General features: G+C 54.6%; 56 protein-coding genes and 1 tRNA gene (1 of these 57 running past the window's edge). 21 read left to right on the plus strand and 36 right to left on the minus strand.

All coding sequences use genetic code 11. From position 1 onward, the window contains the following. Nucleotides 1–802 precede the first annotated feature (802 nt). Both H7U06_RS10400 and H7U06_RS10405 read left to right on the plus strand, forming a co-directional pair. Nucleotides 803–1,978, plus strand: coding sequence for an acetyl-CoA C-acetyltransferase (locus H7U06_RS10400; protein ID WP_175626116.1), 1,176 nt, complete (start codon nt 803–805; stop codon nt 1,976–1,978). A gap of 79 nt (nt 1,979–2,057) precedes the next feature. Further along, nucleotides 2,058–2,798, plus strand: a complete 741-nt coding sequence (locus H7U06_RS10405) for a beta-ketoacyl-ACP reductase (protein ID WP_175626117.1) — start codon at nt 2,058–2,060, stop codon at nt 2,796–2,798. A 59-nt stretch (nt 2,799–2,857) separates the two neighbouring features. Here H7U06_RS10405 and H7U06_RS10410 read toward each other — a convergent pair whose 3' ends face one another. From H7U06_RS10410 to H7U06_RS10470, 13 genes are all read right to left on the minus strand, one after another. Next, nucleotides 2,858–3,496: a DsbA family protein gene (locus tag H7U06_RS10410; RefSeq protein WP_175626118.1), complete on the minus strand. Its 639-nt coding sequence runs from the start codon at nt 3,494–3,496 to the stop codon at nt 2,858–2,860. A gap of 72 nt (nt 3,497–3,568) precedes the next feature. Next, on the minus strand, nt 3,569–4,156 hold the full coding sequence (locus H7U06_RS10415; RefSeq protein WP_175626119.1) for a PolC-type DNA polymerase III: 588 nt from the start codon (nt 4,154–4,156) through the stop codon (nt 3,569–3,571). 63 nt (nt 4,157–4,219) lie between these two features. After that, nucleotides 4,220–4,441, minus strand: coding sequence for an RNA-binding S4 domain-containing protein (locus H7U06_RS10420; RefSeq protein WP_175626120.1), 222 nt, complete (start codon nt 4,439–4,441; stop codon nt 4,220–4,222). A gap of 28 nt (nt 4,442–4,469) precedes the next feature. Continuing rightward, complete coding sequence (locus tag H7U06_RS10425; protein ID WP_175626121.1) at nt 4,470–4,742, minus strand: hypothetical protein; 273 nt, start codon at nt 4,740–4,742, stop codon at nt 4,470–4,472. Between the two features lie 41 nt (nt 4,743–4,783). Beyond that, nucleotides 4,784–5,170: an MAPEG family protein gene (locus H7U06_RS10430; protein WP_175626122.1), complete on the minus strand. Its 387-nt coding sequence runs from the start codon at nt 5,168–5,170 to the stop codon at nt 4,784–4,786. 97 nt (nt 5,171–5,267) lie between these two features. After that, nucleotides 5,268–6,701 carry an exodeoxyribonuclease I gene (sbcB, locus tag H7U06_RS10435; RefSeq protein WP_175626123.1) on the minus strand — a complete coding sequence of 478 codons (1,434 nt, stop codon included), beginning with the start codon at nt 6,699–6,701 and terminating at the stop codon, nt 5,268–5,270. Nucleotides 6,702–6,752: 51 nt separating this feature from the next. Then, nucleotides 6,753–7,718 (minus strand): GGDEF domain-containing protein, encoded by a 966-nt coding sequence (locus H7U06_RS10440; RefSeq protein WP_175626124.1) that lies wholly within the window; start codon nt 7,716–7,718, stop codon nt 6,753–6,755. A 9-nt stretch (nt 7,719–7,727) separates the two neighbouring features. Further along, on the minus strand, nt 7,728–8,603 hold the full coding sequence (locus tag H7U06_RS10445) for an HDOD domain-containing protein (protein ID WP_175626125.1): 876 nt from the start codon (nt 8,601–8,603) through the stop codon (nt 7,728–7,730). Beyond that, nucleotides 8,600–8,920, minus strand: coding sequence for a hypothetical protein (locus H7U06_RS10450; RefSeq protein WP_175626126.1), 321 nt, complete (start codon nt 8,918–8,920; stop codon nt 8,600–8,602). Before H7U06_RS10450 ends, H7U06_RS10445 begins: the two co-directional genes overlap by 4 nt. Nucleotides 8,921–9,098: 178 nt before the next feature. Beyond that, a complete protein-coding gene (locus tag H7U06_RS10455) occupies nt 9,099–10,238 on the minus strand; it encodes a GGDEF domain-containing protein (RefSeq protein WP_254873217.1) in 1,140 nt (379 codons plus the stop codon). Nucleotides 10,239–10,437: 199 nt separating this feature from the next. Beyond that, nucleotides 10,438–10,830, minus strand: a complete 393-nt coding sequence (locus H7U06_RS10460; RefSeq protein ID WP_175626128.1) for a DUF2237 family protein — start codon at nt 10,828–10,830, stop codon at nt 10,438–10,440. A 71-nt stretch (nt 10,831–10,901) separates the two neighbouring features. After that, nucleotides 10,902–11,303: a DUF2721 domain-containing protein gene (locus H7U06_RS10465; protein ID WP_175626129.1), complete on the minus strand. Its 402-nt coding sequence runs from the start codon at nt 11,301–11,303 to the stop codon at nt 10,902–10,904. 190 nt (nt 11,304–11,493) lie between these two features. Then, nucleotides 11,494–12,138, minus strand: a complete 645-nt coding sequence (locus H7U06_RS10470; RefSeq protein WP_175626130.1) for a LysE family transporter — start codon at nt 12,136–12,138, stop codon at nt 11,494–11,496. Nucleotides 12,139–12,301: 163 nt separating this feature from the next. Between H7U06_RS10470 and H7U06_RS10475 the strand changes: the two genes are divergently transcribed. Then, nucleotides 12,302–12,378, plus strand: a tRNA-Pro gene (locus H7U06_RS10475). Between the two features lie 38 nt (nt 12,379–12,416). On the opposite strand, the gene bla is transcribed toward H7U06_RS10475, so the two are convergent. From bla to H7U06_RS10490, 3 genes are all read right to left on the minus strand, one after another. Then, nucleotides 12,417–13,316 (minus strand): class A beta-lactamase, encoded by a 900-nt coding sequence (gene bla / locus H7U06_RS10480; RefSeq protein ID WP_175626131.1) that lies wholly within the window; start codon nt 13,314–13,316, stop codon nt 12,417–12,419. 36 nt (nt 13,317–13,352) lie between these two features. After that, nucleotides 13,353–13,739: a hypothetical protein gene (locus H7U06_RS10485; RefSeq protein ID WP_175626132.1), complete on the minus strand. Its 387-nt coding sequence runs from the start codon at nt 13,737–13,739 to the stop codon at nt 13,353–13,355. A gap of 105 nt (nt 13,740–13,844) precedes the next feature. Further along, nucleotides 13,845–15,056, minus strand: coding sequence for an MFS transporter (locus H7U06_RS10490; RefSeq protein ID WP_175626133.1), 1,212 nt, complete (start codon nt 15,054–15,056; stop codon nt 13,845–13,847). Between the two features lie 95 nt (nt 15,057–15,151). Here H7U06_RS10490 and H7U06_RS10495 point away from each other — a divergent pair, with 95 nt between their 5' ends. After that, the gene (locus tag H7U06_RS10495; RefSeq protein ID WP_175626134.1) at nt 15,152–16,111 is read left to right on the plus strand and encodes a LysR family transcriptional regulator; all 960 of its coding nucleotides are present in this window, start codon (nt 15,152–15,154) and stop codon (nt 16,109–16,111) included. Between the two features lie 2 nt (nt 16,112–16,113). Here H7U06_RS10495 and H7U06_RS10500 read toward each other — a convergent pair whose 3' ends face one another. The 7 genes from H7U06_RS10500 to ggt (H7U06_RS10530) all read right to left on the minus strand — a co-directional run bounded on the left by H7U06_RS10500 (nt 16,114) and on the right by ggt (H7U06_RS10530) (nt 23,266). Further along, nucleotides 16,114–16,488: a VOC family protein gene (locus H7U06_RS10500; RefSeq protein WP_175626135.1), complete on the minus strand. Its 375-nt coding sequence runs from the start codon at nt 16,486–16,488 to the stop codon at nt 16,114–16,116. A 14-nt stretch (nt 16,489–16,502) separates the two neighbouring features. Beyond that, nucleotides 16,503–16,958 carry a DUF2214 family protein gene (locus H7U06_RS10505; RefSeq protein WP_175626136.1) on the minus strand — a complete coding sequence of 152 codons (456 nt, stop codon included), beginning with the start codon at nt 16,956–16,958 and terminating at the stop codon, nt 16,503–16,505. 19 nt (nt 16,959–16,977) lie between these two features. Then, a complete protein-coding gene (locus H7U06_RS10510; protein WP_175626137.1) occupies nt 16,978–18,027 on the minus strand; it encodes a hypothetical protein in 1,050 nt (349 codons plus the stop codon). A gap of 98 nt (nt 18,028–18,125) precedes the next feature. Continuing rightward, nucleotides 18,126–19,874, minus strand: a complete 1,749-nt coding sequence (locus H7U06_RS10515; RefSeq protein ID WP_175626138.1) for a glutamine--tRNA ligase/YqeY domain fusion protein — start codon at nt 19,872–19,874, stop codon at nt 18,126–18,128. 205 nt (nt 19,875–20,079) lie between these two features. Beyond that, nucleotides 20,080–20,841 carry a YoaK family protein gene (locus H7U06_RS10520; RefSeq protein ID WP_175626139.1) on the minus strand — a complete coding sequence of 254 codons (762 nt, stop codon included), beginning with the start codon at nt 20,839–20,841 and terminating at the stop codon, nt 20,080–20,082. Between the two features lie 187 nt (nt 20,842–21,028). Beyond that, nucleotides 21,029–21,550, minus strand: a complete 522-nt coding sequence (locus tag H7U06_RS10525) for a DUF2569 domain-containing protein (protein WP_175626140.1) — start codon at nt 21,548–21,550, stop codon at nt 21,029–21,031. A 117-nt stretch (nt 21,551–21,667) separates the two neighbouring features. Beyond that, nucleotides 21,668–23,266, minus strand: a complete 1,599-nt coding sequence (gene ggt / locus H7U06_RS10530) for a gamma-glutamyltransferase (protein WP_175626141.1) — start codon at nt 23,264–23,266, stop codon at nt 21,668–21,670. A 203-nt stretch (nt 23,267–23,469) separates the two neighbouring features. Here ggt (H7U06_RS10530) and ugpQ point away from each other — a divergent pair, with 203 nt between their 5' ends. The 6 genes from ugpQ to H7U06_RS10560 all read left to right on the plus strand — a co-directional run bounded on the left by ugpQ (nt 23,470) and on the right by H7U06_RS10560 (nt 31,252). Next, nucleotides 23,470–24,252 (plus strand): glycerophosphodiester phosphodiesterase, encoded by a 783-nt coding sequence (gene ugpQ, locus H7U06_RS10535; protein ID WP_175626142.1) that lies wholly within the window; start codon nt 23,470–23,472, stop codon nt 24,250–24,252. Between the two features lie 103 nt (nt 24,253–24,355). Next, the gene (gene alaS, locus H7U06_RS10540) at nt 24,356–26,965 is read left to right on the plus strand and encodes an alanine--tRNA ligase (RefSeq protein WP_175626143.1); all 2,610 of its coding nucleotides are present in this window, start codon (nt 24,356–24,358) and stop codon (nt 26,963–26,965) included. Between the two features lie 185 nt (nt 26,966–27,150). Continuing rightward, a complete protein-coding gene (locus H7U06_RS10545; RefSeq protein WP_175626144.1) occupies nt 27,151–27,378 on the plus strand; it encodes a sulfurtransferase TusA family protein in 228 nt (75 codons plus the stop codon). A 191-nt stretch (nt 27,379–27,569) separates the two neighbouring features. Beyond that, on the plus strand, nt 27,570–28,319 hold the full coding sequence (locus H7U06_RS10550; protein ID WP_175626145.1) for an electron transfer flavoprotein subunit beta/FixA family protein: 750 nt from the start codon (nt 27,570–27,572) through the stop codon (nt 28,317–28,319). Nucleotides 28,320–28,380: 61 nt separating this feature from the next. Continuing rightward, nucleotides 28,381–29,310 (plus strand): electron transfer flavoprotein subunit alpha/FixB family protein, encoded by a 930-nt coding sequence (locus H7U06_RS10555; protein ID WP_175626146.1) that lies wholly within the window; start codon nt 28,381–28,383, stop codon nt 29,308–29,310. 151 nt (nt 29,311–29,461) lie between these two features. Next, on the plus strand, nt 29,462–31,252 hold the full coding sequence (locus tag H7U06_RS10560; RefSeq protein WP_175626147.1) for an acyl-CoA dehydrogenase: 1,791 nt from the start codon (nt 29,462–29,464) through the stop codon (nt 31,250–31,252). 16 nt (nt 31,253–31,268) lie between these two features. On the opposite strand, the gene H7U06_RS10565 is transcribed toward H7U06_RS10560, so the two are convergent. From H7U06_RS10565 to H7U06_RS10575, 3 genes are all read right to left on the minus strand, one after another. Continuing rightward, on the minus strand, nt 31,269–31,661 hold the full coding sequence (locus H7U06_RS10565; protein ID WP_175626148.1) for a hypothetical protein: 393 nt from the start codon (nt 31,659–31,661) through the stop codon (nt 31,269–31,271). Continuing rightward, nucleotides 31,658–33,115 (minus strand): ammonium transporter, encoded by a 1,458-nt coding sequence (gene amt / locus H7U06_RS10570; RefSeq protein ID WP_175626149.1) that lies wholly within the window; start codon nt 33,113–33,115, stop codon nt 31,658–31,660. Before amt ends, H7U06_RS10565 begins: the two co-directional genes overlap by 4 nt. 204 nt (nt 33,116–33,319) lie before the next feature. Continuing rightward, complete coding sequence (locus H7U06_RS10575) at nt 33,320–33,670, minus strand: NINE protein (protein WP_175626150.1); 351 nt, start codon at nt 33,668–33,670, stop codon at nt 33,320–33,322. A gap of 316 nt (nt 33,671–33,986) precedes the next feature. Between H7U06_RS10575 and rpsP the strand changes: the two genes are divergently transcribed. The 7 genes from rpsP (at nt 33,987) to H7U06_RS10610 (ending at nt 41,068) form a co-directional block, all read left to right on the plus strand. Then, nucleotides 33,987–34,238 (plus strand): 30S ribosomal protein S16, encoded by a 252-nt coding sequence (rpsP, locus tag H7U06_RS10580; protein WP_124574772.1) that lies wholly within the window; start codon nt 33,987–33,989, stop codon nt 34,236–34,238. Between the two features lie 27 nt (nt 34,239–34,265). Further along, nucleotides 34,266–34,805: a ribosome maturation factor RimM gene (gene rimM / locus H7U06_RS10585; protein WP_175626151.1), complete on the plus strand. Its 540-nt coding sequence runs from the start codon at nt 34,266–34,268 to the stop codon at nt 34,803–34,805. A gap of 26 nt (nt 34,806–34,831) precedes the next feature. Next, nucleotides 34,832–35,578, plus strand: a complete 747-nt coding sequence (gene trmD, locus H7U06_RS10590) for a tRNA (guanosine(37)-N1)-methyltransferase TrmD (RefSeq protein WP_175626152.1) — start codon at nt 34,832–34,834, stop codon at nt 35,576–35,578. Between the two features lie 108 nt (nt 35,579–35,686). Next, the gene (gene rplS, locus H7U06_RS10595; RefSeq protein WP_124574775.1) at nt 35,687–36,070 is read left to right on the plus strand and encodes a 50S ribosomal protein L19; all 384 of its coding nucleotides are present in this window, start codon (nt 35,687–35,689) and stop codon (nt 36,068–36,070) included. 252 nt (nt 36,071–36,322) lie between these two features. Then, nucleotides 36,323–36,991 carry a CoA pyrophosphatase gene (locus H7U06_RS10600; protein ID WP_175626153.1) on the plus strand — a complete coding sequence of 223 codons (669 nt, stop codon included), beginning with the start codon at nt 36,323–36,325 and terminating at the stop codon, nt 36,989–36,991. 120 nt (nt 36,992–37,111) lie between these two features. After that, nucleotides 37,112–38,068 carry a CobD/CbiB family protein gene (locus tag H7U06_RS10605; RefSeq protein WP_175626154.1) on the plus strand — a complete coding sequence of 319 codons (957 nt, stop codon included), beginning with the start codon at nt 37,112–37,114 and terminating at the stop codon, nt 38,066–38,068. 129 nt (nt 38,069–38,197) lie between these two features. Next, a complete protein-coding gene (locus H7U06_RS10610) occupies nt 38,198–41,068 on the plus strand; it encodes an EAL domain-containing protein (RefSeq protein WP_175626155.1) in 2,871 nt (956 codons plus the stop codon). Nucleotides 41,069–41,077: 9 nt separating this feature from the next. Here H7U06_RS10610 and H7U06_RS10615 read toward each other — a convergent pair whose 3' ends face one another. After that, on the minus strand, nt 41,078–42,454 hold the full coding sequence (locus H7U06_RS10615; RefSeq protein WP_175626156.1) for a glycosyltransferase family 2 protein: 1,377 nt from the start codon (nt 42,452–42,454) through the stop codon (nt 41,078–41,080). Beyond that, nucleotides 42,451–43,500, minus strand: a complete 1,050-nt coding sequence (locus H7U06_RS10620; RefSeq protein WP_254873218.1) for a HEAT repeat domain-containing protein — start codon at nt 43,498–43,500, stop codon at nt 42,451–42,453. The genes H7U06_RS10615 and H7U06_RS10620 overlap by 4 nt, the downstream gene beginning before the upstream one ends. A 331-nt stretch (nt 43,501–43,831) precedes the next feature. Here H7U06_RS10620 and dacB point away from each other — a divergent pair, with 331 nt between their 5' ends. Both dacB and ggt (H7U06_RS10630) read left to right on the plus strand, forming a co-directional pair. Further along, nucleotides 43,832–45,259 (plus strand): D-alanyl-D-alanine carboxypeptidase/D-alanyl-D-alanine-endopeptidase, encoded by a 1,428-nt coding sequence (dacB, locus tag H7U06_RS10625; protein ID WP_175626157.1) that lies wholly within the window; start codon nt 43,832–43,834, stop codon nt 45,257–45,259. A 435-nt stretch (nt 45,260–45,694) separates the two neighbouring features. Then, nucleotides 45,695–47,296, plus strand: coding sequence for a gamma-glutamyltransferase (ggt, locus tag H7U06_RS10630; protein WP_217703471.1), 1,602 nt, complete (start codon nt 45,695–45,697; stop codon nt 47,294–47,296). A gap of 67 nt (nt 47,297–47,363) precedes the next feature. Here the strand turns inward: ggt (H7U06_RS10630) and H7U06_RS10635 are convergent, their stop codons facing one another. The 4 genes from H7U06_RS10635 to H7U06_RS10650 are packed head-to-tail and all read right to left on the minus strand — an operon-like array spanning nt 47,364 to nt 50,264. Further along, a complete protein-coding gene (locus H7U06_RS10635) occupies nt 47,364–47,864 on the minus strand; it encodes a TPM domain-containing protein (RefSeq protein ID WP_175626158.1) in 501 nt (166 codons plus the stop codon). Next, on the minus strand, nt 47,864–48,709 hold the full coding sequence (locus H7U06_RS10640; protein WP_175626159.1) for a YgcG family protein: 846 nt from the start codon (nt 48,707–48,709) through the stop codon (nt 47,864–47,866). Before H7U06_RS10640 ends, H7U06_RS10635 begins: the two co-directional genes overlap by 1 nt. A gap of 13 nt (nt 48,710–48,722) precedes the next feature. Continuing rightward, nucleotides 48,723–49,319: a LemA family protein gene (locus tag H7U06_RS10645; protein ID WP_175626160.1), complete on the minus strand. Its 597-nt coding sequence runs from the start codon at nt 49,317–49,319 to the stop codon at nt 48,723–48,725. Nucleotides 49,320–49,373: 54 nt separating this feature from the next. After that, nucleotides 49,374–50,264, minus strand: a complete 891-nt coding sequence (locus H7U06_RS10650; RefSeq protein WP_175626161.1) for a DMT family transporter — start codon at nt 50,262–50,264, stop codon at nt 49,374–49,376. Between the two features lie 59 nt (nt 50,265–50,323). Between H7U06_RS10650 and pyrF the strand changes: the two genes are divergently transcribed. Continuing rightward, entirely contained in the window at nt 50,324–51,139 is an 816-nt protein-coding gene (pyrF, locus tag H7U06_RS10655) for an orotidine-5'-phosphate decarboxylase (RefSeq protein ID WP_175626831.1), read from the plus strand. Nucleotides 51,140–51,144: 5 nt separating this feature from the next. On the opposite strand, the gene H7U06_RS10660 is transcribed toward pyrF, so the two are convergent. From H7U06_RS10660 to H7U06_RS10675, 4 genes are all read right to left on the minus strand, one after another. Then, the gene (locus H7U06_RS10660; RefSeq protein ID WP_175626162.1) at nt 51,145–51,639 is read right to left on the minus strand and encodes a CinA family protein; all 495 of its coding nucleotides are present in this window, start codon (nt 51,637–51,639) and stop codon (nt 51,145–51,147) included. 14 nt (nt 51,640–51,653) lie between these two features. Beyond that, nucleotides 51,654–52,178 carry a phosphatidylglycerophosphatase A gene (locus tag H7U06_RS10665; protein WP_175626163.1) on the minus strand — a complete coding sequence of 175 codons (525 nt, stop codon included), beginning with the start codon at nt 52,176–52,178 and terminating at the stop codon, nt 51,654–51,656. Beyond that, entirely contained in the window at nt 52,175–53,143 is a 969-nt protein-coding gene (gene thiL / locus H7U06_RS10670; RefSeq protein ID WP_175626164.1) for a thiamine-phosphate kinase, read from the minus strand. Before thiL ends, H7U06_RS10665 begins: the two co-directional genes overlap by 4 nt. 120 nt (nt 53,144–53,263) lie before the next feature. Continuing rightward, nucleotides 53,264–54,469, minus strand: a complete 1,206-nt coding sequence (locus tag H7U06_RS10675) for an FAD-dependent oxidoreductase (RefSeq protein ID WP_175626165.1) — start codon at nt 54,467–54,469, stop codon at nt 53,264–53,266. A 336-nt stretch (nt 54,470–54,805) separates the two neighbouring features. On the opposite strand from H7U06_RS10675, the gene H7U06_RS10680 reads away from it, so the two are divergent. Next, nucleotides 54,806–56,651, plus strand: the 5' portion of a protein-coding gene (locus H7U06_RS10680; protein ID WP_175626166.1) for an NADP-dependent malic enzyme. 467 nt of this gene lie beyond the right edge of the window; only the first 1,846 of its 2,313 coding nucleotides appear in the window; the start codon lies at nt 54,806–54,808; its stop codon lies off the right edge, out of view.

The raw sequence follows: 56,651 nt of genomic DNA on the forward strand, positions 1-56,651 counted from the left end.
AAACGACTTTGCGCCGATGATAGTGCTGCAACCAGTGTGAAAGTAGGTCATCGTCAGGCTTTTATTTAGAAAACCCTTCAGTAGAAATACTGGAGGGTTTTTGCTTTGCGCGGACGCTTTGTATAAACGAGCTTGCAACGCTGATCTGCACCAACAATATCCCCAACTCGCATCAATAAACGTGCGAATCCCCTCCAGGGATGAGCCTTAAACTGCAGCGCAAGCTCCTTTTGCATAGAGACATGCCGCGCTATATGTGTCGCGGATGCTTTCTTTTCTACTTACTTCCTGTCACTACAACTTGTCGATACTGATGACGCATCTTCATCGCGGATAATTTTGATTCGACGCATATCGTTGCGACCGACTTATCCTGGCCAACATCTCATTTATTACAGGCAGCATGAAATAAATCATGCTTGATGACATCCGTGACGGATCTCCTGATCAGACAGATCTTTGAATGCGCAAATGCCGTGAGCACGGCATGCAATTCATCTTCCAGTCATATTGCAACCTTCATTTTTATGAGCCAAATCCGAATAACAGCAAACGCAAAGCCATCACTCGTTCTGTTCAACTGACATATGACAAGCAGACTAGAGATAGCGCTGCGGCTGTTTAATGGTCGCGCTGTAAGTCACTCGCAAGATTTGATATCTAGTCATTGCGTTCCAAACAATTTTTAGATACGGTTGTAACGGACGCCTTAAATTGTATGAATTCTTCTTGCCGATGTGATGGCATGTCTTCTCAATCGATGGCTATCGTAGTTCCCTCGCAGTGCTAATGGAGAGTTGAAATGGATGATGTTGTCATTGTTTCTGCTGGACGTACTGGTGTTGGAAAATTCGGCGGCGCGCTGGCTAAAACTGCGGCTTCCGATCTCGGTGCTCACGTCATTAAAAATTTACTGACGCGTAGTGGTATCCAAGCTGACCAGATCAGCGAAGTGATATTGGGCCAGGTGCTGACCGCTGGTTGCGGCCAGAATCCTGCGCGTCAGGCCTTGATACGGAGCGGTATTCCGGACATGGTGCCGGCTTTCACGATTAATAAAGTATGCGGTAGCGGCCTGAAAGCTACGCATCTGGCGACGCAAGCCATCCGATGTGGTGACGCGCAAATCATTATTGCTGGCGGGCAGGAAAACATGAGCGCATCGCCGCACGTGCTGAATAATTCGCGCGATGGTTTCCGCATGGGTGATGCCAAGCTGATCGACACCATGATTCATGACGGCTTGTGGGATGTCTACAATCAGTATCACATGGGGACCACCGCAGAAAACATCGCGAAGAAATTCGGCATCTCACGCCAGGAGCAGGATGAGTTTGCACTGGAGTCACAGAACAAAGCAGAGGCCGCGCAAAAAGCGGGCAAGTTCAAAGATGAAATTATTCCTTTTGAGATCCTAAGCAAAAAAGGAAACATCGTTTTTGATAGCGACGAATACATCAAGCACGGCACCACACTCGAATCACTCTCCGCATTACGTCCGGCTTTTTCCAAAGACGGCACAGTGACTGCCGGTAATGCTTCCGGTATCAATGATGGCGCAGCTGCCGTGATCATGATGACGGCACAGAAAGCCAAAGAGCTAGGCCTTAAACCACTGGCGAAAATCAAAGCCTATTCATCCGCAGGCGTAGACCCGAGCATCATGGGCATGGGCCCGGTTCCGGCGACACAGCTGTGCCTGAAGAAAGCAGGCTGGAAGCATCAGGATGTGGATCTGATGGAAATCAACGAAGCCTTTGCGGCACAGGCGATTGCAGTGAATCGCGAAATGGGCTGGGACACCAAGAAGATTAATGTGAATGGCGGAGCGATTGCGATCGGCCATCCTATCGGCGCTTCGGGTTGCCGTATCTTGGTAACTTTGCTGCATGAAATGATACGACGTGATGCGCACAAAGGCCTGGCCAGTTTGTGCATAGGTGGCGGAATGGGAGTGGCGCTTGCGATTGAACGCTAAGGTAGACGCAAGGATACGCAGCGTGCATGCGCTCAATAAAACAGGCAGCCCTATTAACAAATAATAAGAGGAGATAGTTATGACACGCCTTGCATTGGTGACAGGTGGTATGGGTGGTTTGGGCGAAGCGATTTGCATCAAGCTGGCAGCACTTGGATATCAGGTAGTGACGACTTACTCGCCTGGCAATACCAAAGTGGATGAGTGGCTGAAGCTCATGAAAGAAAGCGGCTACGACTTCCACGCCTATCCATGTGATGTTTCCGATTACGAATCAGCGCAGAAATGCGTCGCCCAAATCGAAAAAGAAATGGGGCCGGTGGATGTGCTGGTCAATAATGCCGGTATCACACGCGACATGACTTTCAAACGTATGGACAAACCAAACTGGGATGCGGTGATTGGTACTAACCTGGATTCCGTGTTCAATATGACCAAGCCTGTATGTGACGGCATGGTGGAACGCGGCTGGGGACGTATTATCAATATCTCTTCGGTGAATGGACAGAAAGGTGCTTTCGGGCAAACCAATTACTCGGCAGCGAAAGCGGGCATGCATGGTTTTACTAAAGCGCTGGCGCTCGAAGTTGCGCGCAAGGCCGTTACTGTAAATACGATTTCGCCAGGCTATATCGGCACCAAGATGGTGACCGCGATTCCACAGGATGTGCTGGACACCAAAATCGTGCCGCAAATTCCTATGGGACGTCTCGGCAAGCCGGAAGAAGTGGCGGGGCTGGTCGCTTATCTGGCCTCGGATGAAGCCGCGTTTGTGACGGGCGCAAATATCGCTATTAACGGTGGTCAACACATGTCGTAAAAACAAAGCGCCGGGATCAACCCGGCGCTTTTATCTTGCTAGTCAATACGCTAAGCGCATCAAGCTGGCTGATCTATCAATTCCTGCAGACGCTCAACCAGTGTTTCTGTTTTGGTGTAGCCGGATGTCACCAGATACAACTCATTTGATTTTTCCAATACCAGTGTAGGGAAGCCGGACACGCCCCATAACTTGGTTTGCGTAAAGTCTGCTTCGGTCGCATTGCGCGCTTCTTCCGATGCCCAGGTGCGCAGGAACTCAGCCGCATCAATTTGGATGTCTGCCTTTTCAAATACTGCGGCAGCGATATCTGCCAATACCTCACCCTTGGTCGTATCCAGGTTTTCAGCATAGAAGCCATGCTGGATCGCGTGGAATACATCGAGTGCGGTATCCGGTGCCAGCATGCCCGCTGCAACGACGGCGCGGCAGGCAGGTTCGGTGTCATAGATAAAACCTTCATGCGACAAACCATCTTTGGCGAACGGCAGGCCGCTGACTTGTTCCACTTTTTTCCAGTGTTCAAGCAAGGTGGCTTTCAGCTTCTCATCCATCACTTCCTTGTTGTAGGCGCGCAAGCCGCCGACGATCAGCTCCAGCGGGGTATCCGGCAAGCCGCTCAACAGCGTATTGAGTTCAGGCCCGAAGCCGTAGCACCACGAGCACATAGGATCGGCGATATAGATGAGTTTGGCCATGAATCAGTTTCCTTGTTTTTGGGTCGATCAAGATAGCTGCAGATTTACCAGCCAGCAGCATAGCACTGGAGTTTAGCTTTCCGCTGTTGCCGGCAAGGATAATTTTGGTTGCTGGCGCAAGGTCTGTACGGTTTTGCTAAAGACTTCGTAGGGAACGACGGCATTCAGCTTGCGCCATAACTGCCACAGCAAATCTGCATCCGCCAGCGCGCGGTGACGTGCTTCAGGGATCAGCTCATGCCGTGCAATCAGGCTATCCAGATTGTGTTTCTTTTCGGCGGGAAACAAGGCACGTGACAGTTTGACCGTGCATAACATTTCCGAATTCAGTGCATGGCCGGAACGCGCGAAAGCATGGTGCAGGAAGCCGTAGTCGAAGCGCGCATTGTGCGCGATGAATAAACCATCCTGCAAACGCGCGCGCACTGTATCGGCGAGTGTTTCAAAAGCAGGTGCAGTCTCGACCATCTCATCGCTGATACCGGTCAAGCCCTGGATGAATTCGGGGATAGGGCGACCGGGATTCACAAAGGTCGACCAGCGCTCGATACAGCCGTCAGGATCGACCGCAACTATCCCGATTTCGGTAATGCGGTCATTGACCAGATTGGCACCTGTTGTTTCCAGGTCAACAAATATCAGTTTTTCGTGTGGGGTCATGGCAGCATTGTCCCATGCCTGCCGCCGCGCCGCTGGCTCACACGGTATAAAGATAGACTAGTCTCAGCTGCCAGCGTGTACCTTGATGCGGACGTCGCCCAGGGTCACTACCTGGCCTGCGCGTATTTTGCAGGTTTTGCGCAACTCGGTCTTGCCATCCACTTTTACCTTGCCGCTGGCGACCAGCATTTTGCCCGCGCCGCCGCTTTCGCACAGGCCATTCAGCTTCAACAGCTGGTTTAATTCGACGAATTCGTCGTTCAGTTCAAATTCAAATTGTTGCATCGTAGTCTGCTTGTAAAGGTGGTGGCTATCAGCCCAGGGTCTGGCGGGCGTTATCCAGCCACATATCCAGCGTCGTCAGCAAATCGATTTGACTGAAGGAGCAGCTTTCTTCTGTAAACAGACTGCCTGCTTCCAGGCGACCCAGCAAGTCTTCCATGACGGTGCTATATGGACCAGGCAGGTCGGCCAGCAGTGCGGTTTGTGCACGCCAGGTCTGGCAAAATTCAGCTACGCTGATGCGGCTTTGCCGGAGCGATTCAACAGAGTCTTGCAGTAGCTGCAGTGTTTGGGTGTGCGACATAAAAGTAAAAAATTAAAATCAAAAAAGAGCGTGATCAAAAATCAGCCGCCATCGAAAGCCGGCAATAAAAACAATCCGACCACAGCCAGATAACCAATCAGCCATGTGATCGAGCGCAAGGTAGCACGATCGGTCAGATAGAGCAGCGTGTACACGAGGCGCGCCGCAATAAATGCGACAGCCAGCATATTAATCGAATCCTGGTCTGCATTGAGTTGTTGCGCAACCAAAACACCTGCGGCAAAGAAAGGAAAGGCTTCAAAGTGGTTGCGATGTGCACTGTCGGCACGGCGGCGCAGTCCTTCCTGCTTTTCCAGCCAGCGGCGCGGTTCTGAATTATCGAAATCGCGCTTGCCCCATTTGGCTATGGCTACCGTCGCAACGGGCAAGATGCCAGCAATCAAAATACACCAGTAAGAAAGATTCATGCCTGTCTCCGCTGAATAGTTAATTACGCCGGGTGACCAGCGCACAGATTAGCACGCTGCGGGGCCAGGACAGCGGATTTGGTGTCAGACGGGGCGTTTAGCTACGGCTGGGAGCGATGGCTTCGGCGTAGTCGTAGAGCGCACCGAGGATTTCTTCCCCGCGTTCGTCGACGTCCTCGGATAGCTGGTCGATTTCGGCAAACAGGGTTTCTATAGTGCGTGCGCCTGCTTCGCCGTCAAACAGACGTGCCACGCGATGTTCTTCCCAGCGTTGCTGTTCTTCTTCGCTCAGCGTATGCGGGAAGTTACGTGCGCGGTAACGCCAGACGATTTCTTCCAGGCGCGGATCGGCAAAGGCTGGTCGCGCCTGCGCCAATGCTTCCGGTGACAGGGCACGCAACTCCTGCAGCGTGCGGCGGTCATTATTACCGACAAAGCCGCCGTACAGGTCTTCGTCTACATCAGCCGCTGCTTCTTGCGGACGGTAAAACACTTCCTGCCAGATCGCGCTCATATCCGGTGCCGCAGCCGCGACTTCTGCATGTTGCAAGGCCGTCGGTATATCGATGCCCCATTGCTCTGTCATCGTTGGCGACAAGGTCTTCAGGTTATTGATGACGATGGGTGATTTATTCAAATGTATGGTTTTGATCGGCAGACGCCCCACGCCTTCCGGCAATGCATCCGCCTTGCTGAACATGCGCATGCGTATGGTTTCGGCATCCAGACTGGCCAGCTCGGATGGATCTGCTGCCAGGTCCCAGACGATGACTTCATTCTTGTTGGTCGGATGGACTGCCAGCGGCCAGACCACCGCGATACAGCCGCGCTCGGCCGGAATCATGCCGGTAATGTGCAGGAAGGGGCGGCGCAGCGGCAGGCCGATCTCGGCGGCGACCTTGTCCTTCTTGTGCAAGCCCAGGCAGAAATCAAACAGTTTGGGTTGGCGATCACGGATCAGGCGTGCCAGCGCTATCGTGGCACGTACGTCGGATAAAGCATCGTGCGCTGCTTCATGCGCGATGCCATTTTCAGCCGTTAATTGTTCGAGACGGAAGCTGGGGCGACCATCCGGATGCTTGGGCCAGTTAATACCTTCCGGACGCAATGCGTAGGCGGTACGCACGACATCGAGGATGTCCCAGCGACCACAGCTGTTTTGCCATTCGCGTGCATAAGGATCGATCAGGTTGCGCCAAAACATAAAGCGCGTGACTTCGTCGTCGAAACGTATGGTGTTGTAGCCGACGCCTATGGTGCCGGTTTGCGATAGTGCTTTTTCTATCTCTGCTGCGAACTGGTGCTCGGGTACGCCGCGCTCCAGGCAGACTTGCGGTGTGATACCGGTAATCAGGCAGGATTGCGGATCCGGCAAAAAGTCATTCGCCGGTTTGCAGTACAGCATGATGGGTACACCGATTTCATTGAGTTCGGCATCGGTACGGATCGCGGCAAATTGTGCCGGACGATCGCGTCGCGGTTGTACACCAAAGGTTTCGTAATCGTGCCAAAGAAAGGTGTGCGTAGACATCGTGAAATATAAGAATGACGATTAGTTAGTTCGAAGTTTGCGTACGCAGGCTTAAATCGCGACCTGATTGCGTCCGGCTTCCTTGGCGCGATACAGTGCAGCATCGGCCGCAGCCAGCAAGCCATCGGCATCCTGTTGCGGTGCCAGCACCGCGACGCCGAATGAAGCCGTGATGTGTGGCAAAGGCATATGCATGTCGGCAAATACGACGGCCAGACGCATGCGTTCACATAGGCGCTGCGCCACCATGGTACCAGCTGCAATATTGCTGTCCGGCAGGATGACGATTAATTCCTCACCGCCGTAGCGTACGGCAAAATCGCTGGGACGCAAAGCGGCGCTCAGGACGCCGGCTGCAGTACGCAGCGCGGTATCACCGACCAGATGGCCGTATTCGTCATTGAAGCGTTTGAAATGATCGAGATCGATCATGATCAGTGACAGCGGATGCTTGGCAGCATGTGCTTCTTCTATCAGGTGGGGTAGTTTGTCGTTGAGCCAGGCGCGATTGTGCAGCCCGGTCAGGCCGTCAACCATCGATAGCTGGCGATAGAATTCACCGACTTTTTCGCGGCGGCGCAGCTGGGCATTGGCAGCACGCAGGCGGAACGACAACTGGCGCAAGAGATTACGTGCAACGCCGTTGGCTTCATCTATCAACTGCCATAAAGTAGCTGATTCGATGACGAGTAGTTCGGTTTCCTGCAAGGCGATTAGCGTACTGGAATGCGCAATGTCATCCAATACCGAGAGTTCTCCTACGCTTTCGCCAGGCAGCACTTTTTCGGTGCGTATGCCTTGTGTCTCATCGATCAGCGTATTGCCGAGTGCGCCACGCAGCACGGCGTAGACACATGCTTCATTGCTGCGCAGAGGGGAAATGGTTTCGTCTTTCTGCAGACGGACGATCGCGCATGGTGCGAGCAGAGTTGCGACGACTGGATCGGTAACGCCATCAAAGAGGTGAATGCTGCCTATGGCGTAAGCGGATGCACCAAAAGTCGTAATCTGCTCCAAAATATCCTTCTATTTTTCTGTCAACAATACGCGGCTTACTTCATCGAACAGCAATTCTGTTTCGTGGAAGACCTGCAGATAAACTTCTTCACTTAAATCCAGTCCGACCCAGGCAACGTGCGAGACCGGTGGCACCAGGTCGTTTTCCAGATGCGATAAATCAAGTGCATGTGCGATCGCATCAGCAATATGCACGATGGATGCCAGCGAGCGTACTTTCTGTTGCTCCGGATTGTGATGTCCGGCGATCGCATGACGTATCGTATCGGAAAAATTCCAGTGTGCGGCCAGTGCTTCGCCCGCCATCACATGGTCGACGCCCAGTACTTCCTGTTCCGCTTCCAGCCAATGGCAATCGTGTTCTTCGCGATAAGCGATGACCGCTTCATATTCGTTGCGGAAATAAGTGACCAATACCAGGCGACCGATATCGTGCAGCAAACCAGCGGTGAACGCGTAATCCTGATTCACATGCAAATGACGCGCCAGTACGCGCGAGCACACAGCCGTCGCTACCGAATGACGCCACAGTGCAAAGAAGTCGAAGCCTGCGCAATTATTGGGCGGGAAGTAACCAGTCAGGGCGGTTGCAGTGACGACGTGGCGCACCGCGTTGATGCCGATCAGCGTGATTGCTTGCTGTATGGTCGTGACCTTGGATTGCAAACCGTAGAACGACGAGTTGGCAAACTGCAGCGTCTTCGCCGACAGCGCCTGATCCATTGCTACCTTGCGTGTGATGACATTGATGTCGGTTTCATCGGGACCGATGTTTTTCATCAAATCCTGCACGATGGCAGGCAAGGCAGGCAAATCACGAATTTGATTAATGACCTGGTTGAAGTGCAGCTTCTCTATGCGGGCGTCACGCATGGCGTTCGTCATGGCTGTTCTCCCAGACGAAACTTGCGGACATAGTTTTGCAGCAAACCGTTTGCATCTTCACCGTCCGAATTGCGGAACAGGCGCGTCAGGCGCGACTGCAGGTAAGCGCGTTGTGCCGCCGCTTCTTCCTCGCTCAATTCACCCATGAAAATACGCAAGGACGAAATATCGTGGCGGCGCAGCGATTCCAGCATTTGCTCACTCAACTCCGCACCCTTGGGCAACAGGATTTGCCCCTGCGCATCCAGCAGATTATCGGCCAGCACCATGCCTGGTGTGACGTCGTCCAATGCCAACTGTTGATGAATAACACCCACTATGTCTGCCTCTTTTGTTTGGTTTCTGCTGATTAGCTTACCATCGGCCGCAAGATGTATCCACGAGGAAATAAATGTGATGTTTTATAGGCAAAATTGGCGCAGATAAGCGTGCAGTCAAACCACATCGTTTGCATGTCCTACAGGGTGGGCTTGTGATGGAAGAAAGGCAAGGAATTTATGCCGCGTAGCGATTACGCCCCAGGCCCTTGGCTTCATACAGGGCAGCATCCGCCCGTCGTACCAGTTGATCCCAGGTACACACTTCAGTCTTGGGCAAGGTGGTCAGACCAGCGCTGATCGTGACCGGGTGCGTTCCGAGGAAGCGATACTTGCGTACTGCATCAACCAGGCGTTGTCCGACCAGGGCAGCATCATCGCGATTCACGCCGGGCAGGATGATGAGGAATTCCTCGCCGCCATAACGACCGACCAGATCGATGGTGCGGCAGGTTTGCTGCAGGATGGCAGCCACATCCTGGATCACGGTATCGCCTGCGGCATGGCCGAATTTGTCATTAAAGTACTTGAACATATCGATATCGATAAAGGCGATCGTCAGCTCATGCCCGAGGCGCGAGGCTGAAGCGAGGCTGTATTCACCTGCCGACACGATGGCGCGGCGGTTCAGTAATTTGCTGAGTTCATCATGGGTCGCGAGATGGCGGTTCTCCTCGACGGTACGCTCAAAGTAGAGCAGCAGGAGACCGATGGAAAACAGCACCGTGCCTACCGTCGGAATCATATAGGCGACCGCAATCTCGAAGCCCGAGCGTTCCATCGGCAGCGTGCCCATGATCTGCAGCGAGGCAATCGTGATACGCAGCACATTCCCTATCATCAGCAACACGATGGCACCGAGTACCAGTGCCTGCACAAAAGTCTTCGGTGGCCCTTGTTGGCCGCTCCAGACTGCATGCAGGCTCAGGCCGAGCAGGGTCAGGACGGTCACCGAAATCAAGATGGAGCGTTGCTGGAAGTTGGCACCCAGCATGAAGAGCATCGCCAGTATGCAAACAAAAGCGATGCAGATAATCCAGCCCCACTTTTGCAGTGGTTTTTTGTAAAAGGCGCGTATCCCATGCCACTGGAAAATCAGCCCGATTACTACCGCGCCGGTGCCGTTGAGGATGAAGGCGGGGCGGTGCAGGCGATTATTGACGATGGCTATGAGTATGCCGAAAGCGATCCAGGCACCGGACAAAGCCCAGTACTTGGTGCATTTTTCTGAGGGAGTGGTATAAAAAACCCCGGCCATCACCAGTGCAATACAGAATTGCACAAGGATTAACGCGATGCCAGCAGTTAACGAATCCATACTTTTGCGTGACGATCCGCGAAGATAAGTCGTGTCTTGAATAAGATTGCAGCTTGGTAAGGATTTTAACGGATTCTCTATGGAAACAATGAGAACTATTGTCAAATACGATAACAATCGTCACTTTAGTTGCCTTATTGGCAAAGTAACGTCGTATCCATGCCGCAAGCTGTCGGGCGGCGCGCCTTAGGAGCCGGATTTAATCGTCTTCGCGCAGTGTAAACGCGTGTTGGCGCAAATCATCGAGGCTGACCATTTCCAGTACTTTTTGATTGGTGCTCTCCAATACCACTTTCGGGGCAACGCCCGCGCGCCACGCTTCTACCCAACGACTTGCGCATAAACACCATTGATCGCCGGGTTTGAGTCCGGGGAAATTCCATTCCGGACGCGGGGTGGATAAATCATTGCCGCATGCCTTGCTGAATACCAGGAAGGTGGCGCTCATGACGGTGCAAATAATGTGCGTGCCGACATCGTCTTCATTGGTCTTGCAGCAGCCGTCACGGAAGTAACCGGTGAGTGGCTTGAACGAGCAGGGAACCAGGGGTTCGCCAAAGACATTTTTAGCGATAGGCAGGGTAGGCGGCATGTAAGTCGGGACGGATATGAGTGACAGGAAGTACGGCGCAAACTTTACCACGTGCGCCGTCGGGTTTGCCCTTAATCCTGGTCTTTCAGGTTTTGCACCATATCTTCCATCTCGATCTCGATCGCCTTGGTGCTGATCACGATTTCATAGAGCGATACCAGCAGCGACAGCACCAGCATGAAAATGCTGAAGCCGAAGATCACTTGCGCGATAAAAATAAGTTTGATGAAAACCAGGAACATCGACAGTGCACACAGGATAAATGAGCCGACGCCCATTTCCTGCATGCGACGGATCAGCATCACGCGTACCCGCAGGTTGGCGATCTGGCGCAGCACGACATCGTGCGCGCGCTCCTGATACTTGACGTGGAGCTGGCGGATCAGTTGCGCGATGACCAGGAAGCGATTGGTATAGGCCAATAGCAGCAGTGAAATGGCGGGGAACAGCAGGGCGGGCGTAGTCAGGTCCATGTATTTTTCCAACGGTAATGGAGTAGGGGAAGTCAGTCGTGCCGTTGTTCGGCACTACCAACCGTAACGCAAGAACTGCGCCCGACTTGGTAAGGGCAGGCGCTGAAGTATGAGTTATCGTTGCTTGTACTGTAGCCGTTTGCGCGGCGACATCAAGACGACATTGTAATGAAGAAGCCTGACGTGATCATTACGTGACAGGTCCGCGTTTGACGAAAAACAGGCCGGTGCCGATCGCGATGAAGAGTCCGCCAAAGAAGCGGTTTTGCTTCTTCACCGCATGGGTGTTGCGGAAAAAACGCTGCATCGACGAAGCGGCCAATGCATAGCCATGCATCACGATGATATCGATCACGCAAATGGTGAGGCCGAGGATCAGCAGTTGCGGCAGCAGCGGCGCATCCTTGACGATAAATTGCGGCAGTACCGCCACCATAAAAATCACGCCTTTCGGATTGGTGACGTTCGTCAGCAAACCATGCAAAAAGCGTTTTTGAAAACTCGGCACCATGTTGTGCGCCGCCTGTGTCTGCATCTCTGGTGCAAGTACCACCTTGGCGCGCCACTGGCTAATGCCGAGATAGATCAGGTAAAACGCGCCTATCGTCTTGACGATATTGAAAGCCATCTCCGAAGCCAGCAACAGCGAGCCGACACCCGCACCGGCGACTGTCAGCAGGAAAATCAAACCGAGTTGCAAACCGAGTATGGACGCGGTGGTTTTGCGTACTCCATATGCCAGTCCATGCGACATCGACAAAATAGCGCCGGAGCCGGGTGTGATAGCGATCAGGATGGCGGCGATCAGGAAAGTAAGCCAGAGGGAGAGCGTCATGATGGATGCGGGTTTGCGGTCAAGCCCATATGATAATGCTTGTGCGAGGAGCTTGCTTTTTGCCCCCGTTTTTTACGGTCATTAGGCAAAAGTCCTCAGCCCATATCGCCAAATTTCAGCAAATTGGCTAAACTAAAATTACTGTCAAAGTTCCAGTTCATGTCGGGGTGTAGCTCAGCCTGGTAGAGTACTGCGTTCGGGACGCAGGAGCCGGAGGTTCGAATCCTCTCACCCCGACCAGATGATGTCTGGTCTGTCCGCTCCTTCTTCTTATTCCCCTAGCTTAAAGCCGCAACCACGATGCGCGTGGCAGATGCAATGACGTCTTCACGCGGTGCTGCGTCCTTGCCGTTTTGCGTAAAGTAAATAGCAGTCACCAACGCACCGCCACCGGGTGGCAAGAGTATGCCGATATCGTTGGTTGTGCCGTAGGAACCGGTGCCGGTTTTATCGGCAACTTGCCAGCCTCTGGGTACACCGGCCAGCATGCGTTTGCCGCCGGTCGTATTGCCTTTCAGCCAGCTCATTAATTGTTCGCGTTGTGCTTGTGGTAAGGCACTACCTAAGGCCAGCTTCTCCAGGCTACTTTCCATCGCTGCTGGTGTGGACGTATCGCGTTCATCACCAGGTACTGCCGTATTCAATTCCGGCTCCCAGCGGTCCAGGCGGAATACGTTGTCGCCTATCGATCGCATGTAAGCGGTGATGGCAGCGGGACCGCCCAGTTCCTTCATCAGGAAATTCGCCGCTGCGTTGTCGCTGTACTGTAAGGTCGCTGCGCATAACTCGCTTACTGTCATGCCGTCTGCCAGATGTTTTTGCGTGACGGGCGCGTAGCCTGATTTATCCGTGTCCTCTTTCTTGTAGTGGATACGCTTTTGCAGCAACGATGCGTCGCTCGTACTTCTTTGCAGGATAGCCGCCGCAACCATGACCTTGAAGGTGCTGCAGAAAGGGAAGCGTTCTTCAGCACGATACTCAACGCGATTATCGGTCGCCATATTGATAGCCGAGACACCCAGCCGGCCACCGGAGCGTGCTTCTATTTTCTTCAATTCTTCCTGTGCAGTCTGGCGCGAGATTTTTTGATTGCTTGCATGGATGGGCAAGTGCAGGCCTGTAAGCGGTGTGGCAATCGCGGCCAGTAAAAGTGAGCGTCGGCGGGAGGAGGTAAGCATGATCGTGAGCCAGTCAGTTTTTATACGCGATGGTTTTTATGCGGTACGTACAAACAAAGTCGTCAGCGGTGTATCGCCCAGCACACGGCTGCTATGGCCGTGTACCTTGTCATCGAATTCCACACCCGCAGGCACCAGGTCATTCGAAAAGAAATGATCGCCAGCCTTGAACACGCGCTTGCTGCCATCGCGCAAACCGATTTCCATTTCACCACTGAGTACCACCAGCCATTGCGCTGTCGTCGTGCAATGAAAATCGCTGCTCACGCCGGGCGGACTGTGTCGTACCTGGAAGCCGCCGGAAGGAATCAGATCGGATAGCAGTGCTTTAGGTGAGCCGCCTGGCAGTGCAATATCTGCTTCGCGGAATTTGGCGTAGCCGTCAGTGTCGGTATAGAGAACGATATTCTTGAATGTAGTCATGGTCATGTTTCAGTTAGGCATATGCAAAAATGTCCGCTACCCGTTCAAACGCGATAGCGGACATGGATGCGACATCCTAACTGATCTGATGCCGGACTTCAGGTTTTAGCGTTTATTGCTACCCAGCATGCGCACTGCCAATGCTGCCAGTGAAGATACAGTCGCCAGCACCACTACACCGGCCCAGCCAAACTGCGACAACAACAAACTACCGAGTGCCGCACCGCTGGACATACCGATGAACATGCCGGTGAACAGCAATGCATTCAAACGGCTGCGTGCGCCGGGTTCTATGCTGTAGACGATGGTCTGATGTGCAACCAGTGTCGCTTGCACACCCAGATCAAAACCGATCGTTGCAATCACCAGCAAAGCCAGTTGCATATGGGTAGGCAAGCTGGGAGCGAGCAACATCACCGCAAACGAGATGGCCCCCAACGCTGCACCCAGACGTGTCACCAACTCAGGGCCGCGTTTGTCTGCCAGCTTGCCAGCCAGTGGAGCGGCCAATGCGCCAGCCGCACCAGCCAGGCCAAAGGAGCCAGCTGCGGCGCTACCCAGATGGAAAGGAGCGCCGTGCAACATCACCGCCAATGTCGACCAGAATGCGCTGAAGCCGAGAGCCAGCAAGCCTTGTGCCAAAGCTGCCTGACGCAGCGCAGGGTGACGACGCCACAGCTGCACCATGGAACCCAGCAATTCACCGTAAGCCAATTGCGTGGTGGGCTGGAAGCGTGGCAAGCCGCGCCATGTGGCAACCGCAATCATCGCAACGCCTACCGATGCTGCGATATAGACCGAGCGCCAGCCGAATTCTTCTGCACCAAAGCCGCTGATAACGCGTGACAACAAGATGCCGAGCAACAAGCCCGTCATCACCGTGCCGACTATCTTGCCGCGATGCGATTCAGGTGCGAGTGTGGCGGCTGCGGGAACGATGTCCTGTGCCATCGTCGCTGTCAGGCCGATCACCAGGCTGCTGGCCAGCAACCACATGATGCCGGGAGCGAGTCCGCTGGAGAGTAGAGCCAGTGCCAGCAAGCCTGCCTTGATCAGGATGATGGTGCGCCTGTCATAGCGATCACCCAGCGGTGCCAGCAGCAAAATGCCGAGCGCATAACCGAGCTGGGTCAGTGTAGGTACCAGGCCTATCATGCGGTCGCTGGCGTGTATGTCGGCGCCGAGTACGCCCAGCATAGGCTGGCTGTAGTAAAGCGAAGCGACGCTCAGACCGGCGCCGGTAGCCAGCAGCAGGATCAGCGGTGCGGGCAGGGCGGCTTTCTCGACCTGTGTATGGGTGGATTGAGTGAGTAACATCAGAATTCCTTGTTATTAGCGACAGGACGGATTTTCCTCCATGCGTTTAAGGTGTGGTAGTGGCCTAAAACGTAGATTTGTTATACGCTTAACGTATGAAAGAATCCGGAAATCCAGGCGTAGACCGCATCGAGCTGATGCAAACCTTTGTCCGCATCGTTGAGGCGGGTAGTCTGTCGGCCGCTGCCGAGCAACTCAAAACCAGCCAGCCCACGGTCAGCCGTCGCTTGCAAGCGCTGGAGCGCAGCCTGAGTTTGCGGCTGTTACAACGTTCGACACATGTGATGAAGCTGACCGAAGACGGTGAGCGTTGCTACGCACATGCGAAGGACTTGCTTGATAACTGGAAAGTAATGGAAGCCGACTTGCGCGGTACGCAGGATGAGCCGGAAGGTACTTTGCGCGTGCTGGTGCCGCATGCTTTCGGGCAGGAGCACTTGATCAAGCCGCTGGCTGAGTACCTTGAACGTTATCCGCGCGTGGCAGTGGAGTGGATGCTGCATGACAGGCATCCTGACTTCATTGCCGAAGGCATCGACTGTGCGATTCAGGTGGGTGTGGTCGACAATCCTTCGGTGGTGGCGATCAAGCTGTTTGACGTGCCGCGCATCGTGGTGGCCTCGCCGCAGCTGGTGTCTGGGAAATCGTCGTCATTGACGGTTGACGACTTGCACAATTTCCCGTGGCTGGCTTTCCGTACCTTCTATCGCGAAGAGGTCGTGCTGACACGGCAATCCGATGGCGCAGAGCACACATTCTCGATCAAACCGCGCATGAGTACCGACAGCTTGTATGCCTTGCGTACTGCAGTTGCGTCGGGTTTGGGGGTGGGGATTATTTCAGGCTGGCTGGTGGCGGATGACATTGCGCAAGGACGCTTGCTACATCTGGTCCCTGACTGGCGTGCGCCGCCTTTGCCGGTGTATCTGGTGTATCCGCATGCGCGTTACTATCCGGCGCGTTTGCGTCTCTTCCTCGACACCATACGCGCGATCCAACCGCTGGGGCAGGTATTGGGTGTGCCCAAGAATGGAAAAGATAAATCCAAAAAGTAGCTTTAAGCAGCGGCCGTCACAAACTCTATCATCACGCCCGGTGTCGGTACGACAAACAACTGTCGCTCACCGGTAGCGGGTACTTCAGACGACTCGTATTCATATGAGGCTGCCTGCAATTTCGCAAGCAGCTTATCCCACTCGTCTGCACTATCCACTCCGAACGCAATGTGATCGATGCGCGTAGGCGACTTTGTCAGTGGTCGTTCGGAATTGGTTTTGATCAGATGGATCACGGCTTTGCCATCGTGATACAGCCAATAACCGTCGAAGCCAAAAGATGGGCGCTCGCCTGCCGTGAGTCCGACGATATCGCAAAAGAACAGGCGTACCGCTTCCAGTTGCGGTGTGACGATGGTGGCGTGATCGATTTTCATGCGTGCAGTGTGACTTATGAGCCGAAGTAGCCTATGCCCTTGGCAGCCATCGCTGCACACAGCATCATCGCTCCCAGCAGCATCAGTTCCGCATGGATAATGCCACGCAGTTTGCTGCTTTGCGCATCTGTCAGTTCAGGCACCACACCTTGCTTCAGCGTCTTATTCCACTTCAGGAAAGTCATGGTCGGATGGATGGAAATCAAACCGACGATGATGAAGAGCACCATCTTGATAATGAATGGTGCGCTATGCATGTAATAGTCCGCGCCTTTTTCAAAATACATCACACGCAAACCACCGATGATCAGGATCAGGCCAGCGGCGACGCCGTAGATGGCGTCGTAGCGCTGGATCTTCTTTGCCGTTGCGAGTGTTAGCGGTTGCTTGAGCAATAGCATTTCGAAGGCCAGCGTGAGCATGATGGCCAGGAAGGCTATGTGGTGGAGGAAGGCGATGAGTGCGTTCATCTAGTTTATCAAGATCATGCTATTTTTCTGCATTCTCTGAGCCTATATTGTCTGCGCATATAGTCATTGGAAAGCTGATGCTTTTCCAATTCTCCATTGCAAATTTTTGAATGCATGCCGTCAGTAATTTGGTGCCGTATATTGAAAGCTGGACTGTGTTTCCGTACGAGGAGTTTATGCGATCGTCCAGCCCGTCGTGGTGCATTGGATGGATAACTTGTAATCCACCATGAACAAATGAGCTACGAAAATCATACATTTTTCGTAGCTGTTTTCGTAAAACTGCTTTCTGCTTCTCGTCCGGTGAGAGGAGTAGGGAAATTCTCTCTACAAGTGCGGAGAAATTCTCTCCAACGCGAGTTTTAAAGAGTGACTCAAATCCATAAAAAATCCAAACAATATCTCCTGGTTCTCCTCGACTACGGCAAATATGCAGTAATGAAAAGAGCGCACTTTCTACTGGATTTTCTGCAACTTGTGCGGTTGGGCGATGAATACCGTTATACCAATGCTCTACTTGTGTGACGTCAATGGTTTTCGCTTTAGGCCAGTCGGGGCTCTTATCTTGCGACAGTAACTCTAAATAGTAAGCAGATAGTTGCAGAGATTTAAATGATTTATCTGTGTCGATGAATCCAACGTTGTAAAAATCTGCGCTTCCCGGGACTGATAAATTTAGAATTAAAAAAACGTCGTATAAAAAACATTCCACGAAGGATTGATAGTGCGAATTGACGCCTTTTTCAATTGCTGTGTCTCCAGAGATAGTTACTCTACAAGGGACCTCTTGAGTTTTAAAGAGAATGGCTAAGTCTTGTTGAGATATACGAGACGTTTTGTGCAACAGTGATGAAATTTTATATTGCTGTCGGAGTAGTTCCACGACCGCAGTCCATTCGACTTGAACCGTTATAATCCGCTTCTCATGCTGGTATGTACGTTCACAGATGGATGCAGGTAAATTTTCCCAAAGATCGAGTGATAAGCGGGCGTGATCCTCTGACTCTTTATAGTCGTAGGGGATTGAGAATGTGCCCGACAAGGTTATGTCGATAGCATTGCTATGCATGAAAGTTCATTTTTAGGGTCTAGATTAGTCAATTCAATTGACTGTGAATGTTTTGGCATTCTCTGGAGCGCATATAACGTTTTGTCTGAAAAATTAAGTTACTTCCCCCATCCATCCTTTAAAGTTACCGCCCGATTAAACACAGGCTTCCCAGCCTTGCTATCCACGCGATCAGCAACAAAGTAACCGTGACGTTCGAACTGCAATTTCTCATCCGGCTGTACCGCTGCGACGCCAGGTTCTACAAACGCTTGCACCACTTCTTTTGAATTCGGATTCAGTGCCAGTTTGAAGTCCTTGCCACCAGCGTCCGGATGTGGGTCGCTGAAGAGGCGGTCGTACAGGCGTACTTCAGCTTGCAATGCATGTGTTGCGCTAACCCAGTGCAGATTGCCTTTGACTTTGTAGTTGGCCGAACCTTCGGTGCCTGATTTGCTGTCCGGGAAGTAGGTGCAGTGGACGGCGGTGATGTTGCCGTCTGCGTCCTTGTCCGCGCCTGTGCATTCAACCACGTAGCCGTAACGCAGGCGTACCTTGTTGCCAGGGAAGAGACGGAAGTAGCCTTTGCTTGGTACTTCCATGTAGTCCTCTTGCTCTATCCACAGTTCTCTGCTGATAGGGAAAGTACGGTTGCCACGTTCCGGATGATGCGGATGTATAGGTGCCGAGCATTCGACGGTTTCGCCTTCAGGGAAGTTGTCGATGATGAGTTTGAGCGGACGCAGTACTGCGATGGCGCGTGGCGCTTTTTCATCGAGGTCTTCGCGCAGTGCACCTTCGAGCACGCTGTAGTCTATCCAGCCGTCGGACTTGGTGACGCCTGTACGTTCGCACATCAGTTGGATCGCTTCCGGTGTGTAACCGCGACGGCGCATGCCGACGATGGTAGGCATGCGCGGATCGTCCCAGCCTTCGACGATGTTTTCTTCTACCAATTGGCGCAGCTTGCGCTTGCTGGTGACGATGTAGGTCAGGTTGAGGCGCGAGAATTCGTATTGATGCGGCAGTGGTTTGGCGAAGAAGCCACCTTCAGCCAGATGTTCGAGGACCCAGTCGTAGAACGGACGGTGATCCTGGAATTCCAGTGTGCAGACTGAGTGCGTGATGTTTTCTATCGCGTCTTCGATCGGATGCGCGTAGTCGTACATCGGATAGACGCACCATTTGTCACCAGTGCGATGATGATGCGCGTGACGGATGCGGTAGATGGCCGGATCGCGCAGGTTCATGTTGGGCGAGGCCATGTCTATCTTGGCACGCAGGATGTGCGCACCATCTTCGAATTCGCCAGCCTTCATGCGGCGGAACAGGTCCAGCGATTCTGCGGCCGGACGGTCACGGAAAGGCGAATTTTTGCCTGGCTCACCGAAGTTGCCGCGGTTTTTCGCCATGTCTTCTGCGGACTGGCTGTCGACGTAGGCAAGACCTTTGTTAATCAAGTATTCGGCCATTGCATACAACTGGTCGAAGTAGTCGCTGGCGAAGTAGAGGTGTTCCTTGTTGCCGTCTTTCCAGTCAAAGCCCAGCCATTTGACGCTGTCTATGATGGTGTCTACGTATTCCTGTTCTTCCTTGGTCGGATTGGTGTCGTCGAAGCGCAGGTTGCAACGACCGGCGTAATCGCGCGCCAGGCCGAAGTTGAGGCAGATCGATTTGGCGTGGCCGATGTGCAGGTAACCGTTAGGTTCTGGCGGGAAGCGGGTGATGACCGTAGGCAGCGGCTGGCCATCCTTGCCGACACGTTTTTCGTGTTTACCGGCGGCGAGATCGGCTTCGATGATGCCGCGCAGGAAGTTGGAAGGTGCCGGGGTTGGATTGGTGCTGCCGTTTTTTGAATCGTTGCTCATGGATACGTGTTCTGGGCTAGGCGCAGGGTGAGTGCGCAATATTAAGAAGTAAAGGGCATTTTACCCGAGGCGGGCGGGTGTTGAGCCATAAATGGCTAAGCGCCGCCGCAGAGCGGTTTTTCGCTATGCGCGGCGGCTGTCGTCAGTTGTGAAGATCAAGCGTAAAGGCTGGTGGATACGGACGGCCAGCCTTGCCGGATAAGGCTCAGGACGCGGACACTGGTTTGTGGTTTTCCGCTTTGGCTGCCAGTTGGGCTTTTTCGCGTTCTTTTTCCTTTTGCAGGCGTTTGATGACGCCGCGCTCTATGTACATCAGGTAGAGCAGGATGGCGATGGGCAGCAGCAGCGCGAGGAAACCCGCGTATTGGTAGGCAAAAGCGGCACCGACTGCACCGACGCCAAAGGCGACGACCGGCCACAGGAATTTGATGCAGCGCTGTTTGACCGCTTCATTGGCCGAGCCAAAGATGACGTCCACCGAGTCAATTACGAGCTGGGTCACGTTGCCGGTCATCATGGCGGTGGGGGCCAGGTGAGGCAGCAAGAGTCGGCCGGCGGCGCTGTGCGTACCCATGGCCATCGCGCCGACGATACCTGCCAGTTCTGCCATCAGTGTGGGTTCATTGCCGATAGGGCTGGCGATATAGCCGAGTACCATGAAAGCGATCAGCAGGACGAGTTGCAGGATGTAGGCGTACCACAGCGCGTGGCGGCCGCGTTTGAGCAGGGATGCAATGAACAGGCGGGCGAAGACCACGCCAAAGACGAAGGCGGGAAAGGCGAGGATTTTGAGGAGCAGCGGCCCGCCTTGCGGGTGCGCCATCTCTGCGCCGATCAGTACAAAGTTGCCGGTGACGTGCGCGGTAAATAAACCAAACAGTGCAACGAAACCTAATGTGTCCACATAGCCAGCCAGGAAACCGAGGCTGCTATTTTGAATCTTGTGACGCATTTCACTACGCTTCATCGATTCTCACTCCATGCAAAAACAATGTTCAGGCACGGTAAATGACACAAGCGAGGCGGCGCACGATAGCTATAGGAATCGTGGGCAGGAACGACTTGCTTCAGATACCTGAAGCAATACTCTCACAAAGCGATGACAGTGTGGTTACGAGAATGTGAAAAAGATGTATTTTCCGCCACGCTGTAGTTTAGTAGTTGGGCTTGGCTGCATGGTGCACAAAGGTATTTTTGACGCGCACCGAACGCAGGAAGTAGGGCACCCAGATGGCCGCGCCTATGCCGCTTTTAACCAGTTCGATGACCGAACGGGAATTGCTTTGTTGCGCGTCGAGACCCAGCAGCGAAGTCAGCATGAGGTCCGCCAGTTGCAGTGCGGCGCTGACCACTATCCAGAGTATGAATATGGCGGGCGCGAGCTTGCGCTTCCGGAAGAAGAGGTAGCCCAGCCAGATGGTGAGGGCAAACAAGGCAAGGTTGGCCAGGATTTCCCAGCCGAGTACGGTGGCTAACACCGGGCTATAGTTCGGCGACTTCGTGCTCAGCAGCGAGATCCATACCGACGGGCGCAGCAGGTCCAAGAATGTCTGATGGAATTCATAGATCATCCGCAACGGGCTGATGATGAGGGCGATGGCGGGCAGCAGCAGCCAGCCGCCTATGCCGGATGGTTCAGGTGCAGGGACTGCTGGAGCGGATGCAACTTCGGACATGTCATTCTCGTGGGAAAAAATCAGCGCACATTAGACCCGAAAGCGGCCGCATAAACATCCCCATGAATATGGGAGTGCGGCCGCCTGGTGTGCAGTGTCGGGTGAACCAGCCAGTAATCAATAACCGACTGCCTGTCCGTCGCGACGTGGATCGCTGGCAGCGATGTAGCCGTGTTCGGTTTTCCAGATGAATTGACCGGCGCCGAAATCCATATAGCTGTCGGCGATGTTTTCGATTTTGTGGCCACGTGCCTGCAGCGCAGCGCGTACATCTGGTGGCATGGTTTCTTCGACGTCTACCGACATGCCGACATTGACCTTCCAGCGCGGTGCATCGCATGCCGCTTGTGGTTGCTGGTTATAGGACAGCATGCGGATCAGGGTTTGCACATGGCCTTGCGGCTGCATGTTGCCGCCCATGACGCCGAAGCTCATTTCCGGTTTGCCGTCCTTGCTGAGGAAGCCAGGGATGATGGTGTGGAACGGACGCTTGTTTGGCGCGACGCAGTTTGCATGGCGCGCAATGGTGTTGAAACCGAAGCCGCGATTTTGCAGGCTGATGCCGGTGCCTGGTACCACGACGCCGGAGCCGAAGCCCATGTAGTTGGACTGGATGAAGCTGACCATCATGCCGCTTTCATCTGCTGCGGTCAGGTAGATGGTGCCGCCTTTTGGTGGCGTGCCGTGGCTGGCGCGTGTCGCCTGGTCCATATTGATCAGTTTGGCGCGTTCGCTCAGGTAGCCATCGCTCAGCAAGTCCTTGACCGTGACTTCAGTCATGTACTTCTCGTCGGCCACCCATTTGTAGGTATCGGCAAACGCCAGTTTCATCGCTTCAATTTGCATGTGTTGCGCTTCGACCGAATCTACCGGGTAGCGAGAGATATCCAGCTTGTCGAGGATGCCGAGTGCGATCAGTGCTGCGATACCCTGGCCATTCGGCGGGATTTCGTGCACGGTGTGTCCGCCGTAGTTTTTCTGGATAGGGGTAACCCATTCCGGCTGGAAGCCGGCGAGGTCAGCAAGTGTCATGGCGGCGCCGTTTTCTTTGGCGTAGTTGACGATGGATTCGGCCAGCTCGCCGCGATAGAAGGATTCGCCATTGCTTTCGGCGATTTTGGTCAGCGTTTTGGCGGCATCGCTGAAGACGAATTGTTCACCTACATGCGGGGCACGGCCATGCGGCATGAAGGCTTGCGCAAAGCCGGGTTGGTTCTTCAGGATGGGAATCGCGTTATTCCATTTTTTCTGTACGACAGGTGCCACCATGTGGCCGCGTGCCGCCAGTTCGATCGCTGGTTCCAGCAGGTCGGCGAAAGGCAATTTACCGAATTTTTGCGAGAGCGCGACCCAGCCCGCGATCGCGCCCGGTACGGTGACTGAGTCCCAGCCGCGTTCCGGCATCAGGTTGTTGTGCTTTTGCTTGAAGTATTCAGGTGTCCACGCTGCCGGCGAGGTGCCGGAGCTGTTCAGGCCATGCAATTGATTGCCATCCCATACCAGTGCAAAAGCGTCGCTGCCGAGGCCGCAGGAAACCGGTTCAACTATGGTGATGGCGGCTGCCGCGGCAACCGCGGCATCGACCGCGTTGCCGCCTTTGAGCAGCATGCGCAGGCCGGCTTGTGCCGCCAGCGGTTGCGAGGTTGAAACGACGTTGCGCGCAAACAGCGGGGCGCGGATTGATGGGTAGGGATTGGCCCAGTCAAAAGTTGGCATGTGTAATCCTGAGGTGGTCGTTACGGGTAAATGCGTGGCCGGGGCGCGCCAGATGGCGCGGCCATCCGGCAGTCACGATAGCGGCAGACATTTTATCTGTTGTTGTGTTTCAGGTCTCGTGTTGAAAATGCAAGAAGTCCGGCTATATTAAGAGCAGCACGCTGATATACACTGTGCGCTCTTGAGTCGATTGGAATAACACCATGTGGCCCTATCCCAAGATTGTTGCGCATCGCGGTGGCGGCGTGCTGGCACCTGAAAACACGATAGCTGCGATGCGTTGCGGGCTGACGCACGGTTTTTATGCGGTCGAGTTTGACGTGATGCTGTCTAAAGACGGTGTGCCCATGGTCATGCACGACCCCGAGCTGGGACGTACCGTGCAGGGTGAGGGTAGCATAGCCGACTATACCGCGCAGGAATTGATGGAGCTGGATGCCGGGGCGTGGTTTGGCGTGAATTTCATCGGTGAGCCGGTACCCAGCTTTGAGCAAGTCGCGCATTTCTGCATACACCACAATATCTGGATGAATATCGAGATCAAGCCGGTTCCGGGGTTTGAAGACCAGACCGGCTGGGTGGTGGCGCAGGCGGTCAAGCGCCTGTTTGAACACTCACTGGATCGTACCCCGGGCGCTTTGCCCTTGCTGTCTTCATTTTCCTTCGACGCTTTGCGGGCGGCACAACTGGCGGCACCGGACATCCCGCGTGCTTTCCTGATAGAAGAGGTGACGCCGGATTGGCATGAACGCCTGTTGGCGCTGGGTGCGATTTCGCTCAATACCAACCACAAACACCTGACGCCGTTGCTGGCGCGCGCTGTGAAAGAGGCCGGATTTGGCCTGTTTTGCTATACCGTCAACGAACCGGCACGGGCGCAGGAAATCCTGTCCTGGGGCGTGGATGGCTTCTGTACCGACCGTATCGACCTGATCGGGCCACGCTTTGGCGAGGAACCGGCCCATATTTCCCCTTCGTCACGCTAAGCGCTCCCTTGTGGTTTCAACCATGAGAAGGGGAGGGTTATCGCGCCCATATCACGTATAATCTATCGTTTGCACCACCAATTTCCTTACTTTTAGCCAGAACATGAACTCGTCCGAAATCCGCGAAAAATTCCTGAAGTTCTTTGAATCCAAAGGCCACACGATCGTGCCGTCCAGTCCGCTGGTACCGGGCAATGATCCTACGCTGATGTTCACCAACTCGGGGATGGTGCAGTTCAAGGATGTATTCCTCGGCAGTGACAAGCGCCCGTATGTACGTGCCACCTCGGTACAAGCCTGCCTGCGCGCTGGCGGCAAACACAACGATCTGGAAAACGTCGGCTACACCGCACGTCACCATACTTTCTTTGAAATGCTGGGTAACTGGAGCTTCGGCGACTACTTCAAGCGCGACGCGCTGAAATGGTCGTGGGAACTGTTGACACAGGTTTACGGTTTGCCAGGCGAGAAGTTGCTGGCGACGGTTTATATCGAAGACCAGGAAGCCTACGACATCTGGACCAAGGAAATTGGCTTGCCGCCTGAGCGCGTTATTCGCATCGGCGACAACAAGGGTGGGCGCTATAAATCAGATAACTTCTGGATGATGGCCGACACCGGTCCATGCGGTCCTTGCTCGGAAATCTTCTATGACCACGGTCCGCACATCGCTGGCGGTCCTCCAGGCAGCCCGGATGAAGACGGTGATCGTTTCATCGAAATCTGGAACAACGTTTTCATGCAATTCGACATGGCAGAAGATGGCTCGGTCAAACCGTTGCCTGCACCTTGCGTCGATACCGGCATGGGCCTGGAACGCCTGGCCGCGATCCTGCAACACGTACACAGCAACTACGAAATCGATACCTTCGAGGCTTTGATCAAAGCTGCTGCGCGTGAAACCCATACGCAAGACCTCAGCAATAACTCGCTGAAAGTCATCGCCGACCACATCCGCGCGACCGCATTCCTGGTGGCTGACGGAGTGATCCCGAGCAATGAAGGTCGTGGCTATGTACAACGCCGCATCATCCGCCGCGCGATCCGCCACGGTTACAAACTCGGCCAGAAGAAGCCTTTCTTCCACAAGCTGGTGCAAGACCTGGTCGTGCAAATGGGCGACGCTTATCCAAAACTGAAAGCGGATGCACAACGCATTACCGAAGTATTGAAAGCGGAAGAAGAACGCTTCTTTGAAACGCTGGCCAACGGCATGGAAATCCTTGACGCAGCGCTGGCTGGCGACGCCAAGGTATTGCCGGGTGAAGTCGCATTCAAGTTGCATGACACTTTCGGCTTCCCGCTCGATCTGTCGGCTGACGTATGCCGCGAACGTGGTCTGAGTGTCGATGAAGCTGGCTTTGCTGCTGCGATGGAAAAACAAAAAGCAGCAGGTCGTGCTGCTGGTAAATTCAAAATGGAACGCGCGGTCGAATACACCGGCGCAGGCAATACCTTCACCGGTTACGAACACCTGGAAGAGCAAGCCACGGTCGTCGGCTTGTACTTTGAAGGCACAGCTGTACAGACCCTGAAAGAAGGCCAGGCCGGTATCGTCGTGCTGGACACCACTCCGTTCTACTCGGAAAGCGGTGGCCAGGTTGGCGACCAGGGCTTCATCAGTGCTGAAGGTGTGCAGTTCGGCGTTGAAGACACACAGAAAATCAAAGCGGATGTTTATGGTCACCACGGTGTACAGACCCAGGGTGCGTTGACAGTTGGCGACAAGGTCAAGGCCGCAGTGGATGGCGCACGTCGTGCCGCCACCATGCGCAACCACTCGGTCACCCACATCATGCATAAGGCCTTGCGTGAAGTGCTGGGTGCGCACGTGCAGCAAAAAGGTTCGCTGGTTGATCCTGACAAAACCCGTTTCGACTTTGCGCACAATGCGCCGGTTACCCGCGAACAAATTCTCGAAATCGAAAAACGCGTGAATGCAGAAATCCTGTTGAACTCGGATACGCAGGCACGTGTGATGGATATCGAATCCGCACAAAAAACTGGCGCGCTGATGTTGTTCGGTGAAAAGTACGGCGAAACCGTACGCGTACTGGATATTGGTTCCAGCCGTGAGCTGTGCGGTGGTACCCACGTCAGCCGTACCGGCGATATCGGTTTGTTCAAAGTCATGAGCGAAAGCGGCGTAGCTGCTGGCGTGCGTCGTATCGAAGCGATTACTGGTGCGAAGGCGCTGGCCTATGTGCAGGAGCTGGAAGCAGTGATCCATAGCGCAGCAGCGATGATGAAAACCCAGCCGGCAGAACTGGAGCCACGTCTGGCGCAAGTACTGGATCAGATGAAAGCGCTGGAGCGTGAAGTCGGCGCGCTGAAAGGCAAGCTGGCGTCGTCGCAAGGTGATGAACTGGTCGAGCAGGCGGTTGATGTCAAAGGCATCAAGGTACTGGCAGCGGTGCTGGAAGGCGCCGATGTCGCGACCCTGCGCAACACCATGGACAAGCTGAAAGACAAACTGAAAACAGCCGCCATCGTATTGGCAGCTGTGAACGACGGCAAAGTCAGCCTGATTGCAGGTGTGACCGCTGATTCCATCGGTAAGGTTAAAGCTGGTGAACTGGTCAACTTTGTCGCGCAGCAAGTCGGCGGCAAAGGCGGTGGCAAGCCGGATATGGCTCAGGCCGGTGGTACCGATGCCAGTGGTTTGCCGAACGCCTTGCAAGGTGTTGCAGCCTGGGTCGGCGAACGCGCTTAATTCATACCTGACGGCGCAAGCAGGGGTGTTGACCTGCTTGCGCCGTTTGCTTTTTCCGCAGGGCATTAAAAGCAGGTGTGTAGTTGCAAGCAATTGTTAAATAAGTTGTATACCCGGCCTCCGGCCATTCCCCTGTTGCGTTTGAGAGTAGAATCAATCGCATGTACTGATGTGAGAGTATGACCATGGAATTTACCAAAGACCTCGATGCACGGGGTTTGAATTGCCCTCTACCAATTTTGAAGACCAAGAAAGCCTTGGCCGAAATGGTGAGCGGTGAGGTCTTGCGTGTGCAAGCTACCGATCCAGGTTCGGTACGCGACTTCCAGGCCTTCGCCAAACAGACCGGTAATCAATTGCTGGAGCAAAGTCAGCAAGACGAAGTCTTTACCTTCTTCATGCAACGCAAATAATACGGATGCATGTGCTGTGGCCAGGCCACGGCGCATGCTGGCAATACGCCTGTTTCCGTACCTCCGATTTCCCGCCTTATCCCTACCGCCAGACTGGTCATAGTGTCCAGAACTGAGCATCTGCGCCACTTCCGTTTATAATCTTTCCTAGTTTACATTTACGTCCTTGTGACTTTTTCAAAGGCATAGCTATGAAAGTGTTGGTTCCAGTCAAACGTGTGGTTGATTTCAACGTCAAGGTCCGCGTCAAATCGGATCAGTCCGGCGTCGATATCGCCAACGTCAAAATGTCGATGAACCCCTTCGATGAAATCGCTGTGGAAGAAGCGACCCGCTTGAAAGAAGCCGGTAAAGCTACAGAAATCATCGCCGTTTCCTGCGGCGTCCTGCAATCGCAGGAAACCTTGCGTACCGCGATGGCCATCGGTGCTGATCGTGCAGTCCTGGTGGAAACCGACGTCGAGTTACAGCCGTTGGCAGTCGCCAAATTGCTCAAGGCAGTTGCTGATAAAGAACAACCGCAACTGATCATCCTCGGCAAGCAAGCGATTGATGATGATGCGAACCAGACCGGCCAGATGTTGGCTGCCTTGCTGGATTGGCCGCAAGCGACCTACGCGTCGAAGATCGAAATTGACGGTGACAAGATCAAAGTCACCCGTGAAGTAGACGGTGGCCTGGAAGTAGTCGCGCTGACGCTGCCAGCGATCGTGACGACCGACCTGCGCCTGAACGAACCGCGTTATGTGACTTTGCCTAACATCATGAAGGCAAAGAAAAAGACCCTGGAAAACTTCAAGCCAGCCGACCTCGGCGTTGATGTCACCCCGCGCCTGAAAACCTTGAAAGTCGAAGAGCCTGCGAAGCGCTCGGCCGGCATCATCGTGCCGGACGTAAAAACGCTGGTCGAAAAACTCAAGAACGACGCCAAAGTCATTTAATTATCTGTAGCGATGTGTGCCCGGCACCGTCGCTATATTGCATACATCACAGGAATTCACCATGACAGCACTCGTCATTGCCGAACACGATAATGCCTCCCTGAAAGGCAGCACCCTGCATACCGTTACCGCCGCTGCTCAATGCGGTGGCGAAGTTCACGTCCTGGTCGCAGGTCACCAGGCTGATGCAGCGGTACAGGCCGCCGCAAAAATTGCAGGTGTCACCAAGGTACTGGTAGCGGACGGCGCACAATTCGCCGACGGCCTGGCCGAAAACGTTGCGGCGCAAGCACTGGCACTGGCTGCCAATTACTCGCACATCCTGGCACCGGCTACCGCATACGGTAAAAACATCCTGCCACGCGTCGCCGCCAAGCTGGACGTCGCGCAAATTTCTGAAATCACCAAAGTCGTTTCGGCCGATACCTTCGAGCGTCCGTTCTACGCCGGTAACGCGATTGCCACCGTGCAGTCGGCAGATGCGGTCAAAGTCATCACCGTGCGCGGTACCGCTTTTGATTCCGCAGCTGAAGGCGGCTCGGCGACAGTTGAAAACGTTACGGCCGTAGCTGATTCCGGCAAGTCGTCGTTCGTATCGCGCGAACTGGCAACCTCGGCACGTCCTGAATTGACCGCTGCCAAGATCGTCGTATCCGGTGGTCGTGGTCTGGGGTCGGAAGAAAGCTTCAAAATCCTCGAGCCACTGGCTGACAAACTGGGCGCAGCGATGGGTGCATCGCGCGCAGCAGTTGACGCTGGCTACGTGCCTAACGATTGGCAAGTCGGCCAGACTGGCAAGATCGTGGCACCGGAGCTGTACATCGCGGTCGGTATCTCGGGGGCGATCCAGCATCTGGCTGGTATGAAAGATTCCAAAACCATCGTTGCTATCAACAAGGATCCGGAAGCACCGATATTCTCGGTAGCGGATTACGGCATCGTTGGCGATTTGTTTGAAATCGTGCCGCAACTGGTGGCCGAGCTGGGTTAATACCGGGCCAGCTAATATGCAGGGAGCCGTAGCGGGCAGTGTCGTTACAGCTTAAATGGGCAGGACGAGCAGCAGATGTGGTGCGTACAGGATGTTTTCTGGCACACTGCAAGAGCTGAACGTCCTGCCCATTTTCTTTTAGGAGTCTTGCATGAGTTACGTTGCCCCCTTGAAAGACATGTTGTTCGTGATGAACGAACTGGCCGATCTGGCTGCGATCAATGCCTTGCCCGGCTGTGAAGATGCGACACCGGAAACAGTGGAAGCGGTACTGGAAGAAAATGCACGCTTTTGTGGTGAAGTCATCGCGCCACTGAACCAGGCTGGTGACCGGCATCCGAGTGAGTGGAAAGACGGCAAGGTCACTACCACGCCGGGTTTCAAGGAAGCGTTCAAGGCCTATGCTGAAGCTGGCTGGCAAGGTGTGCAGCATCCAACAGATTTTGGTGGCCAGGGTTTGCCCAAGCTGGTGGCGACACCGTGCATGGAAATGCTGAACTCGGCCAGCCTCTCGTTTGCGCTTTGTCCCTTGCTGACCGACGGTGCAATCGAAGCATTGATGACCGCAGGCTCGGATCAGCAAAAAGAAAAATTCCTTCCTAACTTCATCGCTGGTAAGTGGACCGGCACCATGAACCTGACCGAGCCGCAGGCCGGTTCCGATCTGGCGCTGGTGCGTTCGCGTGCAGTGCCGCAGGGCGATGGTACATACAAAATTTCCGGCACCAAGATTTTCATCACTTACGGCGAACACGATATGGCGGAGAACATCATCCACCTGGTGTTGGCCCGTACGCCGGATGCACCGGAAGGGGTGAAAGGTATTTCGCTGTTTCTGGTGCCTAAATTCCTGGTGAATGAAGATGGCTCGCTCGGTGAGCGCAATGATGCGTTCTGCGTTTCCATCGAACACAAGCTTGGCATCAAGGCGAGCCCGACTGCGGTATTGCAGTTTGGTGATCATGGTGGTGCGATCGGTACGTTGATCGGGCAAGAGAATCGCGGGCTGGAAACCATGTTCATCATGATGAATGCGGCACGCTTCGCAGTTGGTATACAAGGTATCAGCGTGGCGGAGCGGGCATATCAAAAAGCCGTCGCCTATGCGAAAGATCGCGTGCAGTCGAAAGACCTGGAGGGTTCGGCGACCGCGGTCTCCATCATCCATCAGCCAGATGTGCGGCGCATGCTGATGTCGATGAAGGCGCAGATAGAAGGAGCGCGTGCACTGGCTTATGTCGGTGCGGCCGCCTTCGATATCGCACATCATCATCCGGATGAAAAAGTGCGCAATGCACAGCAGGCTTTCTACGAATTCCTGGTGCCGGTGATCAAGGGCTGGTCTACCGAGATGTCGATTGATGTGGCGTCGACTGGTTTGCAAATCCACGGTGGCATGGGCTTCATCGAAGAAACAGGTGCTGCGCAGTACTATCGCGATGCGCGCATTCTGACGATTTATGAAGGCACGACAGCGATCCAGGCAAATGATCTGGTTGGTCGTAAAACCGTGCGAGATGGCGGTGCGGTGGCGCGCGGTATCATCGCTGCCGTGCGTGCGACCGAAGCAGAATTGGCCAAGTCGACCGCACCGGATTTGAAAGCGATAGGCGTACATCTGGCTGAGGCATCGACGGCGCTGGAAGAGGTCGTCGCCTATGTCGTCGCGAATATTCAGTCCGATATCAAGGGTGTGTTCGCTGGTAGCGTGCCTTACCTCAAACTCGCAGGCATTGTGCTCTGCGGCTGGCAGATGGGGCGTGCCGCCCTGATTGCGCAGGCGAAGCTGGATGCGGGCAGTGGTGATGCGAAGTTTTATCAGGCCAAGATTGCGACGGCGCGTTTCTTCGCTGATTACTTCCTGTCGCAGGCGGTCGCTTATCGCAGTGCCATCGTCAGCGGCAGTGCGGGTGTGCTGGCGCTGGATGAAGCGCAGTTCTGAGTTTACGTAGTCTGTTTCAGCGCAAGCGTCCTATATAGCCACGATCAACCGGGTCACCGGTTTCCGGCGCGGCGCTCGATGGAGCAGGTGCGGGCGCCGCAGCTGGTGCCGCCGGTGCAGCGGTGGGTTCCTGCAGTCGCGTCAACAAGGGTTGACGCGGTTCGGTGCGCACAAACAATCCTTCAGTACCAAAAAAAACTTCCTGCAATTTTTGCCCCAACTCCTGCACCTCTTCGCTGGTGGAGAGCGATGCCATCTTCAACAGATAGCGGCAGTAGCCCGGATCGATGCGCATGTATTCGATATCGATCACGCGGCCGCTTTGCCGTCTCAGGTTCACGTGCAGCCTGCCCATTAATGCAAACGCATGGGTTTCCAGCTCTGCACGTGAGTGGTGTTCTTCGGTCATAGTACGTGCTCGCCGTGTTGTTCCAGATCCAGGCCTTCGATTTCTGCTTCCGGTGTGACGCGCAAGCCGACCAGTGCGCTGACGATGCCGAGGATGAGGGCGGTCATGACAGCCGAGTAGACCACGGTGACGATCACACCGAAGGCTTGATTGCCGAAGCTGCTGCTTGCACCACCTATGCTTTCGACTGCGAACACACCTGTCAACAACGCGCCGACTATGCCGCCGACGGCATGGACGCCGAACACATCCAGTGAGTCGTCATAACCGAGTTTGGATTTGAGTGTGGTTGCGCCCCAGTAGCAGGCGAGGCCAGCGGCGGCGCCTATCACCAGCGCACCGCTGACACCGACGAAACCGGAAGCCGGTGTGATTGCCACCAGGCCGGATACTGCACCGGAGACCAGGCCGAGTACCGACGGTTTGCCGCGACGCAGCCATTCGATGATCATCCATGACAGCGCGCCGACCGCTGTTGCGATTTGTGTCGCCAGCATCGCCATACCTGCGCGGCCATCAGCTGCCACCGCCGAGCCTGCATTGAAGCCGAACCAGCCCACCCACAGCATGCAGGCACCGATCACGGTCAGCACCAGATTGTGTGGCGGCATAGGTTCCTTGCCGAAGCCCAGGCGCGGTCCGATGATGATGGCGGCAACCAGGCCGGAGACCCCGGCATTGATGTGAACCACGGTGCCGCCAGCGAAGTCGAGTACGCCGCGCATTGCCAGCCAGCCTCCCGGTTCCCATACCCAGTGTGCGACCGGTGCGTAGACAAAGATGGACCACAGCGTGATGAAGATCAGCAGGGCGGAGAATTTCATGCGTTCAGCGAAGGCACCAGTGATCAGCGCCGGGGTGATGATGGCAAAGGTCATCTGGAACATGATGAAGACGCTTTCAGGTATCGTCGGCGCGATTTCGCTGACGCTGAGCTTGCCGGTTTCCTTGACGAATTCCATGCCGCTGAGCAGTACCCGGTCCAGTCCTCCTATATACGGAGAGCCGGGCGTGAAGGCGAGGCTGTAACCGATGACGACCCAGATCACGGTGATCAGGCAGGTGACGGCAAAGCTATGCGCCATCGTCGCCAGTACATTCTTCTTGCGCACCATACCGGCATAGAACAAGGCCAGGCCGGGGATGGTCATGAATAGCACCAGCGCTGTTGACGCCAGTAACCAGGCGGTATCGCCCGCGCTGATCTTGCTGGCGTCGACTACAGTGGGTTTGGTGAGTGGCGCTTCTGTGACCGGTTCCGGCGTTGCCGTTTCGGTCTGCTCATTAATCATCGGCATGGTCAACGGCGCAGCCTGCGTTTCGGCAGTCGGTGTTGTGTTTTCCGGTGCCGGGGTTTGCGCGTGAGCGTTGCTGAAGACGAAGGCAGAAACGAGGATGGTCAACGCCATCTTGATGGATGTGGCGGATGCGAAGGACGCAGTACGCATAATCATGAAACTCCCTGAGGACTGATTGAGCCATGTGGCGATGCCACGGCAAGTTTCATAAAAGCACTATGTGTGCCATGCGAATTATCAGTTTGAGGGAGGGAAAAGCGGGCAGTCAGTGCGGCTGATAGCGGTTACGCGCACTGACGCAGGTCATGCGGAGGACGGCTTGCACTGCGCTGGGGCGATGGCAAGCCGGTGGGATGAGGCTCAGCCGAAAGCGCCGCCGGTCAGGTAGAGGTCGAAGCCGCGCGCGATGGTGGCGATCAGGGCAGTGGAGCCGAGCGCAAAGGTGAGTACCACCAGCACGATGACGGCCCAGCCGGAGTTGGAAGTCTGGCCGGAGTCGGCATTGTGTTGCGCATCCCATTTCTCATCCGGGGTCAGGCCGATGACCAGCGCGCCGATAAAACCGGCAAATACCGACAGCGGCGGGAAGGCTAGGTGCGCCCAGGCCCAGAAATCTTTCTTGCCGTACAAATAAAAGCGATGCAGGCCGAGCCAGCCAAATAAGGCGGCTAATAGGGTGCTTAGGGTTTTGTTTTTGTGCGAATTTGGCATATTCCTGCTATTTTTTCGGTGAAAAGGCTGATTTTTATATAAAAAACAGCTTTTTTGATTAAAAAACGTGTGAAAATGCGTGCAAACTCCGGTTTTTAATCAAAATTAAATCAAATACCATCTGTCTGACCCGGTTTTTACCTATTGTACGGGCAGATGGACTACGCGCCGCAAAAGCTTTTCCATAGTGGAATAGTCTGATTGCCCGATTTGCCACACCGATATTGCTGATCTCAATGAATGAGGTTGCAGGTGCTGTGCTACCTGGGCTATAATTTGCGGCTTTTTCCGTGTTCAGACACTTTTTGGAAATATTATGGTCGTCATTCGTTTAGCTCGTGGTGGTGCAAAAAAGCGCCCTTTCTTTAACATTGTTGCTACAGATTCGCGCAATCGCCGCGATGGTCGCTTCATCGAACGCATCGGTTTCTACAACCCGGTAGCTTCCGGCGCTGAAGAAAGCGTCCGCATTGTGCAAGACCGTCTGGCCTACTGGCAAGGCGTGGGCGCACAACTGTCGCCTACAGTAGCTCGCCTGGTTAGCCAAGTCGGCAAAAAAGCCGCTTAAGTTTTGTCGAATCAAACGGCATCGGGAATGAAAGTTCCTGAAGATTTGGTGCTGGTTGGTTACATCTCCGGTGCGTATGGATTGAATGGCTGGGTAAGGGTCAGACCCTATTCGGCCGATGCTGATGCATTGTTAACTGCCAAGACATGGTGGCTGGATAAGCCTGAATTCCATGACGTGGAAATGATGCAGTCCAAGATGCATACCGGTGATGTAGTCGCAAAGTTGATGGGTGTGGCAGGGCGAGATGCTGCGGAGGCGCTGAAAGGTGCAACCGTGCAGATTCCGCGTAGTCATTTCCCCGCTCTGTCGGATAATGAGTTCTATTGGGTCGACCTGATCGGCCTGGAAGTCGAGAACCTGCAGGGCGAACACTTGGGTCAGGTCAGCGACATGATGGACAACGGTGCGCATCCTATTTTGCGCGTTGCTGTGCCTCAGTCGGCTGAAACCACTGATCCCAAGGCTGCGTCGCAAGAGTTGCTGATCCCGTTCGTTGAGCAGTTCGTCATCACGGTCGATCGAACAGCAAAGAAAATTACAGTGGACTGGGGACTGGATTACTAGTCCGTACTAAGTAAGGAGTGGGCGAGATGCAATTTGATGTCGTCACACTATTCCCTGAAATGTTCACAGCGATAACGCAGTCGGGTATTACGCGACGCGCGTTTGAGCAAAAGAAATGTGCATTGTCTTTGTGGAATCCACGCGATTTCACCAGCGATAAGCATCGTACCGTCGATGACCGTCCCTATGGTGGTGGTCCTGGCATGGTGATGATGATTAAGCCGCTGGAGGCAGCCGTACAGGCAGCCAAGGCAAGGCAGACAGAACAAGGTTTGGCTGCACCCCGCGTTGTGTATTTGTCGCCGCAAGGCAAGGCATTGACCCATGAACGCGTGATGCAGCTGACGACAGAGCCGGGTCTGGTTTTGTTGTGCGGACGTTATGAAGCAGTAGACCAGCGCTTTCTGGATAGCTGCGTCGATGAAGAAATCAGCCTCGGCGATTTCGTCCTGTCAGGCGGTGAAATTCCGGCGATGGCATTGATGGATGCAGTGATCCGGCAGTTGCCCGGGGTCTTGCATGATGATGCATCGGCAGTTGAAGACAGCTTCGTTAATGGCTTGCTCGATTGTCCGCATTACACGCGACCTGAAGTCTATGAAGGCGCAGCGGTACCGGCAGTGTTGATGGGTGGCCATCATGTCGAGATCGAAAAATGGCGTCGCGAGCGTGCGCTGGAAGCAACCGCAAGGAAGCGCCCGGATCTGATCGTCAAGGCGCGTGAAGCAGGATTGCTGACACGTGTCGATGAAAAGTTTTTGAGCAGTTTGTAGTTTGTTGTATCGAGCGGGGCGCATTAACAGCCCTGCAATGTGTAACCCCATCCTCTACCGGGCAAATATATACGTGGCGCCGGCACGATGGTTTTTGGAGTAATAAAAATGGATCTGATCCAAACATTAGAGCAAGAAGAAATTGCTCGCCTGGCAAAAAACATCCCTGACTTCGCCCCTGGCGATACAGTGGTCGTCAACGTCAACGTAGTTGAAGGCACACGTAAACGTGCTCAGGCTTACGAAGGTGTTGTTATCTCCCGTCGTAACCGTGGCCTGAACTCGAACTTCATCGTTCGTAAAATCTCGTCCGGTGAAGGCGTCGAACGTACGTTCCAGCTGTATTCCCCGCTGATCGCATCGATCGAAGTCAAACGTCGCGGTGATGTACGTCGTGCAAAACTGTACTACTTGCGCGAACGTTCGGGCAAATCGGCACGTATCAAAGAAAAACTGCCACAACGTCGCGCTGCAGCAAAAGCGGCGGAGTAATTGCCAATATCGGATACGTCCGGGCAATACTTGCGGTAGCAACAAAAAAGACACCTTCGGGTGTCTTTTTTGTTTTCCGGAGGCATTTTTTGATTGTTAAATCTGGTGCTGAAGCGATGACAGGTTTAACATCAGTTAATCCGATGCAAGTCCGCACTTGCGTCTTGCATCAGGCACAGGCCGTTTAGATATCGCTGCTTCATTCGATCCGGATGGAGCGCACATAGATTAACTTTGTATTAGGAAGTTGAATTGGCCAGACTGCATTTTGATCCGGAATTATTGCCGGTAGATTCGCTCGGCGGCGAAGAGGCCGTTGCTCTTGACCGCTTGCGGGATGAAGCGTTGCGCGCGCGGTTTTCCAACCCGCCAGCGTGGTCGCCGGAAATTACTGTGGAGCGCCTGGTACGCCCCATGAGCGGCCCGCTGACCGAGGCCGCAGTCTTGCTGCCCATCGTGCTGCGGGAAGAGAATGGTCCGACCATCCTGTTCACCCAGCGTGCTGCGCACCTGAATGATCATGCCGGGCAGATCAGTTTTCCCGGCGGTCGCATGGAAAGCTATGACGAATCGGCGATAGCAACCGCATTGCGTGAAACTGAAGAAGAGGTCGGCATCAGCCGCAGCCATATCGACGTGATCGGGACCCTGCCTGAATACCATACCGGTACTGGCTTCCGTGTCACACCGGTGGTCGCTATCGTTAAGCCGCCGTTCGAAGTAAAGGCCGATCCGTTCGAGGTAGCCGAGGTGTTTGAAGTACCGCTGGCCTTCCTGATGGATGGCATGCACCATCAGCGCCGCACTGCAGAATTCGTCACCGGGAATCGTACATTTTATGTGATGCCGTATGAGCGCTTCTTTATCTGGGGAGCTACGGCGGGCATGTTGCGCAATCTATTTCATTTCCTCCGGGCGTAAGTCGTTTACGCGTGTGGATTACCGAGTTTGGCTGTAACGCAAATTATTATGTTTCGCTTTATTTGATTCTCGCGAAGTGCTGCGTTATCGTATGGGTTGACTGACTATTAAGGCGCTTTAATGACATTTTTCTCCATCTTCTTTGCGCTATTGATCGAGCAATTAAAACCGTTGCGGGCCGATAATCCGGTCTACGCCGGGGCGCGAGCACTGGCTGCTAAGCTGGAAGGGTCGTTTAATGCCGGTCAGGCGCATCACGGACGCCTGGCATGGGCGCTGATGATCGCTGCGTTCTGCGTACCGGTAGCGTTGTTATATTGGATCAGCGTCAAACTCGGTCCACTGGCCGCATTGATAGTGAATGTGGGTGTAGTTTATCTGACACTGGGTTTCCGTCATTACAGCCATTTCTTCACCTCTATCCAGCTGGCGCTCAACAACGGCGATGAAGCAACCGCCCGTTCGCTGCTGGCGGAATGGACCAAGCGTGATACCGCTGGTATGGATGTCAGCGAAATCTCACGTATTGCAGTCGAGACTGCATTGGTGACCACACACCGCAATGTGTTCGGTGTGTTCTTCTGGATTTTGACCCCGCTGGGTCCGGTCGGTGCTGTGATGTACCGCGTGGCTGAATACTTGGCACGTATCTGGAATGAGCCGAAGATGGCTGAGCGCGAAGAGTTTGGTCGCTTCGCATCACAAGCGTTCTACTGGATAGACTGGATCCCGGCACGCCTGACGGCGGCTGCCTTTGCCGTGGTCGGCAACTTCGAGGATGCGATTTACGCCTGGCGTAATTTTGCCGGTCGCTGGCAGGATGAAGCTATCGGCATCATCTTGTCCGCCGGTGGTGGTGCGATGGGCATACGCCTGGGTGCACCTGTAGAAACCGTGGCTGAGGTGATCCCTGCAGACGCGGCGATGGTGGATTCGATCAATATCGAGACCGAAGCACCAGTCGGCGAAGAAGCGTCCAGCCGCGCACTGCAAAGCACTGTGGGCCTGGTATGGCGTGCATTGCTCTTGTGGATGCTGCTGGTTCTGTTGTTATCTATTGCGAAGTGGTTGGGTTAACAAGCGCCACATACATAAAAAGCGCGCTATGCAGCGCGTTTTTTTATGTATGAACACATTTTCTTGGCATCGGTCGATTACTGATCTCGATGCCGGTTTTAAAAAATACTGCATAGGGAATTTTTATTGATGCGTCATCGCGCAGCTTTTTCTGTGTCTTTTTCCGCGTTGTTGACGCTTGCCATCGGTTTGTTGATTAGTGCGTTGTTGTTTGCTTCGGTGCGTCGCCTGGAGCACGACAAGGTCGATATCGATTTCCAGCAGCAAGCCAAAGTGCGGGTCGCAGCGGTGCAGGATGGACTGGATAGTTCCATGCGCGTGCTGACGGACATCAATCAATTGTTCAAGACCTTCGGCGTCGTCAGCCGCGAAGAATTCAAAACCTTTGCCCAGCCTTTGCTGGCGCGCAATCCTTATATCCAGGGCTTTGCCTACCATCGCTATCTGCCACATCATGAGCGTGCCGCTTATGAAGCAGAGATGCGCAAGCTCATACCAAATTTCACGATTACCGAAATGGTGAATGGCAAAGCGGTGACGGCACCGGAGCGCCCGCGTTATCGCGTGGTGGATTACATCGTACCTATGGCTGGGAACGAAGCCGCGCTAGGTTTCGATGCCGATTCCTATCACTTCCAGACCGCAGCGATGCAACGTGCAGTGGATACCGGCCAGCCGTCGGCTACCGGATTGTTGCACCTGATACAGGAACGTGGTGCACAGCGTGGCTTCATCGTCCTGATGCCGGTTTATAAGGAAGGTGCCGTGCTATCGGATATCACATCACGCCGTGCGGCTGTGATTGGTGATACGGCAGCGGTATTCCGCAGCACCGACCTGATCTCGCGTGCGCTGGATGTCGACGACTTGTTGCTGACTTCGCATATAGATATGGATGTCGAAGTCAGTGTCTATGCCAGTGCCGAACATGACGAGGCGAGTCTGGTGTTTGGCAAGGGTGTGGAGCCGGGTGCGCGTCATACCACTTTTGGTTTGCCTGCATGGTTGTTTTACGATCAGCCGGAAGCTTATCGGCATGCCTTTGATGTTGCTGGCAAGACCTGGAGCATGGTGGTATCGACTCCACCTATTCTGTTCCTGAAAAGCAGCAGCAGCGCCTTGTGGGCGTTCTTGGTTGGCTTGTTGTTGACGGTAATATCTGCGATCTACCTGCAACTGATAGTCGATCGCTCACGTCGCATCCAGTTACTGGTAGACGACCGGACCGCGCAGTTGCGCACGGTGAATGATGACCTGATCGCAGATATCGCGGCGCGCAAACATGCAGAGCATGAATTGCAATTGCGCGAACGTGCGATCGAAGCCAGTGCAAATGCCATCATCATTGCACGTGCCACGGCACCGGATTATCCGCTGGAATACGTCAACCCGGCTTTCACCCGGATTACTGGTTACTCGCCGGAAGAAGCACTGGGTCGCAATATCGGTTTCCTGTGGGGCAAGGATTGGGAGCAGCCAGGTATAGAGGAACTGCGTTCTATCGCGCTGGAGAAGCGTGAAGGACATGCGGTGCTGCGCAATTATCGTAAGGATGGTGCCTTGTTCTGGAGTGATTTGTATATCGCCCCGGTCAAGGACGATACCGGTGAAGTCAGTCACTTCGTGGTTGCCCTGTACGACATTACTGCAACCAAGCGTTATGAATCGGAGCTGGAGTTCCAGACCAATCGTGATGCGCTGACCGGTCTGGCCAATCGCAGTTTGCTGCGCGACCGCCTGAGCCAGGCTATCTCCTATGCGCATCGCTACAATCATCCGATCTGGATTGCTTTCGTCGATCTGGATCGCTTCAAGTTCGTCAACGACACGCTAGGCCATCAGGCTGGCGATATCCTGCTGAAAGCTATCGCCGAACGTCTGCAAGGCGCAGTGCGCGATACCGATACCGTGTCGCGCATGGGTGGTGATGAATTCGTGCTGATCCTGCCAGAGCGCGCGGATGCCGGTTTGTCGACCGGTATCGTGCAACGCATTATGGATGGCATCGCAAAGCCGCTGACCATAGAAGGACATGAATTCTTTATCAGCAGCAGTATCGGTGTTGCGGTTTATCCGAACGATGGCGTGACGCCTGAGGAGCTGATCAAACATGCCGATATCGCGATGTATCGCGCCAAGGAAACCGGCCGCAATAACTTCCAGTTCTATACCTCGGCGATGAACGAACGCGCGCTGGAGCGTTTGCGTCTGGAAGGTGATTTGCGCAATGCATTGGAACGCGGCGAGTTTGTCCTGCATTACCAGCCACAGCTGGATTTGCACAACGGGAAAATTGTCGGCGTCGAAGCACTGATACGCTGGCAGCATCCGGAGCTGGGCATGATCCCGCCGGTGCGCTTTATCGGCCTGGCGGAAGAGACAGGTTTGATTGTGCCTATCGGTGCCTGGGTGATACGCGAAGCATGTCGTCAAAATAAACTGTGGCAGGAACGCGGCCTGGGTTCCCTGCGTATGTCGGTCAATCTGTCGGCACGTCAGTTTGCACAGCAGGATTTGCTGGAGTCGATTGCGCAGGCATTGGCAGAGACGCAGCTGCCGCCGCAGTGCCTGGAAATTGAATTGACTGAAAGCCTGGTTATGGCCGACGTGGATCATGCGATAGGTATCTTGCGTGAGTTGAAGGCGCTGGGTGTGCAGCTGTCGATTGATGACTTTGGCACGGGTTATTCCAGCCTGTCCTACCTCAAGCGTTTCCCTATCGATGTATTGAAAATCGATCGCTCCTTCGTCAACGACATCACGACGGATCCGGATGATGCTGCGATCGTTGCTTCCATCATTTCGCTGGCGCATAGTTTGCGCCTGACTGTAATTGCGGAGGGCGTGGAAACTGAAGAGCAACTCGCTTACCTGCAACAACATGGCTGCGACCAGATACAGGGTTATTTCTTTAGCCGTCCTATCACTGCCGATGCCCTGGAAGTCATGTTGAGAGACGACAGGCGTTTACAGGTTGATACGCGCGGGTCGCTGATCTGATCAGCTGGATTAATTGATACGTTTGGGGGCGATGTATTCAGGCAGCTCGCCTGGTTTCCGATGTGCGTACCAAGAGATCAATCCCATGCTGCGCCAGAGACTGTTGAGCTGGCGGTAGCCGAAGTTGCTGATGATGGCGACCAGTATCAAGGTGCAGAGATCACCGGTTTTTGGATAAAGGTGGAAGGCCATTTCTTCCAGCAGTAAGCCAGAAGCAGATAACAAGATACCCAGCGCGATCATGACGGACAGGAAGGCCAGGCATGCTGGCCACGATATGACGCCAACAGCCAGGCCGCCCAGTACGAATACATAAGCCAGGCATTCCAGTAGCGGTCCCGCTACTTCAAACAGCAAGAGAAATGGAAACGCGAGATGCCCGGCACTGCCGCTGCGTCTGGCGAACAACAAGCCCATATTCTGCGCCAGGCTGTCGGCTACGCCTTGCTGGCTGCGTACGCAATCATTCTTTAACGCAGAAAAATGATCCGGCATCTGTTGCCAGCAAATCGGATCAGCGATGAAGCGTATGCGATAGGCTTGCTGCCGGTCCCGCATGACTCTGTGCATGCGCGTGATCAATTCCATACCCGCGATGCGCGCACCACGGCTATACGCACCGGCTGCAATGACCGCTTCCTTGCGCAGCAACATCATGCCGGCAGGTGCGATCAGCATGCCATTCAGCATGGACCAGCCCAAAGACGCATACAGCTGGTTGCGCAAGCTATCAACGATCTTGAACAATGCCGCCCAGCGCGTCGGCAAGCCCGCACCCGGCGATGCAGCGCGCGCTGCGGCGACGCTGGCGATCACATGATGATCATTGAGGAAAGGCGTCGCCAGGTATTGCAGGCTTTCTCGCAGTACTTGCGTCTCGACATCCAGACTACAAAACAATGGATAGCGTGATGCATTGATCCCTGCATTCAGGGCATCTGCGGTGCCGCCATATTCCTTGTCGATGACACGCAGGTGCGGATAGCGACTGGAGCGATAGATGCATTTCACCGTCTGTGTTTTCAGTTGTACCCGATAGGCTTCCGGAAATGGATGCAGGTCGAAGGCTGCGATTAACGCCTCCAGGCTACCATCCTGTACACCGTCGTTGATAACAATGACTTCAAACTTGCTGTAGTCCAGATGCAGCAGTGCTTGTGTCGCCTGCACGATGGTGTCTGCATGTTTGTGTGCGGGCAGCAAGACGCTGATCGGTGGTTCCAGCTCGGAATGCAGATAGGGCAGGTCAGTCAGTATTTTGCTCTGCTCGGCATCGTGCATGCGTACGACCGCCAGAATATTCAGCAGGAAATAGCCGAGATGGTAGATCACGAAGTAGGCGAAGATAGCCCAGGCTATGCCATATGCGAGTGCGGACAGGCTCATAAGGTTTGTCTTTCTGCAATGGCCTGGCTCAGCATGTCACGTGCAAAACGGTCGGACAGATTGTTTCTCAATAATTCAATTTCGGTCATGCTCAGGAAGGGAATGCCGACCAGCGATTGTGCTGCGCGATAGCGTACCCACCATTCGGCATCGGCTAACAGCGGTATCAGGCGATTTACGTCCGGGTGTTCACCTATGCGTCCTATGACTTTCGCGGCTTGTCCGCGTACGCGCCAGTCCGGGTGTTGCAGATGCGGACGTATGTACGGCAGCAGGCTGGCATCATTGGCGATGCGTAGCGCGGCAATGATGATGTCGGTGTCATTGTCCTTATCCAGCAGCTTCAGGATGGCGGCATGCGACAAAGGCAGTTGCAGTGCCTCGATCAGGCGCAAGGCGCGGACCAGATGTGCGGCGCGTATTTCATCGGCTGCTTCCAGCAAGGGCAGCATGAAGGCCGCGTGCGCCGGTTGCAGGATGCCTGCAATGTGCGCGATCGCCCAGTCATTACGTGCCAGCATCAGCGGCGTCAGTTGTTGTGCGGCAGCGGCCGCATCGATTTGCACCAGCGCCTGGAAGGCATGGATGGAAGTGGCATTGTCGGCAGCCATGGTTTGCAGCACCAGCGCATCCCACGATGCATGGTCGCGCAGATGACCGAGGGTTAATGTCGCGAGCAGGCACTCGACACGCTTGCCGCGTGTGAGGAAGCGGCGCGAGTAGCGATCGGCACCGACCGAGTAGGCGATGGCGATCAGGTTCTCTGCAGCTTCATTGCTGCTGGCGCTGCGTATCAACTGATTCCACAACTTCAGGAAATAAATGCGTTCGTGTCGCGCCACCATGGGCAGTACTGTGGCGACAGATGATTGCAAGGAGCTGAGTAGCAGCGGACGCCAGCTTGCGAGGAAAGAACGCTCGGCTTGCGTGCGTCGCCGGAGTGAGAAGCGCAGATACGCCAGCAACAGGATCAGCAGCAGGCTTAAAGCGATAGCGCCTATGCCTATCCAGGCAGCAAACAGCGGATGGGAAAGAAGGTCGGGCACTAGCTGGCAGCTTTACAAGTTGGTGCCTTCGACATCAGGCAGGTAGCGGCAACTGGTGTTGCTTGCATCGAATGCGTGGCAAAAAGAGTCATGCTCATATCGGCCTCATGTTGCATTTAGGAATTTTATTATTGTAATGCCGATTGCTGTGACTGCATGCTGCGTGGCAACATTCAAATGTAGGGATGAACGCGCGTCATCAGATCCGACTCTTTTGCACAACAGTTGATGTCTACGCGACAAGTACATGAGTGCCTCATGTGTATGGAACTGTGCGTGTAGGTATCTGTCTGGCATGTAATAATCACGAGCTCACCTCACACTCCAGACTATGCGAATTACATCACGCCTGCCACTTGCCCTTACCCTGATTTTTTCCTTTGCTGCTGCGCCGCTGGCCTCTTACGCCGCGCAGGGCTTGCCTCCCGTCGTGAATGATGCACTGAAGCGCAGCGCGATACCGCAGAGCGCAGTAGGTACTTACGTGCAGGAAGTGTCCGGGCAGGCGCCATGGATAGCGGTGAATGAAACAGCTGGCTTCAATCCGGCCTCGACCATGAAGCTGGTGACCAGCGATGCAGCGCTCGAATTGCTGGGGCCGACTTTCAACTGGAAGACGCAAGCCTATATGACCGGCACGCTGAACGGCGATGTGCTGGATGGCGACCTGATTATCAAGGGTAGCGGTGACCCCAAACTGGTGACTGAGAATTTCTGGCAATTCCTGCGCAAGATACGCGCATCCGGCATACGCGAGATACGCGGCAACCTGATCCTCGATCGCAGCATCTTTGAAGAGATGCCATATGACGCCGCGCAGTTCGATGGCGATCCATTAAAGCCATACAACGCAGGGCCGGATGCGCTGCTGTTGAATTACAAAGTATTTGCTTTTCACTTCCTGCCGAATCCGGCGCGTAACCAGGTCGATATCAGTGTCGATCCGCCGGTCGCTACCTATCCGGTGATGGCACCTGCTTTGACGAATGGTCCATGCGTCGACTGGCAGGGCAAGCTGATGCCGACCATGGGGCGGGTCAGTACGAATTTCGCGGGTAGCTATTCTGCTGCTTGTGGTGAAAAGACCTGGTATCTGCATCCTTACCTGATGAGCCATAGCGAATATTTTGGCGTGGTGTTCCGTCAGCTGTGGACGGATGTCGGCGGCGTCTTCAACGGTGCGGTGAACAATGGTCAGGTACCGCCAGCGGCGCGTCTGGTGACCGAGTGGCAGTCAACCAGCTTGCCGGAAGTGATACGCGACATTAACAAGTACAGCAATAACGTGATGGCGCGCCAACTGCTGTTGACGGTGGCGGCCGATGTGCTGAAAGTACCGGCCTCGCCGGAACGTGGGGCGCGCGTGGTCAAGACCTGGCTGGCGAACAAGGGCATGGATACCTCGCAAGTCGTGATCGAAAACGGTTCGGGTTTGTCGCGTACCGAACGTATTCCGGTTGGTGTGATGGGACGCATGCTGGTCAGTACTTTCCAGTCACCAACCATGCCTGAATTTATGTCGTCGCTGCCCTTGGTCGGCTATGACGGCACCATGCGCAAGCGCCTGACCAAGCAGACGGTAGCAGGGCGTGCGCATATCAAGACCGGTACCCTGAACGATGTGCGTGCGATCGCTGGTTATGTGCTGGCGGCATCCGGCAAACGCTATGCCGTGGTGTGCATCATCAATCATCCGAACGCAGCGAACGGACAGGCCGCGCATGATGCCTTGCTGCAGTGGATATACGAAAACGGCTGATGCCGCATCGTTAAACCAGTCATCAAAAAGGGCACCTCATCAGGTGCCCTTTTTATTTTTTGTCGCTGGAACGGGGCTGCCTTCAGCGGTGTTTCGCCCGTCGAAAATTGCCGCTCGGCAATCATCAAAAAATATTTAACAGTTGTCAAAAATCCTCTTCCCAAATTTTATATTTTGATGATATCGTCTGAACCGAATCTGACATGTCACAAATGTGCCAGATTTAGTTTTGATAATAAAAAAATAATTTTTGGCTATACAAGCCTATGCTAAGGAGAAGACACTATGAGCAAAATCCCATTGCCGTTCCGTTCTGCACGCCTGGCCGGTGCCATTATGCTGGGCCTGGCGACCACCAGTGCAGGCGCATTCGACATCACCGGTAAATACTGCGACACACCTTCACGTTGTGTGAATCCTGCCACTACCCAGGGCATGGTCACCACGTCCAATTATCTGGCGACACAGGCAGGCCTCAAGGTCTTGCGCGATGGCGGTAATGCCATCGATGCGGCGATTGCGGCTGCTGCGACGCTGGCTGTGGTCTATCCGCAGATGACCACGATAGGCGGCGATAACTTCTGGCTGATCCATAACGCCAAGACCGGCGAAATGCGCGCATTGAATGCGAGTGGTCGCGCTGGTGAAAAAGCTACTATCGATTTCTACAAACAAAAAGGCCTGAGCAAGATTCCGGCACGCGGTTATCTGGCCGCTAATACGGTTCCTGGGGTGATATCAGGCTGGGATGAGGCTTACCGTTACGGCAAGCAAAGCATGGGCAGCAAACTGAACTGGTCGCAACTGATGGATAGCGCGATCGGCTATGCGCAAGATGGCTTCGCAGTCACACCGTCGCTGACCAAATGGGCGCAGATCAACGTCAATCCGGCTGACCAGGAATTCCGCAATCTGCAACGCTTCGCAGGCTTCAAGAAAACCTATCTGAAAGCGGATGGCAGTGTGTATCAGGTCGGCGAAGTGCTGAAGCAGCCAGAGCTGGCCGCTACCTTGCGCATGATCGCAAAGGATGGTGCGAAAGCGTTCTACCAAGGTCCTATCGCCAAGAAAATCGTGGATGAACTGCAGCGCAATGATGGCTTGCTGACGCTGAAGGACTTCGCTAGCCACAAGGCGAATTGGGTCACACCTTTGAAAGTGCCATACCGCGATACGGTGGCATACAACCTGCCGCCGAACACACAAGGCATGGCATCACTGGAAATCCTGAACGTCCTGAACAACTTCGACGTCAAGAAACTCGGTGAAGGCAGCGCCGATTACTACCACCTGATCATCGAAGCGACCAAGGAAGCATTTGCTGATCGCGACCGGTATTTGACCGATCCTGAATTCATGAAGATCCCGCTCGACTTCCTGCTGTCCAAACAGCATGGTATCGATCAGGCCAAACGTATCCAGATGGCTAGCGCTGCGACCGCAGTCAAGCCACTTGATCCTAAGGGCGATACGATCTGGCTCGGCGTAGTCGACAAGGATGGCAATGCGGTGTCACTGATCCAAAGCGTGTATCACGACTTTGGTTCGGGCATCGTGCCTGAAGGTACAGGCGTGCTATTGCAAAACCGCGGCAGCTTCTTCTCGCTGGATAAACAGCACATCAATCATCTGGAACCAGGCAAGCGTACTTTCCACACCCTGAATCCCGCGATGTTGCTGAAAGATGGCAAGCCATTGCTGGTGTACGGCACCATGGGCGGTGAAGGTCAGCCTCAGACCCAGGCAGCGATCGTCACCCGCATCGTCGACTTCGGTATGACACCACAAGATGCGATCAACGGCCCACGCTGGTTGCATGGCCGCACCTGGGGCGCTGTTTCGAATGATCTGAAGATAGAAGGTCGTACCCCATTGGCAGTGACCGATGAGTTGAAGAAACGCGGCCATCCTATCAATGTGGTGGAAGACTACACCGACACCATGGGACATGCGGGTGCGATCTGGATCGATCCGGCTACCAAAGTGCGCTACGGTGCGACTGACCCACGCGGCGATGGTGTAGCTGCAGGTTATTAATCAGGTAGTGACGCAATAAAAAACCGACCGTTTAAAAGCGGTCGGTTTTTTTATGCCTGCGTAAAAATCAAAGCAGTATGGGTTTGTTCGATAACTGATTTGCTTGCGCGCCGTTTTCAGGGAAGTGTTCTTGCAGCGCTGCGTTCAGTTGCTGTATCCCGGCGATGACGCTGTCATGGTATTCGCCCCTGGCAAAACCGCTGGTCATGGTTTTACAGACCGCATGCCAGTGATGCTGCGGAATCACACGTGAGATGCCGCGGTCAGCCACGATCTCTACCTGATGATCGGCGAGGTCTATGTAGATCAGAATGCCTGAGTTTTCTTCGGTATCCCAGATGCGGTATTGCGAAAACAATTCATGTGCGCGTTCGCGCGAACTGATGCCCGCCACAATGGCAGAAAACTCCAGTGAAGGTTCGACGATCAGGCGTATCTCGGCACGATGTACGGTTTCGCCAGACGCGATCGCTTTCTGTATGGCGGTCAATGTCGCACAGGGGAAAGCTTTCTTGCCGCTGTAACGGGTAGTACTGAGGTGGCGCAGTGCGCGTGAAAATTTATTCATTACCAATTCCCCGAGGCGCCACCGCCATCAAAACCGCCGCCACCGCCCGAGAATCCACCACCGCCGCCAAAACCGCCGCCGCCACCACCAAAACCACCGAAGCCGCCACCAAAACCACCGAAGCCGCCACCAGAGCGACGCCCCAGTTCATTGCCGATCGCAGTGCCAAGGATGACGCCAGCCGAATTGCCCCAGTCGCCATTGCTGCTATGTGCACGCGGGCCGCGACCACCACGGCTGCGCGTCATCATGATGATGATCAGGATGGCAAAGAAGATGAACGGACCCCAGGTAAAGGCTTCATCCTGTGCCGTTGCCTGGCCGCGTTTCGCTGGTTCGGGAAAGGCTTCCTTGTCCAGCAAACTGGTAATGACGGAAACACCGGATGCCAGGCCGCCGTAGAAATCACCCTGACGGAAATGCGGTGCAATCACATCCTGCAAGACGCGTTTGGATTGCGCATCGGTCAGCACGCCTTGTACGCCGCGCCCGGTTTCTATGCGCAGGCGACCGGAAGCCGCCGAGTTGTCCTTGGCGACCAGCAAGAGCACGCCATCATCCACGCCTTTGCGTCCCAGCTTCCATGCATCGGCGACGCGTATGCTGTATTGCTCTATGCCTTCCGGCTCAGTGCTTTTCAGCAGCAGGATCGCGATCTGGTTACCGGTACGCGTTTCATACTCGGCCAGGACATTTTCCAGCGTAGCGCGCTGTTGGGCATTCAGCATGCCGGCCAGGTCGGTCACGCGCTCCTTGAGCGGCGGTACCGGTACCAGGTTCTGGGCACCGGCCAGTACGCAAAATAGTGCGAGCGTACAGGCCAGTAAGGTGCGCAGGATTTTCATGGACGCTCAGGTCTTACTTCTTGTCGAAATTCACAGCTGGCGGTGCAGAGATCGCCTTTTCATTCTCTACTGTGAATGACGGTTTGACCGGATAGCCAAATACTTTGGCAGTGATATTGGTCGGGAAGCTGCGTGCCAGGATGTTGTAATCCTGTACTGCAACGATGTAGCGCTGACGTGCCACCGTGATGCGGTTCTCGGTGCCTTCCAGCTGCGATTGCAGGTCACGGAATGCGGTATCGGCTTTCAGTTGCGGATAGTTTTCCGATACTGCCATCAGGCGTGACAGCGCGGACGACAACTCGCCTTGTACTTGCTGGAATTTGCTGAAGGCTTCCGGATTGTTCAGGACTTCCGGTGTGATCTGGAAGCTAGTGGCGGCAGCACGTGCCTTGGTCACGGCTTCAAAGGTTTCGCGTTCATGCGTCGCGTAGCCTTTGACGGTATTCACCAGGTTGGGGATCAGGTCGGCGCGGCGTTGGTATTGGTTGACGACTTCACCCCAGGCCGCTTTGACGGATTCGTCCTTGCTCTGGAAGTCGTTATAGCCGCAGGCGCTCAGGGTAGAGGCCAGCAGTGCGATAGCCATCCATTTAAATAATTTGGTCATTTGATTCCTCCTTGTATAGCTTACAAAAATCCGTTGGTAGTACTTGATGCCTGCTTATGTGATGCTCTTGCTGCGTGGTTTCAATAGTACCGTGCTCATCGCAGCCAGTATCAGCAACATGGCTGCATAATCCTGCCAGTGCGGTGTTTCCTGCAAGACCCACATGCCGGAGAACACGCCCAGCACCGGGATCAGCATCACCGACAGGCTGGATGCAATCGGCGGCAAGCTGCGCGCCAGCGAGAACCAGACTACCTGGCCAAAACCGAATACCAGTACCGCGTTATACGCAATTGCCAGGAATTCGCGCATATCAGGCATGCGCCATGCATCGTACTCGAGCACGGCGGAAATCACCGCCAGACACAGTGCTCCCAGCAAAATCATCCAGAAGGTCAGCGCGATGGACGCGATGCCCAGACGCGTGCGCTTCATCAATACGGTGCCAAAACCCCAGGACGCAGCGGCGATCAGCGCCAGTATGCTACCCATCGGTTGTCCGGCGATATTCACAAATTCACTGGATAGTAATAATAGCGCGCCGCTGAGTGCCAGTGCGATGCCACACCAGCCCGCGCGGGTGATGTTGTCGCGGAAAAATATCAGGCCGCACAGCACCGCCCAGATCGGCATCGTATAACCGAGGATGGCGGCACGACCGGACGACAGCATTTTGACGCCGACGATGATGCAGACATTCCACATGACCACATTAGGGAAGGTCAGCTTGAAAATGGTTCCCAGGTCGCCCTGGGGAATTTTTAAGGAAATGCCTTGCGAGCGTACCGCCAGCCAAAGAATCGGGATAGAGCCCAGCATGCACAGTGAACGGAAGGCGATAGGCGGGAAAAACTGTACGCCGATTTTCATGATGGGCCAGTTGATGCCCCAGCATACAGTCAGGAGAACCAGCAATAGCCAGTCTTTACGGGAAAGCGATGTCATGCCGGCACGATAACATGGCGCGTTACAATACGGATTGTTTGAAACAGAAAGATACCGCCGTGACCTTCATCGAAAAATTATCCGCCGTCTGGCAAAGCCAGAAAACCCAACTTTGCATAGGTTTGGACCCCGATTTGGCCAAATTTCCGGCCCATTTGCAGGGTAAACCTGATGCCATCCTGACATTTTGCAAAGAAATCATCGATGCAACCGCAGATACCGCCTGCGCCTTCAAGCCGCAAATTGCCTATTTTGCAGCCTTGCGTGCGGAAGACCAGCTGGAAGAGATCTGCAGCTACCTGCGTGAACGTTATCCGCATATCCCTATCGTGCTGGATGCCAAGCGTGGCGATATAGGTGCGACTGCCGAGCAATATGCGCGCGAAGCGTTTGATCGCTACGGTGCGGATGCGGTGACGGTGAACCCGTACATGGGCTTTGATTCGGTACAGCCTTACCTGGAGCGTCCGGATCGCGGCGTGATCGTGCTGTGCCGTACCTCGAATGCGGGTGGTTCCGATTTGCAGTTCCTGAATGTAGACGGCAAACCTTTGTATCAGCACGTCGCGCATCTGGTTGCAGATAAATGGAATACCAACGGTCAGTGCGCACTGGTGGTCGGTGCGACCTTCCCGAATGAGTTGGCGCAGGTGCGCTCGCTGGTCGGTGATATGCCTTTGCTGATTCCAGGCATCGGTGCGCAGGGTGGTGACATCAAGGCGACGGTGGAAGCCGGACGTACCGCGTATGGCACCGGCATGATGATTAATTCATCGCGTGCCATACTCTATGCGAAAGCTGATGAGACGTTTGCGCAGGCTGCGCGTCAGGTTGCGCTGGATACGCGTGACGCCATTAACCGTTACAGCGCTTAAGCTGTTTACTTGGCCGTATTTGTCGCGAGGAAATTGAGCAAGCCCTGCAAGGCATGCTCAACGCTTTGCTCACGTACCGCGTGGCGGTCACCACTGAATAGCATGTGATCGACATGCACTTCGTCACCCCAAGCCCAGCCAAAGCACACCATGCCGACCGGCTTGCCCGGAACGCCGCCACCCGGTCCGGCTATGCCGGTAGTGGAGAGTGCGATGGTGGCGCGGCTATTTGCGATCGCTCCCTGTGCCATCGCCTGCGCGGTTTCATTGCTGACTGCGCCATGACGTGCCAGTACTTCTTCCGGCACTTTCAGCATGGCGATCTTGGCTTCATTTGAATACGTCACGAAGCCGCATTCAAACCAATCCGATGAACCGGCAATTTCAGTAATTGCCTGTGCCACGCCGCCGCCGGTACACGACTCAGCGGTCGCCAGCATCAGTCCGCGTTCCTTCAAACGTTGCCCGACCTCGGTCGCCAGTTCTATCAGGTTTTGCATGCCAGTTCCTTGTCTCAGAAAGAGCGCCAGATGGCGAACACCAGCAGCGTGAAAAACGCCGCCACGATGTCGTCGAACATGACGCCGAAACCACCTTTGAAGCGCTTGTCGAAGTAAGCGATAGGCGGCGGTTTGACCATGTCAAAAAAACGGAAGCAGAGGAAGGCATAGAACTGCATCCACAAACTGGCAGGCGTAATAAAAAGTAGTACCAGCCAGAAAGCAATCACTTCATCCCACACCATGCTGCCGTGATCGGAGACGCCAAGGTCGCGGCCGGTTTTGGCGCATGCCCAGACGCCGACGATGAAGCCGCCTATGATCACCAGCCACCAGGTGGATGGCGTAAAGAACAGCGGCCAGCGTGCGCTCAATACATTGAACGAGAGCCAGCCGAATAAAGTGCCGAAGGTACCCGGCATGATTTTCGATAAGCCGCTGCCGAAGCCTTGCGCAATGATGTGGGCCGGATGCGCCAGCATGAAACTGGAATTGGATTTGACGGATTTGTTTACGATGCCGGGTTCGGATGCGTTCATGGGGAAGCGAAGTGGTCGAAGGATGTGATATTGATATCCAGTGGCCGACCAGCCTGGTCCAGCAGGCGCAAGCCGGGAGCAGCTTCTATGCTACCTATGCGGGTGACCACGGTATCGGCGGCCATTGCCGCGCCCAATACAGCTTCGCGTTTGGAGACTGGTGCTGTAAAGCACAATTCGTAGTCGTCGCCACCTGCCAGCGTAAAGCGGCGACGCATGTCCTGTGACTGCTTTTGCAGCATGGGACCTGCCGGTAGGTCATCGACGTGCAGGGTGGCACCGACGCCAGATTTTTTCAGGATATGGCCGAGGTCACCGATCAGGCCGTCGGAGACATCCAGTGCCGAGTGCGCAATGCCGCGCAGTGCCAGACCGAGCGCTACACGCGGTTGCGGTGTGTGCAGGCGACCTTCAGCTTTGGCCAGGACTTTCGCGTCCAGTTCGTATTCCTTGTACAACGCGCCGAGTGCCAGGCGCGCATCGCCAAGTGAACCGGAGACCCAGATATCGTCACCTGCCTGCGCGGTATCGCGGCGCAATGCTTCACCGGTCGGGGTTGTGCCAAATACGGTGATGCAAATGTTCAGCGGGCCTTTGGTGGTATCGCCGCCTATCAGTTCACAACCGTGTGCATCGGCCAGTTCAAACAAGCCACGTGAAAATTCAGCCAGCCATTTTTCTTCTGCGCTCGGCAGGGAGAAGGCGAGTGTGAAGGCAGTCGGCTCGGCTCCCATCGCGGCCAGGTCGGACAGATTCACCGCCAGTGACTTATGGCCCAGCTTGCGCGGATCGGCGCCAACAAAGAAATGACGTCCTTCCACCAGCATGTCGGAAGAGATGGCCATTTGCATGCCGTCTTGCTGCGCCAGCAAAGCGCAATCATCCCCTATGCCCAGCGTAGCTCGGTTTTTGGGGTGGCCAGGGCGCACGAAGTAGCGCGCAATGAGATCGAATTCGGACAACATGCTGTCATTGTACAGAATGCGGTGCGGCTCTTCGTATGGGAGTGCATTTGATAAGAAAAAACGCAGCTTCCGGTGACGGCAAGCTGCGCTTTTATGTGACCCGGCCTGTGGCCGCCGTGATTAGCTGGCGGCTGTCGGAGAGCGGGCAGGGTGACCGAGGCCAGCCAGCAATTCTTGCCGGATCGCATTGTCATGCGGCGATACGCCAAAACCAGCGAGTACACCGTTGGCATCGTAGAAGCGGCTGATGCAACGGCCGGTTTCGGTGGTTTCATCCTGCCAGCTTCCGTTCGCAACGATATGCGGTGCTGGCGGAATCAGTGCCAGTGGATAGCTAGGGGTCTTGATCAGCACTGGCGACGGCTTCAGGTCAATCACGGTCTTTTCACCTGTCAATGTTTTGGCGATGGCGCGACCGGCCGTCATGATAGGTGTGATGTAGGGCAGGGTATGGGTGCTGCCATCTGTCAACGAAGTGTATTCGGCGCAATCGCCCAGCGCGTAGATATCTGCTGCACTGGTCTGACCGTAGGTATCGATGATGATGCCGCGATTGGTCTTCAGCTGGGCTGCGTGCGCGAGGCGCAGGTCAGGGCGCAATCCGACTGCAGACAGTACGACATCGGCGGCTACCGTGTTGCCGTCGGCCAGCGATACTTGCAAATCATTGTCGCCATGAGCCACGCTTTCGGCGACGGTATTCAGGTGGAAGGTAACGCCACGGGCACCCAGTGCAGTTTGCAGTTTGGCGGACAAGGCTGGAGCCGCCAGTGCGGCCAGCGGACGCGCGCTAGGATCTACCAGAGTCACGCTGTGACCAGCACCTGCCAGGTCATCAGCAAATTCGCAGCCGATCAGGCCTGCGCCGAGGATGGTGACGCGCACTGGTTGGGCATTTTTCGGTGCATTGATATGCGCGCGGAATTTCGCATAGTCGTCGACGTGATTGACCGACAGTACCTGGTCGGCCGCTTCGCCCTTCAGGCCGAGGTGTATTGCTTGTGCGCCGTTGGCCAGTACCAGCTTTTCATATTCAAACACGCCAGCGTCAGTAGTGACTGTTTTGGCCGCGGCATCGATGGCGGTGACATGCGTGTTGGCCTGGATGGTCGCATTCAGCTGCTCGGCCATTTGCGTCGCGCTGTGCGTAATCATTTGTTCTGCTTGCTTGCCGTGGGCAAAGGCATTCGACAGCATAGGTTTGGAGTAGAAGCCGCCGCTGTCTGCCGTGATCATGATTAGGGGAGTGGTTTTATCCAGTTTGCGGAATTCGCGTGCAACGGTGTAACCAGCCAGTCCTGCTCCGATAATGATGATCGGTTTCATATTTATCCTTATGCCTAAAAAATGTAATGCGTGACAGTACTTGATATCGCGCGGATATCCAATTGCCGCAGTTTACTCAAAAGCCGGTTTTTAAGCTGCATTTAATTTGCAGCAATTAGCGACACCTTATTATTTGCCTTGAATCATGCATGCATTGCTTATTGTTATTAATTTTAAATATCATCTAAAATCCAAGATGTGCTGGCAATGTTCATTCATTTGCCGGCATTTTTAATTTTTTTGAGACTCAGTAGAAACCCGTAGAAAAACAAATTACCGTCTTCCGGCTCTGCTAGAATGAATTGCTTCCGCATATAAAAAGGATGGCTGCTTAGTATGGATTCGAACACCGATAAAAAAGAAGAACTCCGCCTTCAGTTACGTCAAGCCGCACTCGAGTATCACGAGTTCCCGACTCCAGGAAAAATCAGCGTCACTCCGACCAAACAAGTAACGAATCAGCGCGATCTGGCCCTGGCTTATACGCCGGGCGTGGCAGTCGCTTGCGAAGAAATCGCCGTTAATCCGGCAGACTCTTATCGCTACACCGCACGCGGCAATCTGGTTGCTGTCATTACCAACGGTACCGCCGTGCTGGGCCTGGGTAACATCGGTCCTGCAGCTGCCAAGCCAGTGATGGAAGGCAAGGGCGTACTGTTCAAGAAGTTTGCCGGTATCGACGTCTTCGATATCGAAATCAATGAAACTGATCCGGACAAGCTGTGCGACATCATCGCATCGCTGGAGCCGACCTTCGGCGGTATCAACCTCGAAGACATCAAAGCACCTGAATGTTTCTACATCGAACGCACACTGCGCGAGCGCATGAAGATTCCGGTCTTCCATGACGATCAGCACGGCACCGCGATCATTGTGGCAGCCGCTATCCTGAACGGCCTGAAAGTGGTCGGCAAGGATGTAAAAAAAGCGAAACTGGTGGTCTCTGGCGCAGGTGCTGCCGCGCTGGCTTGCCTGGACCTGATGGTAGACCTCGGCTTCCCGCGTGAACACATTTTCGTCACCGATCTGGCTGGCGTCGTGTATCAGGGTCGCGTTGAACTGATGGATCCGGACAAGGAAAAATTTGCACAGAAAACCGATGCCCGCACCCTGGGTGAAGTCATTGTTGATGCGGATATCTTCCTCGGCCTGTCGGCTGGCGGCGTATTGAAACCAGCGATGGTGGCGGCGATGGCCAAGCGTCCTGTGATTCTTGCATTGGCGAACCCGACACCGGAAATCCTGCCGGATGAAGTCCGTGCAGTGCGTGATGACGCCGTCATCGCAACCGGTCGTTCCGACTTCCCGAACCAGGTTAACAACGTCCTGTGCTTCCCGTACATTTTCCGCGGCGCATTGGATTGCGGTGCCACCACGATTACACGGGAAATGGAAATCGCAGCGGTGCACGCGATTGCACAACTGGCGCAAGCCGAGCAATCGGACATCGTTGCGACGACATACGGTATCCACAATCTGAGCTTCGGCCCGGATTACATCATTCCGATGCCGTTCGACCCGCGCCTGATGATCAAGATCGCGATGGCGGTTGCGAAAGCAGCGGAAGAGTGCGGTGTGGCAGCACGTCCTATCACCGACATGGAAGCCTACGCGGATCGCCTGCAGCAATTCGTGTATCGCAGCGGCACCTTCATGAAGCCTATCTTCCAGATTGCGAAGGCGACACCGCCAGAGCTGAAACGCATCGTGTATGCGGAAGCGGAAGAAGAGCGCGTATTGCGTGCGGTGCAGGTCGTGGTCGATGAAAAACTCGCGCGCCCTATCCTGATCGGTCGTCCTGCAGTGCTGGCGCAGCGTATCGAACGCTTTGGTTTGCGTATCAAACCGGACGTGGACTTCACCATCATCAATCCGGAACACGATGATCGCTATCGCGACTTCTGGCAAACCTACCTGGCGATGACCATGCGCAAAGGTGTGACCGAGCAATACGCGAAGCTGGAAATGCGTCGTCGTCACACGCTGATCGGCGCGATGGCTATTCACAAGAAATATGCGGACGGCATGATCTGCGGCACCTTCGGTACCAATGACCTGCACCTGCACTATGTGGATCAGGTGCTGGGCAAACGTGCCGGTGTGAATGTCTATGCCGCGATGAATTGCCTGATTCTGTCGGATCGCCAATTGTTTATCGTAGACACACACGTCAATGAAAATC

Source organism: Herminiimonas sp. Marseille-P9896, from assembly GCF_903993245.1.
GTDB lineage: Bacteria > Pseudomonadota > Gammaproteobacteria > Burkholderiales > Burkholderiaceae_D > Oxalicibacterium > Oxalicibacterium contaminans.

Bases quoted from the DNA above. Each gene is read 5' to 3' on its own strand.
- H7U06_RS10400 (WP_175626116.1), top strand. From the start codon at position 803: ATGGATGATGTTGTCATTGTTTCTGCTGGACGTACTGGTGTTGGAAAA.
- H7U06_RS10405 (WP_175626117.1), top strand. From the start codon at position 2,058: ATGACACGCCTTGCATTGGTGACAGGTGGTATGGGTGGTTTGGGCGAA.
- H7U06_RS10410 (WP_175626118.1), bottom strand. From the start codon at position 3,496: ATGGCCAAACTCATCTATATCGCCGATCCTATGTGCTCGTGGTGCTAC.
- H7U06_RS10415 (WP_175626119.1), bottom strand. From the start codon at position 4,156: ATGACCCCACACGAAAAACTGATATTTGTTGACCTGGAAACAACAGGT.
- H7U06_RS10420 (WP_175626120.1), bottom strand. From the start codon at position 4,441: ATGCAACAATTTGAATTTGAACTGAACGACGAATTCGTCGAATTAAAC.
- H7U06_RS10425 (WP_175626121.1), bottom strand. From the start codon at position 4,742: ATGTCGCACACCCAAACACTGCAGCTACTGCAAGACTCTGTTGAATCG.
- H7U06_RS10430 (WP_175626122.1), bottom strand. From the start codon at position 5,170: ATGAATCTTTCTTACTGGTGTATTTTGATTGCTGGCATCTTGCCCGTT.
- sbcB (WP_175626123.1), bottom strand. From the start codon at position 6,701: ATGTCTACGCACACCTTTCTTTGGCACGATTACGAAACCTTTGGTGTA.
- H7U06_RS10445 (WP_175626125.1), bottom strand. From the start codon at position 8,603: ATGACGAACGCCATGCGTGACGCCCGCATAGAGAAGCTGCACTTCAAC.
- H7U06_RS10455 (WP_254873217.1), bottom strand. From the start codon at position 10,238: ATGGATTCGTTAACTGCTGGCATCGCGTTAATCCTTGTGCAATTCTGT.
- H7U06_RS10460 (WP_175626128.1), bottom strand. From the start codon at position 10,830: ATGCCGCCTACCCTGCCTATCGCTAAAAATGTCTTTGGCGAACCCCTG.
- H7U06_RS10465 (WP_175626129.1), bottom strand. From the start codon at position 11,303: ATGGACCTGACTACGCCCGCCCTGCTGTTCCCCGCCATTTCACTGCTG.
- H7U06_RS10470 (WP_175626130.1), bottom strand. From the start codon at position 12,138: ATGACGCTCTCCCTCTGGCTTACTTTCCTGATCGCCGCCATCCTGATC.
- bla (WP_175626131.1), bottom strand. From the start codon at position 13,316: ATGCTTACCTCCTCCCGCCGACGCTCACTTTTACTGGCCGCGATTGCC.
- H7U06_RS10485 (WP_175626132.1), bottom strand. From the start codon at position 13,739: ATGACTACATTCAAGAATATCGTTCTCTATACCGACACTGACGGCTAC.
- H7U06_RS10490 (WP_175626133.1), bottom strand. From the start codon at position 15,056: ATGTTACTCACTCAATCCACCCATACACAGGTCGAGAAAGCCGCCCTG.
- H7U06_RS10495 (WP_175626134.1), top strand. From the start codon at position 15,152: ATGAAAGAATCCGGAAATCCAGGCGTAGACCGCATCGAGCTGATGCAA.
- H7U06_RS10500 (WP_175626135.1), bottom strand. From the start codon at position 16,488: ATGAAAATCGATCACGCCACCATCGTCACACCGCAACTGGAAGCGGTA.
- H7U06_RS10505 (WP_175626136.1), bottom strand. From the start codon at position 16,958: ATGAACGCACTCATCGCCTTCCTCCACCACATAGCCTTCCTGGCCATC.
- H7U06_RS10510 (WP_175626137.1), bottom strand. From the start codon at position 18,027: ATGCATAGCAATGCTATCGACATAACCTTGTCGGGCACATTCTCAATC.
- H7U06_RS10515 (WP_175626138.1), bottom strand. From the start codon at position 19,874: ATGAGCAACGATTCAAAAAACGGCAGCACCAATCCAACCCCGGCACCT.
- H7U06_RS10520 (WP_175626139.1), bottom strand. From the start codon at position 20,841: ATGAAGCGTAGTGAAATGCGTCACAAGATTCAAAATAGCAGCCTCGGT.
- H7U06_RS10525 (WP_175626140.1), bottom strand. From the start codon at position 21,550: ATGTCCGAAGTTGCATCCGCTCCAGCAGTCCCTGCACCTGAACCATCC.
- ggt (WP_175626141.1), bottom strand. From the start codon at position 23,266: ATGCCAACTTTTGACTGGGCCAATCCCTACCCATCAATCCGCGCCCCG.
- ugpQ (WP_175626142.1), top strand. From the start codon at position 23,470: ATGTGGCCCTATCCCAAGATTGTTGCGCATCGCGGTGGCGGCGTGCTG.
- alaS (WP_175626143.1), top strand. From the start codon at position 24,356: ATGAACTCGTCCGAAATCCGCGAAAAATTCCTGAAGTTCTTTGAATCC.
- H7U06_RS10545 (WP_175626144.1), top strand. From the start codon at position 27,151: ATGGAATTTACCAAAGACCTCGATGCACGGGGTTTGAATTGCCCTCTA.
- H7U06_RS10550 (WP_175626145.1), top strand. From the start codon at position 27,570: ATGAAAGTGTTGGTTCCAGTCAAACGTGTGGTTGATTTCAACGTCAAG.
- H7U06_RS10555 (WP_175626146.1), top strand. From the start codon at position 28,381: ATGACAGCACTCGTCATTGCCGAACACGATAATGCCTCCCTGAAAGGC.
- H7U06_RS10560 (WP_175626147.1), top strand. From the start codon at position 29,462: ATGAGTTACGTTGCCCCCTTGAAAGACATGTTGTTCGTGATGAACGAA.
- H7U06_RS10565 (WP_175626148.1), bottom strand. From the start codon at position 31,661: ATGACCGAAGAACACCACTCACGTGCAGAGCTGGAAACCCATGCGTTT.
- amt (WP_175626149.1), bottom strand. From the start codon at position 33,115: ATGATTATGCGTACTGCGTCCTTCGCATCCGCCACATCCATCAAGATG.
- H7U06_RS10575 (WP_175626150.1), bottom strand. From the start codon at position 33,670: ATGCCAAATTCGCACAAAAACAAAACCCTAAGCACCCTATTAGCCGCC.
- rpsP (WP_124574772.1), top strand. From the start codon at position 33,987: ATGGTCGTCATTCGTTTAGCTCGTGGTGGTGCAAAAAAGCGCCCTTTC.
- rimM (WP_175626151.1), top strand. From the start codon at position 34,266: ATGAAAGTTCCTGAAGATTTGGTGCTGGTTGGTTACATCTCCGGTGCG.
- trmD (WP_175626152.1), top strand. From the start codon at position 34,832: ATGCAATTTGATGTCGTCACACTATTCCCTGAAATGTTCACAGCGATA.
- rplS (WP_124574775.1), top strand. From the start codon at position 35,687: ATGGATCTGATCCAAACATTAGAGCAAGAAGAAATTGCTCGCCTGGCA.
- H7U06_RS10605 (WP_175626154.1), top strand. From the start codon at position 37,112: ATGACATTTTTCTCCATCTTCTTTGCGCTATTGATCGAGCAATTAAAA.
- H7U06_RS10610 (WP_175626155.1), top strand. From the start codon at position 38,198: ATGCGTCATCGCGCAGCTTTTTCTGTGTCTTTTTCCGCGTTGTTGACG.
- H7U06_RS10615 (WP_175626156.1), bottom strand. From the start codon at position 42,454: ATGAGCCTGTCCGCACTCGCATATGGCATAGCCTGGGCTATCTTCGCC.
- dacB (WP_175626157.1), top strand. From the start codon at position 43,832: ATGCGAATTACATCACGCCTGCCACTTGCCCTTACCCTGATTTTTTCC.
- ggt (WP_217703471.1), top strand. From the start codon at position 45,695: ATGGTCACCACGTCCAATTATCTGGCGACACAGGCAGGCCTCAAGGTC.
- H7U06_RS10635 (WP_175626158.1), bottom strand. From the start codon at position 47,864: ATGAATAAATTTTCACGCGCACTGCGCCACCTCAGTACTACCCGTTAC.
- H7U06_RS10640 (WP_175626159.1), bottom strand. From the start codon at position 48,709: ATGAAAATCCTGCGCACCTTACTGGCCTGTACGCTCGCACTATTTTGC.
- H7U06_RS10645 (WP_175626160.1), bottom strand. From the start codon at position 49,319: ATGACCAAATTATTTAAATGGATGGCTATCGCACTGCTGGCCTCTACC.
- H7U06_RS10650 (WP_175626161.1), bottom strand. From the start codon at position 50,264: ATGACATCGCTTTCCCGTAAAGACTGGCTATTGCTGGTTCTCCTGACT.
- H7U06_RS10660 (WP_175626162.1), bottom strand. From the start codon at position 51,639: ATGCAAAACCTGATAGAACTGGCGACCGAGGTCGGGCAACGTTTGAAG.
- H7U06_RS10665 (WP_175626163.1), bottom strand. From the start codon at position 52,178: ATGAACGCATCCGAACCCGGCATCGTAAACAAATCCGTCAAATCCAAT.
- thiL (WP_175626164.1), bottom strand. From the start codon at position 53,143: ATGTTGTCCGAATTCGATCTCATTGCGCGCTACTTCGTGCGCCCTGGC.
- H7U06_RS10675 (WP_175626165.1), bottom strand. From the start codon at position 54,469: ATGAAACCGATCATCATTATCGGAGCAGGACTGGCTGGTTACACCGTT.